The 57,671-nt window shown below is 63.7% G+C and carries 38 protein-coding genes (1 of these 38 only partly in view); 12 read left to right on the plus strand and 26 right to left on the minus strand.

Annotated elements, in window-relative coordinates:
• Positions 1 to 131: 131 nt before the first annotated feature.
• The 18 genes from gltX to DBR47_RS13800 form a co-directional block, all read right to left on the minus strand.
• The gene (gene gltX, locus DBR47_RS13715) at positions 132 to 1,532 is read right to left on the minus strand and encodes a glutamate--tRNA ligase (protein WP_124450910.1); all 1,401 of its coding nucleotides are present in this window, start codon (positions 1,530 to 1,532) and stop codon (positions 132 to 134) included.
• Positions 1,529 to 2,755, minus strand: a complete 1,227-nt coding sequence (locus DBR47_RS13720) for an O-succinylhomoserine sulfhydrylase (RefSeq protein ID WP_124450912.1) — start codon at positions 2,753 to 2,755, stop codon at positions 1,529 to 1,531. Before DBR47_RS13720 ends, gltX begins: the two co-directional genes overlap by 4 nt.
• Positions 2,756 to 2,757: 2 nt before the next feature.
• Positions 2,758 to 4,272: an amidophosphoribosyltransferase gene (purF, locus tag DBR47_RS13725; RefSeq protein ID WP_124450914.1), complete on the minus strand. Its 1,515-nt coding sequence runs from the start codon at positions 4,270 to 4,272 to the stop codon at positions 2,758 to 2,760.
• 142 nt (positions 4,273 to 4,414) lie between these two features.
• Positions 4,415 to 4,903 carry a CvpA family protein gene (locus DBR47_RS13730; protein WP_124450916.1) on the minus strand — a complete coding sequence of 163 codons (489 nt, stop codon included), beginning with the start codon at positions 4,901 to 4,903 and terminating at the stop codon, positions 4,415 to 4,417.
• A 75-nt stretch (positions 4,904 to 4,978) separates the two neighbouring features.
• On the minus strand, positions 4,979 to 5,914 hold the full coding sequence (locus DBR47_RS13735) for an SPOR domain-containing protein (RefSeq protein WP_124450918.1): 936 nt from the start codon (positions 5,912 to 5,914) through the stop codon (positions 4,979 to 4,981).
• Positions 5,915 to 6,065: 151 nt separating this feature from the next.
• Entirely contained in the window at positions 6,066 to 7,364 is a 1,299-nt protein-coding gene (gene folC / locus DBR47_RS13740; protein WP_124450920.1) for a bifunctional tetrahydrofolate synthase/dihydrofolate synthase, read from the minus strand.
• A gap of 97 nt (positions 7,365 to 7,461) precedes the next feature.
• Positions 7,462 to 8,334 (minus strand): acetyl-CoA carboxylase, carboxyltransferase subunit beta, encoded by an 873-nt coding sequence (gene accD, locus DBR47_RS13745; protein ID WP_124450922.1) that lies wholly within the window; start codon positions 8,332 to 8,334, stop codon positions 7,462 to 7,464.
• 48 nt (positions 8,335 to 8,382) lie between these two features.
• Positions 8,383 to 9,180, minus strand: coding sequence for a tryptophan synthase subunit alpha (gene trpA / locus DBR47_RS13750; RefSeq protein ID WP_124450924.1), 798 nt, complete (start codon positions 9,178 to 9,180; stop codon positions 8,383 to 8,385).
• Positions 9,177 to 10,487, minus strand: coding sequence for a tryptophan synthase subunit beta (trpB, locus tag DBR47_RS13755; protein ID WP_124450926.1), 1,311 nt, complete (start codon positions 10,485 to 10,487; stop codon positions 9,177 to 9,179). Before trpB ends, trpA begins: the two co-directional genes overlap by 4 nt.
• 13 nt (positions 10,488 to 10,500) lie before the next feature.
• Positions 10,501 to 11,145 (minus strand): phosphoribosylanthranilate isomerase, encoded by a 645-nt coding sequence (locus DBR47_RS13760; RefSeq protein ID WP_124450928.1) that lies wholly within the window; start codon positions 11,143 to 11,145, stop codon positions 10,501 to 10,503.
• A 14-nt stretch (positions 11,146 to 11,159) separates the two neighbouring features.
• Complete coding sequence (gene truA / locus DBR47_RS13765) at positions 11,160 to 11,942, minus strand: tRNA pseudouridine(38-40) synthase TruA (protein ID WP_124450930.1); 783 nt, start codon at positions 11,940 to 11,942, stop codon at positions 11,160 to 11,162.
• A gap of 107 nt (positions 11,943 to 12,049) precedes the next feature.
• Positions 12,050 to 14,827 carry a FimV/HubP family polar landmark protein gene (locus DBR47_RS13770; protein WP_231512301.1) on the minus strand — a complete coding sequence of 926 codons (2,778 nt, stop codon included), beginning with the start codon at positions 14,825 to 14,827 and terminating at the stop codon, positions 12,050 to 12,052.
• A 355-nt stretch (positions 14,828 to 15,182) separates the two neighbouring features.
• The gene (gene asd, locus DBR47_RS13775) at positions 15,183 to 16,313 is read right to left on the minus strand and encodes an aspartate-semialdehyde dehydrogenase (RefSeq protein WP_124450932.1); all 1,131 of its coding nucleotides are present in this window, start codon (positions 16,311 to 16,313) and stop codon (positions 15,183 to 15,185) included.
• Between the two features lie 100 nt (positions 16,314 to 16,413).
• Entirely contained in the window at positions 16,414 to 17,517 is a 1,104-nt protein-coding gene (gene leuB, locus DBR47_RS13780; RefSeq protein WP_124450934.1) for a 3-isopropylmalate dehydrogenase, read from the minus strand.
• Positions 17,518 to 17,543: 26 nt separating this feature from the next.
• On the minus strand, positions 17,544 to 18,194 hold the full coding sequence (gene leuD / locus DBR47_RS13785) for a 3-isopropylmalate dehydratase small subunit (RefSeq protein WP_124450936.1): 651 nt from the start codon (positions 18,192 to 18,194) through the stop codon (positions 17,544 to 17,546).
• Positions 18,195 to 18,248: 54 nt separating this feature from the next.
• The gene (locus DBR47_RS13790) at positions 18,249 to 18,389 is read right to left on the minus strand and encodes an entericidin A/B family lipoprotein (RefSeq protein ID WP_370454919.1); all 141 of its coding nucleotides are present in this window, start codon (positions 18,387 to 18,389) and stop codon (positions 18,249 to 18,251) included.
• Positions 18,390 to 18,400: 11 nt separating this feature from the next.
• Positions 18,401 to 19,819, minus strand: coding sequence for a 3-isopropylmalate dehydratase large subunit (leuC, locus tag DBR47_RS13795; RefSeq protein ID WP_124450938.1), 1,419 nt, complete (start codon positions 19,817 to 19,819; stop codon positions 18,401 to 18,403).
• Positions 19,816 to 20,742, minus strand: a complete 927-nt coding sequence (locus tag DBR47_RS13800; RefSeq protein WP_124450941.1) for a LysR substrate-binding domain-containing protein — start codon at positions 20,740 to 20,742, stop codon at positions 19,816 to 19,818. Before DBR47_RS13800 ends, leuC begins: the two co-directional genes overlap by 4 nt.
• 175 nt (positions 20,743 to 20,917) lie before the next feature.
• Here DBR47_RS13800 and DBR47_RS13805 point away from each other — a divergent pair, with 175 nt between their 5' ends.
• Positions 20,918 to 21,787, plus strand: coding sequence for a hypothetical protein (locus DBR47_RS13805; protein ID WP_124450943.1), 870 nt, complete (start codon positions 20,918 to 20,920; stop codon positions 21,785 to 21,787).
• 18 nt (positions 21,788 to 21,805) lie between these two features.
• On the opposite strand, the gene DBR47_RS13810 is transcribed toward DBR47_RS13805, so the two are convergent.
• From DBR47_RS13810 to scpA, 8 genes are read right to left on the minus strand one after another with little or no spacing between them, the layout of a single operon-like run.
• Positions 21,806 to 22,270, minus strand: a complete 465-nt coding sequence (locus DBR47_RS13810; RefSeq protein ID WP_124450945.1) for a VOC family protein — start codon at positions 22,268 to 22,270, stop codon at positions 21,806 to 21,808.
• 52 nt (positions 22,271 to 22,322) lie between these two features.
• Entirely contained in the window at positions 22,323 to 23,582 is a 1,260-nt protein-coding gene (locus DBR47_RS13815; protein ID WP_197047060.1) for an NAD(P)/FAD-dependent oxidoreductase, read from the minus strand.
• Positions 23,575 to 25,650 (minus strand): acetyl/propionyl/methylcrotonyl-CoA carboxylase subunit alpha, encoded by a 2,076-nt coding sequence (locus DBR47_RS13820; RefSeq protein ID WP_124450947.1) that lies wholly within the window; start codon positions 25,648 to 25,650, stop codon positions 23,575 to 23,577. Before DBR47_RS13820 ends, DBR47_RS13815 begins: the two co-directional genes overlap by 8 nt.
• Positions 25,651 to 25,686: 36 nt before the next feature.
• Complete coding sequence (locus DBR47_RS13825; RefSeq protein ID WP_124450949.1) at positions 25,687 to 26,355, minus strand: hypothetical protein; 669 nt, start codon at positions 26,353 to 26,355, stop codon at positions 25,687 to 25,689.
• Between the two features lie 11 nt (positions 26,356 to 26,366).
• Positions 26,367 to 27,908, minus strand: a complete 1,542-nt coding sequence (locus DBR47_RS13830; RefSeq protein WP_124450951.1) for an acyl-CoA carboxylase subunit beta — start codon at positions 27,906 to 27,908, stop codon at positions 26,367 to 26,369.
• Positions 27,901 to 28,929 carry a methylmalonyl Co-A mutase-associated GTPase MeaB gene (gene meaB, locus DBR47_RS13835; RefSeq protein WP_124450953.1) on the minus strand — a complete coding sequence of 343 codons (1,029 nt, stop codon included), beginning with the start codon at positions 28,927 to 28,929 and terminating at the stop codon, positions 27,901 to 27,903. Before meaB ends, DBR47_RS13830 begins: the two co-directional genes overlap by 8 nt.
• Positions 28,929 to 29,417, minus strand: coding sequence for a GNAT family N-acetyltransferase (locus DBR47_RS13840; protein ID WP_231512302.1), 489 nt, complete (start codon positions 29,415 to 29,417; stop codon positions 28,929 to 28,931). The genes meaB and DBR47_RS13840 overlap by 1 nt, the downstream gene beginning before the upstream one ends.
• Positions 29,418 to 29,435: 18 nt before the next feature.
• A complete protein-coding gene (gene scpA / locus DBR47_RS13845; RefSeq protein ID WP_124450955.1) occupies positions 29,436 to 31,628 on the minus strand; it encodes a methylmalonyl-CoA mutase in 2,193 nt (730 codons plus the stop codon).
• A gap of 111 nt (positions 31,629 to 31,739) precedes the next feature.
• Here scpA and DBR47_RS13850 point away from each other — a divergent pair, with 111 nt between their 5' ends.
• The 11 genes from DBR47_RS13850 to DBR47_RS13900 all read left to right on the plus strand — a co-directional run.
• On the plus strand, positions 31,740 to 32,417 hold the full coding sequence (locus DBR47_RS13850; RefSeq protein WP_124450957.1) for a GntR family transcriptional regulator: 678 nt from the start codon (positions 31,740 to 31,742) through the stop codon (positions 32,415 to 32,417).
• Between the two features lie 480 nt (positions 32,418 to 32,897).
• Positions 32,898 to 43,862, plus strand: coding sequence for a hypothetical protein (locus DBR47_RS13855; protein WP_124450959.1), 10,965 nt, complete (start codon positions 32,898 to 32,900; stop codon positions 43,860 to 43,862).
• Positions 43,863 to 43,942: 80 nt separating this feature from the next.
• On the plus strand, positions 43,943 to 48,379 hold the full coding sequence (locus DBR47_RS13860; protein WP_124450961.1) for a hypothetical protein: 4,437 nt from the start codon (positions 43,943 to 43,945) through the stop codon (positions 48,377 to 48,379).
• 188 nt (positions 48,380 to 48,567) lie between these two features.
• Positions 48,568 to 49,503, plus strand: a complete 936-nt coding sequence (locus DBR47_RS13865) for a glycosyltransferase family 2 protein (RefSeq protein WP_124450963.1) — start codon at positions 48,568 to 48,570, stop codon at positions 49,501 to 49,503.
• A gap of 17 nt (positions 49,504 to 49,520) precedes the next feature.
• Complete coding sequence (locus DBR47_RS13870; RefSeq protein ID WP_124450966.1) at positions 49,521 to 50,390, plus strand: hypothetical protein; 870 nt, start codon at positions 49,521 to 49,523, stop codon at positions 50,388 to 50,390.
• Between the two features lie 92 nt (positions 50,391 to 50,482).
• Positions 50,483 to 51,487, plus strand: coding sequence for an FAD-binding oxidoreductase (locus DBR47_RS13875; protein ID WP_197047061.1), 1,005 nt, complete (start codon positions 50,483 to 50,485; stop codon positions 51,485 to 51,487).
• A 37-nt stretch (positions 51,488 to 51,524) separates the two neighbouring features.
• A complete protein-coding gene (gene rfbF / locus DBR47_RS13880; RefSeq protein WP_124450968.1) occupies positions 51,525 to 52,298 on the plus strand; it encodes a glucose-1-phosphate cytidylyltransferase in 774 nt (257 codons plus the stop codon).
• The gene (gene rfbG / locus DBR47_RS13885) at positions 52,289 to 53,371 is read left to right on the plus strand and encodes a CDP-glucose 4,6-dehydratase (protein WP_197047062.1); all 1,083 of its coding nucleotides are present in this window, start codon (positions 52,289 to 52,291) and stop codon (positions 53,369 to 53,371) included. The genes rfbF and rfbG overlap by 10 nt, the downstream gene beginning before the upstream one ends.
• Positions 53,368 to 54,723, plus strand: a complete 1,356-nt coding sequence (gene rfbH, locus DBR47_RS13890) for a lipopolysaccharide biosynthesis protein RfbH (protein ID WP_124450970.1) — start codon at positions 53,368 to 53,370, stop codon at positions 54,721 to 54,723. Before rfbG ends, rfbH begins: the two co-directional genes overlap by 4 nt.
• Before the next feature lie 135 nt (positions 54,724 to 54,858).
• Positions 54,859 to 56,391 carry a UxaA family hydrolase gene (locus tag DBR47_RS13895; RefSeq protein WP_370454920.1) on the plus strand — a complete coding sequence of 511 codons (1,533 nt, stop codon included), beginning with the start codon at positions 54,859 to 54,861 and terminating at the stop codon, positions 56,389 to 56,391.
• A 69-nt stretch (positions 56,392 to 56,460) separates the two neighbouring features.
• Positions 56,461 to 57,671 carry the 5' portion of a thiamine pyrophosphate-binding protein gene (locus DBR47_RS13900; protein WP_124450972.1) on the plus strand. Its footprint extends 625 nt past the window's final position, so 1,211 of the gene's 1,836 nt are visible here — the first part of the coding sequence; it begins with the start codon at positions 56,461 to 56,463; its stop codon lies off the right edge, out of view.

Genomic DNA, 57,671 nt, shown 5'->3' on the forward strand with positions numbered 1-57,671 from the left:
ATCTTGTGCACCAGCTTTTGCTTCAGCTTCCTGACTTTGCATTGCTGCTTAGTCACTCTGCCTCGCTCCTAACTGCTGCTGCGATTCAAACGTCGCGCTGTTCAAGCAAGACATAGATTATAGGACGTTTTTTAGCTGGAGCGCAAGCGTTTGATGACAATTTCTTTATCAAATAGTTCCAGCACCGCATCGACGCTCGGAGTTTGCACCCGGCCGCAGACCAAAGCACGCACCGGCATGGCCAGTTGAGGCATCTTCAGGCCGTGGGCCGTGATGGTTTCCTTGATGGCTGCGGAGATGGCGGCCTTGTTCCATTCGATCGCGCTCAGCTTGTCGGCCAGGGTCGCCAAGGCAGGCTTCACGCTATCGGTGACATGAGCGGCCAGGTCCTCGGCGCTGGGTTGCACATCCACAAAGTACATGGTGAGCCAATCGGCCAAGGCCTCGGTGGTCGAACAGCGATCCTTGAACAAGGCGACCATGGGCTTGAGTTGAGCCGCATCCGCTTGAACACCTCGTTTGGCCAGCTGCACTTTGACCAGCTCGGCCAGACGTGCATCGTCGGCCTGCTTTATATAGTGGCTGTTGACCCACTCCAGCTTGGCGGGGTCCCACTGAGCCGGGCTCTTATTGCAATGCGTGCCGTCGAACCAGGCGATCAGTTGCTCACGCGAGTACAGCTCCTCGTCACCATGGCTCCAGCCCAGGCGCGAGAGATAGTTCAACATCGCCTCGGGCAGATAGCCCTTGTCTTCGTAATTGGTGACGCTGACGGCGCCACGACGCTTGGACAGCTTCAGACCATCGTCACCCAGGATGACAGGGAAGTGGCCGAATTGCGGCAGGGGTGCACCCAGGGCATTGAAGATATTGATCTGCCAGGGCGTGTTGTTGACATGCTCATCACCGCGGAAGACATGGCTGATCTTCATATCCCAGTCGTCCACCACCACGCAGAAGTTGTAGGTGGGCACGCCGTCGGGACGCACGATGATCAGATCGTCGATCTCGCGGTTGTTGATGGTGATGGGGCCTTTGACCAGGTCGTTCCAAGTCACATCGCCTTCGGGCGGATTCTTGAAACGGATGACTGGATCCACGCCAACGGGCACAGGCGGCAAGACCTTGCCCGACTCGGGGCGCCAGCGGCCGTCGTAGCCGGTCTTCTCGCCGCGAGCACGTTGGCCCTCACGCATGGCTTCCAGCTCTTCGGGCGAGCAGTAGCAGCGGTAGGCCGTACCAGCGGCCAGCATCTGATCGACCACTTGTTTATAGCGGTCCAGGCGCTGCATCTGATAGATCGGGCCTTCGTCATAGTCCAGGCCCAGCCACTTCATCGAGGCAATGATCTGGTCGACCGAATCCTGGGTCGAGCGGGCCACATCGGTGTCTTCGATGCGCAGCACGAACTGACCACCGTAGTGGCGGGCATAGGCCCAGGAGAACAGCGCTGTACGTGCCGTGCCCAAATGCAAGAAGCCGGTGGGCGAAGGCGCGATGCGCGTGCGGATAGGGTGAGGAGTCTGGCTCATTTCGAATGCTTCAAGGTAGAGATGCCGCGCAGCAGGTCATCGGTGATGTCGTCCACATGCTCCAGGCCCACGGCCAGGCGGATCAAGCCCTGGCTGATGCCCGCCGCCTGGCGCTGGGCCTCGCTCAGGCGTCCATGCGAGGTGGTGGCCGGGTGGGTGATGATGGACTTGGTATCGCCCAGATTGGTGGCGACGCTCAGCACGCGTGTGCTGTCGATCAGATGGAAGGCGGCGGCGCGCGCGGCCTCGGGCGAGTCGGCTTTCAATTCAAAAGACAGAACCGCCCCACCCAAGCCCCCCTGCTGACGCATGGCCAGCTCATGCTGGGGATGCGAGGGCAAGGCCGGGTAGAACACCCGCGCCACCTCGGGCCGGGCCTCCAACCAATGGGCCACTTTCATAGCCTGCTCGCTCAAACCCCGCATGCGCAGGCTCAGCGTTTCCAGGCCCTTGAGGACCACCCAGGCGTTGAAGGGCGCCAACACCATGCCGGCCGTGCGCATCACCGGGCCGAACACGTCTTTGATCAGACGGTTAGGGCCACACAGCGCTCCGGCCATCACCCTGCCCTGCCCGTCCAGATATTTTGTGCCCGAATGCATGATCAGGTCGGCACCCAGCTTGGCCGGCTGTTGCAGGACGGGCGAGCAATAAGTGTTGTCCACGGCCAGCAAGGCGCCGGCGCCATGGGCGATATCGGCCAAGGCCTGGATGTCGCAGACCTCGGTCAGCGGGTTGGTGGGTGTCTCGGCAAACAGCAGTTTGGTCGTGGGCTTGAGGGCCGCGCGCCATTCGTTCAGGTCGGTCTGCGAGACGAAAGTCGTCTCCACACCGAACTTGCCGAACTCCTTGGCGAACAGATTCATCGTCGAGCCGAACACCGAGCGCGAACAGATCACATGGTCGCCCGCCTTCAGCAAGCCCATGCAGATCAGCAGAATGGCGCTCATGCCGCTGGCGGTGGCGATGGCACCTTCGGTGCCTTCCATTGCGGCCAAGCGGGCTTCCAGGCTGCGCACCGTCGGATTGCTGGTGCGCGCGTAGGTGAAGTCTTCCGACTCAGCGAAGCGGCGGGCCGAGGTCTCGGCATCCGGCTGCACAAAGGCGCTGGTCAAGAACAAGGCCTCGGAGTTCTCACCGTACTGGCTAGGTGCCAGGGCGGTGCGTACGGCCAGAGTCTCGGGGCGCAGGCCCTCGGGCAGCGGGCGGTCGTGCTGGCTCATGCTCACTGGCCCTCGCTACCGCTTTGCAGAGCCAAACGGCTGCGGGCCGGGCCCTCCTCTTCATCGCCCTGGCTGCGGCGCTGGGCCTCCAGCTTGGCAAAGTCCTCGGCGCTGACGTCGCCGGTGATGTACTCACCGTCGAAGCAAGAAGCCTCGAATCCCTTCAAGGCCGGCTGCAGTGCCGCCACCACGCGCTTCATCGCATCGACATCTTGATAGATCAAAGCATCAGCGCCGATGAACTCGCGGATCTCTTCGATGCTGCGGTTGTGCGCCACCAACTCTTCGCTGGTGGGCATGTCGATGCCGTAGACATTGCGGAAGCGCACCGGCGGTGCGGCCGAGGCCAGGTAGACCTTGCGAGCACCGGCTTCACGCGCCATCTGCACGATCTCCTTGGAGGTGGTGCCGCGCACGATGGAGTCATCCACCAGCAAAACATTGCGGCCCTTGAACTCCAGGCCGATGGCATTGAGCTTCTGGCGCACCGACTTCTTGCGGGCGCCCTGCCCCGGCATGATGAAGGTGCGGCCCACATAGCGGTTCTTCACAAAGCCTTCGCGGTACGGCTTGCCGATGCGATGGGCCAGCTGCATGGCCGAGGGGCGGCTGGATTCGGGGATGGGGATCACCACATCGATATCGCTGGGCGGCATGGTGGAGATCAGGCGCTGGGCCAGGGTCTCGCCCATATTCAGACGCGCCTGGTAGACCGAGATGCCGTCCATCACCGAGTCCGGGCGGGCCAGATAGACGAACTCAAACATGCAGGGGTTGAGCGAAGGATTCTCGGCGCACTGCTGAGTGTGCATCTGGCCGTTCATGTCGATGAACAAGGCCTCGCCGGGCGCCACATCCCGGATCAGCTGATGGCCCGTACCCTCCAGAGCCACGCTCTCGCTGGCCACCATGATCTCGCCATCGGCCGCCTGGCCGAAGCACAGGGGGCGAATGCCGTAGGGGTCGCGGAAAGCCAGCAAGCCGTGCCCAGCGATCAGGCAGATCACGGCATACGAGCCCTTGATGCGCTTGTGCACCGCACGCACGGCCTTGAACACCTCCTCAGGCGTCAAGGGCAGATCGCGCGCAGCCAGCTCCAATTCATGGGCCAGCACGTTCAGCAGCACTTCCGAGTCGCTCTCGGTATTGATGTGGCGGCGGTCGACGTTAAAAAGTTCGGCCTTCAAGCCCTGGGCATTGGTCAGGTTGCCGTTGTGCACCAGCACCATGCCGAAGGGCGCGTTGACGTAAAAGGGCTGCGCCTCTTCTTCGCTATAGGCATTGCCTGCCGTCGGGTAACGCACTTGGCCCAGGCCTATGCTGCCGGGCAATGCGCGCATATTGCGGGTACGGAACACATCCCGCACCATGCCGCGCGCTTTGTGCATAAAGCACTTATTGCCCTGCATGGTGACGATCCCGGCCGCGTCCTGGCCGCGATGTTGCAAGAGCAGGAGCGCGTCATAGATCAGCTGATTGACGGGGGAGCGGGAGATCACGCCGACGATGCCACACATGGCTATTCCTTCATTTCAACAGACACCCCAAGCTGCCAGGCAACCGCCCTTGTGAGGCGCAGACACGCGGTGCCAGGGACGTCCAGCATCGCGCCTGTGAGGCTAAAAAACACAGATGACAAATAAGGGCTTGAGCCTGGACTCAAGCCGGAATCATTTTTCTGACCGGCTCCGGTAACACCGGGCGCAGCCATTGCATAACCGTCTGAAAATGCGGCACCAACTGCGCTTGTCTCCATGTGGGTGACTGCGCAAAAGGCGTCATACCCACCACGGTCACCACCGCCACGCAAATCAGCAAGCCGCGCAAGAGCCCAAAGCCCGCGCCTCCCAGACGATCGACAAGACCCAAAGGCGTGGCATGAATCAGTGCTCGCAGCAGCTTGGCACTCAATCCCCACACCAGCAAAACCAGCAAAAAAGCCAGACCCAGGCTCAGCACATGAACCAGGCTCTCGCCCATACGTTCCAAGGGCAGCCAAGGTTGAATCAGCGGCGCCACATAAGGCATGGCGAAGTAAGCCACCAACCAGCCCAAAACCGACAAAACCTCAAACACCAGGCCACGCCACAAGCCCACCAGCACCGACAAGGCCAACACGCCCAGAAAGACCAGATCCAGCCACCCCATCTCAGGCCTTGACTGGGCTCAAGCACGGGCCAACGCACAAGTTCTGGCCCAGCAAACGCATCTGAAGCCGGCCGCTCACAGCGTCAACACCGCCGTCGACAAGCCCGTGGCTCGCACCTTGGCCGCCGCTTTGTCGGCCTCCTCGCGGCTGGCGAAGGGACCGACGCGAACGCGGATACGCGGGCCGCCCGGCGTGTTGACTTCCTGGGTATAGGTCTTGAGGCCCAACTTCTCCACCTTGAGCCGCGCCTCGTGCGCCGCCTTGCTGTCGGCATAAGCACCCACCTGCAAGATCACGCGGCCACCCGCGGCTGCCGGCTCGGCCGTCTTGGCTGCCGCCTTGCCCTCGAGCAAGGCCTGCACGCGAGCCGCTTCCTGCGCATGGGCCTTGGCGGCGGCGGCCTTTTCTGCAGCCTTGTCGGCAGCCTTGTCCGCGGGCTTCTCGGCATGCTTCTCAGTTTGCCTTTCGGCGGGCTTGTCGACCGCCTTGTCGACCGGCTTCTCTGTGCTCTTAGGCGAGGCCTTCTCCGGCGCCTTTTCAGCAGGCTTGTCCGCCGACTTGGGCGTCAGTGTTTGCGCCGCCACCACCGCGGTCGTGGTCGCCGCCGCAGCAGCCACCACCGTGCTCGAAGCTTGTTCTGCAGGCTTGCTAGCCACAGCCGACTTTGACGCGGGCGCCTCGGCCGCCACGGGCTCTGGCGGCGGCTCATTGACCACGGCTTGATTGGGCGCCGGGAAGCTGAGTTGCCCACCGACGGGTGCGCGCAAGGCCGGGCTGCCATCCTTGTTGGGAATCTCGATCGGCAGGTCGATGGGAATGGGGCGTGGCTGGGTCTCAAACACCAGGGGGAAGCCGATCACGCCCAGACCCACCAGCACGGCCGCACCGATCAGGCGGCGGCGGGCCCGCACGCGCAGCTGCTGCACCGCATCGGCCGAGTCCGCAACCGGCTTGGCGGCAGGTGCCGCGGAGCGCTGGGACAGGCGTTTGAAAAATGACAGCAAACCCATGGCAAGTTTTAGGCGTGATCGCCGCGTTGTATGGCCTCGTCAGCCGGGTAGAAAGCAGAACAACTCCGGCCCCTGGCTTGCTCAAAAAACAAAGCCAGGCCGGGGCCGAAAAAGGTCTTGCGATTGATGCTTTCGAGCCCTGCTCTGGAACTCAATGCACCTGCAAACGTGGCACACCGTTCTTGAGCACTCCACCCACGGTGAAGAAGGATCCGAAGACCAGAATTCTATCAGCGGGGTCTGCGGCAGCCGCCGCTGCAGCCAGGGCCGCGAGCGGATCCGCGTGGGTCTGCAACTGCAGGCCCGCGGGGGCCTTCAGCTGGCCAAGCTCGCGCAGCGATTCAAATTGCTCGCGCAGGGCTTGGGCCTTGGCCGCTCGGGGGATGTCCAAATCGCAGAAATGCCAGGCATCGACCAGCGGCGCCATGCGTTGGAAGATGGCGGCCAGGTCCTTGTCGGCCATGGCGCCAAACACCACATGGGTGCGCGGAAAGAAGCCCATCTGGTCCAGGTTCTGGGCCAGCGCGGCCACCGCGTGGGGGTTATGCGCCACGTCCAGCACCAGGGCCGGTTGGCCCGCCACCACCTGAAAGCGCCCCGGCAGCTCGACCAAGGCCAGGCCGGTACGCACGGCCTGCGCACTGATGGGTAGACGGTCGTACAAGGCCTCGAACACCGCCAGCACGCCGGCCGCATTGAGCAATTGGTTCACCCCGCGCAGAGCCGGATAGGCCAGGCCGCTGAAGCGCTTGCTGCGGCCCGTCCACTGCCATTGCTGGCGGTCGCCGCTGTAGTTGAAGTCGCGGCCCAGCTGGCGCAGGTCGGCACCCAGCTCGGCCGCGCGCGCGGCCAGGCTGGCGGGCGGCACGGGGTCGCTGACGACGACCGGCCGGCCGGCCCGCATGATGCCGGCTTTTTCACGGCCCACGGACTCGCGGTCCGGGCCTAAATACTCGGTGTGATCCAGATCGATGCTGGTGATGACGGCGCAATCGGCGTCGATGGCGTTGACCGCATCCAGGCGGCCACCCAGGCCCACTTCGAGGATCACCAGATCCAGCGGCTCGGCTGCCAAGCGCAGCATGATGGCCAGGGTGGTGAACTCGAAGTAAGACAAGGTCATCTCACCACGAGCGGCTTCGACGGCCTCGAAGAATGGCAGCAGCGACTCGGCCGCCACCGGTTCACCGCCGACCCGGCAACGCTCCTGGAAATGCACCAGATGCGGCTTGATGTAGAGCCCGACGCGGTAGCCGGCTTGCAAGGCGATGGACTCCAGCATGGCGCAGGTGGAGCCCTTGCCATTGGTGCCCGCCACCATCACCACCGGCGCCTCGAACTTCAGACCCAGCCGGTCACGCAGTTCAAGCACCCGCGCCAAGGTCATGTCTATGGTCTTGGGGTGCAGGCGCTCGCAGTGGGCGAGCCAATCATCAAGGGTGCGCGACATGGGTTTAAAGCTATTGCTTGAAGCAGTTGGCAGAAACAAGGACGGCCAGACCTTGTGGGCCTGGCCGCGGAACTAAAAAGTTAGATAGGTGCCGGAATCAGGCCACCGCGTCCGAGCTTTGACGCTGCAGCATGGCCAGTTGGCGAGCGATGGTCTCGCGCAGCTGGCGGCGGTCCACGATCATGTCGACGGCGCCCTTCTCCATCAGGAACTCGGCGCGCTGGAAGCCCGGGGGCAGCTTTTCGCGCACGGTGTTTTCAATCACCCGTGGGCCGGCAAAGCCGATCAAGGCCTTGGGCTCGGCAATCACCACATCGCCCACAAAGGCGAAGCTGGCGGACACACCGCCCATGGTGGGGTCGGTCAGCACGCTGATATAGGGCAGTTTGGCCTTGGCCAAACGGGTCAGAGCCGCATTGGTCTTGGCCATCTGCATCAGGCTCAGCAAACCTTCCTGCATACGGGCACCACCGGTGGCGGTGAAGCAGATGAAAGGCGTCTTTTGTTCGATGGCGGTTTCCACACCACGCACAAAACGCTCACCCACGACGGAGCCCATGGAGCCGCCCATAAAGCTGAACTCGAAACAGGCCGCCACCACGGGCACGGTCATCACCGCGCCGCCAAACACCACCAGAGCATCGGTCTCGCCGGTGTGCTCCAGGGCTTCTTTCAGGCGGTCGGGGTACTTCTTGCTGTCCTTGAACTTCAAGGCGTCCACCGGCAAGACTTCCTGACCGATTTCGTAACGGCCTTCGCCGTCCAGGAAAGCGTTCAGGCGCTCGCGCGCACCGATGCGGTGGTGGTGACTGCACTTGGGGCAGACATTGACGTTCTGCTCCAAATCGGTCTTGTAAAGAACGGTCTCGCAAGACGGGCACTTGATCCACAAACCCTCGGGCACCATGCGGCGCTCGTTGGGATCGGTTTGCTGCATCTTGGGCGGCAGTAGTTTTTCAAGCCAACTCACAAGCAGACTCCTCTCAATATGTCTCTGACTTAATGCTCACACGGATGCTCAGGCATCCAGCGCGGCACGAATCTCACGGATGAATTGCGCACCCGTGCTGGCGACATTATCGCGCGGCTGGCTCTCCAGCAGCTCAACAAGACGCGAACCGATCACCACGGCGTCCGAATGCTCGGCCACGGCGCGTGCGGTGACCGCGTCACGAATGCCAAATCCCACCCCCACCGGCACAGACACATGACGGCGTATGCGCGGAATCATCTCGGCCACGGCGTCGGTGTTCAAGTGCCCTGCCCCGGTCACGCCCTTGAGCGAGACGTAGTAGACATAGCCGCGCGCCACCTTGCCGACGCGCGCCATGCGCTCCTCGGTCGAGGTGGGAGCCAGCAAAAAGATGGGGTCCATGTCCTGGGCATGCAGCAGGCTGGCAAAGGCCTCGCATTCCTCGGGCGGGTAGTCCACCACCAGCACGCCATCCACGCCCGCCGCCTTGGCATCGGCGACAAAACGCGCCTGACCATAGCGCTCGATCGGGTTGGCGTAGCCCATCAAGACCACCGGCGTCGTGCGGTCGCTCTCGCGGAATTGCTTCACCGCGGCCAGGACCTGGGGCATGCCTATGCCCACCTTGAGCGCCCGCTCGGCCGCGCGCTGGATCACCGGGCCATCGGCCATGGGGTCGGAGAAAGGCACGCCCAGCTCGATCACATCGGCCCCGGCCTGGGCCATGGCCAGCATCAGTTCGACGGTGACATCGGGATAAGGATCGCCGGTATGGACAAAGGGAATCAAGGCCTTGCGGCCCTGGGCGGCCAGGCGTTCAAAGGTGGCTTGAATGCGGCTCATGGCTGGACTCCCTTGGCTTGTTGCAATGCGTCCAGTGAGACATGGGCCTCCGCGCCTCCTTTGACCGCTTGCCCCTTGCAGGAAGGACGGCAGAAGAACTCGGCCTTGGACAGATCGGCCACCGTGCCGATGTCTTTGTCACCTCGGCCCGACAGATTGACCAGCAGATGTTGATCGGCCGGCAGCGTAGGCGCCAGCTTGATCGCATAGGCCAGGGCGTGGCTGGATTCCAAGGCGGGGATGATGCCCTCGGTACGGCACAGGCGGTGGAAGGCACTCAAGGCTTCCTCGTCCGTCACCGACACATACTCGGCCCGGCCGATATCCTTCAAGTACGCATGCTCAGGGCCAACGCCGGGGTAGTCCAGGCCGGCGGAGACCGAATGCGTCTCGATGATCTGGCCGTTGTCATCCTGCAGCAGATAGGTGCGGTTGCCGTGCAAAACGCCGGGGCTGCCCTTGGTCAGCGTGGCGGAATGCTTGTCGGTCTCCAGCCCCAAGCCGGCCGCCTCCACGCCGATCAGGCGCACTTGGGCATGGTCGATATAGGGGTAGAAGATGCCGATGGCATTGCTGCCACCGCCCACGCAGGCGATCACCGCATCGGGCTGGCGGCCAATCATCTCGGGCATCTGCACCAGGCATTCATCGCCGATGACGCGCTGGAAGTCGCGCACCATCATCGGGTAGGGATGCGGGCCGGCCACGGTGCCGATGATGTAGAAGGTGGATTCCACATTCGTCACCCAGTCGCGCATGGCCTCGTTGAGCGCGTCCTTCAAGGTCTTGGAGCCCGACTCCACCGGCACCACACGGGCACCCAGCAGATTCATGCGGTAGACATTGGGGCTTTGGCGCTTGACGTCCTCGCTGCCCATATAGACCACGCATTCCATGCCGTAACGGGCGCAGATGGTGGCGGTGGCGACACCGTGCTGGCCGGCGCCGGTCTCGGCGATCACCCGCTTCTTGCCCATGCGCTTGGCCAGCAAGGCCTGGCCAATGGTGTTGTTGACCTTGTGCGCGCCGGTGTGGTTCAGGTCCTCGCGCTTGAGGAAGATCTGCGCGCCGCCCAACTCGCGGCTCAGGCGATCGGCGTGGTAGATGGGGCTTGGGCGGCCGACGAAATGGGCCAGCTCTTTTTTGTACTCGGCGATGAAGTCCGGGTCCTGGCTGTAGTGGGCGTAAGCGTCTTTCAGCTCGTCCAGGGCGTGGACCAGGGTTTCGGCGACAAAGCTGCCGCCATAGGTTTGGCCCTTGATGGGGCCGAAATGCCCGCTGGCATCGGGTTGATCGTAGCGATTCATGGTGTTGATCTCTTCAGGTTGGCAGTGCGGCGATGTGCGCATCGGCTTGGCGCACGGCATCACAGAACTGGCGTATCAGGACGGCGCTCTTCAGGCCCTTGGCCTCTTCCACGCCGGAACTCACGTCAACGGCCGTCGGCCGTACCTGAAGAATCCCGGTCAGCACATTTCCGGCATGCAACCCACCAGACAAAACGACTGGAGAGGGCACGTTTTTTGGAATGAGTGACCAATCGAATACCTTTCCACCGCCGCCATAGCCCTCGACATGAGCGTCGAGCAGCAGGGCTTGGGCACTTGAATACTGTGCCGCGAAGTTTAGCAAATCAAAACCCTCGCCCATACGCGCCGCACGCAGAAAAGGCCGTCCTGCCCGCTCGCAATCGGCCGGGGTCTCGTCGCCGTGGAATTGCAAGAGCATATGGGGCAAGGCCTTCAAGGCGGCATCCAACTCCGCCTGGCTGGCATTGACGAACAAACCCACCGGCGTGACAAAGGGCGGCAGCAAGCGCGCCAACTCGGCGGCGCGTGCCGGGCTCACATAACGCGGGCTCTTGGGATAGAAAACAAAGCCGATGGCATCGGCCCCGGCCTCCACCGCGGCCAGCACATCGGCCTCGCGGGTCAGGCCGCAGATCTTGATTCGGGTACGGCTCATCACTTGCTTCTCAATCAAGGCAGCCAATCCATGGCCGCTGTGTGTTCGGGAATGGCGAATTTGGGCTCGTAGTACGGGCCCTTGAAGTAGAGACCATCGGCCGGAAAGGTGGGCGCGGCCTGGGCCCGATTGCGGGCGGCCAACACCTCGGCCAGCCAGGCCAGGTTTCGCGTGCCATTGCCCACGGCGATCAGGCAACCCATGATGTTGCGCACCATATGGTGCAAAAAAGCCGAGGCGTCGAAGTCAAAGCGCCAGTAAGCACCGCGACGGGTGATCTCAATCGCTCGCAAGGTCTTGATGGGCGATTTGGCCTGGCACTGAGCCGCCCGGAAGGAACTGAAATCATGCTCGCCAATCAAGAGGCTGGCAGCAGCACGCATGGCCTCCAGATCCAGGGGCCGGAACACCCAGCCCACGCCCCCAGCCTCGATGGCCGGGCGCACCACCGACTCCAGCACCAGAAAGCTGTAACGCCGCCCCTGAGCGGAGAAGCGCGCATGGAAGTCATCACCAGGAAATGCACACCACTGGATCGCCACATCGGGCGGCAGATAGCGATTCGTGCCGCGCACCCAGGAGGCGGCCTCGCGCTGGATCTCGGTGTCGAAATGCACCACCTGATTGAGCCCGTGCACCCCCGTGTCGGTGCGGCCGGCGCAAATCGTGCGTACTGGCTGGGCGGCGAACTGGCTCAGGGCCAGCTCCAGCACGTCCTGCACGGTCTGGCCATCCGTCTGGCTCTGCCAGCCGTGATAGCCCTGGCCGCGGTAACTCACTCCCAGCGCGATGCGCATGCGCTGTTCTCCTGTTTACGAACAATCCCGTCACTCGTCATCGCGCATTCCAAAAATGAAAAAAGGCGCTCGTGCATCGAGCGCCTTTGTAGAGCTGATGGGCGCGATTATCGCAACTCGTCCAGCATGGCCTGCGCCTTGTCGCGCAAAGCCCCGCCGGACTTGGCGATCAGCTCCTGCAGCACCTCGCGCGCCCCTTCGGTGTCGCCGATCTGGCGGAACTCATCGGCCAGCTCCAGCTGGCGCATCAGCGGGTCACCCTCGTCGTCCGCCAAGGCATCCTGGGCCTGCGCCAGATGATCGACCGGCGCTTGCACCTCGGGCGCTGCTTGCTTGTTCAGCATGTCCTCAAACTCCAGCGGCAAGTCGCCGTCAAAAGCCGAGGACTCGGCGGTAGGAATGGGTTCCGGCGCATGGGCCACGGTCTCGGGGCCATGGCTGTCGGGCAGGGAAAGGTCGATGGAGGACAGATCAAAGTCCAGAGCCCCGCCCTGCTCCGGCGCCGGCTTGTGCGCCTCGTCGAGTGGCAGATCCAGATCAAACTCCAGATCACCCGAGCTGTCCGGCGTCACCCGGGCCGCAGGCGCTTCAGGGGCAGCAGGCTCGGACAGATCAAAGTCCATGGACAAGGGCGCTTGCTCCACGCTGGTGGCCATGGCCTGGGTGGCTTGCATGGCCAGCGGGGACACCGGGGCCGGCGTGGGCGCGCCCAAATCCAGATCGAGATCCAGATCAAAGCCGCTGGCCGGGCCGGCATCCAGCACCGGACGACTCAAGCCCTCGGTGGGATGCGCAGCGGCGCTTGCCGTGTAGGGCAAGGTGCTGGCATTCATGGGCTCGGGCCGCTCTTCACGGCTGCCATCAGTCTGGGTAGGCGCTCCACCCGGCTGGTAGAGCGGATTGTCTGGATCGATCTGGCGGCCCAGCTCCTGAGCCTTGGCCCAGTCCTCGCCCGTACCCTGGGTTTCGGCAAACAGGTGGATGGCCAGTTGCTCAAAGCCCTTGGTGTCGCGTCGCTTGGCGTAGACCTCCAGCAGTTTGAGGCGAATCGCCAGTCGCTCGGGGTTGGCGCGCAGTGCTTCCTTGAGGATTTCCTCGGCCTGCAGATCACGGCCGTAGGCCAGATAAACATCGGCCTCGGCCACCGGATCCACGTCGCCGATGGCGTCCAGCTGGCTCAGGGAGTAGTTCATCGAGGAGCCTGCACCGGCCGACTCGCGCGTGTCCACTCTCGCGCCACCGGTGGCGCCGAAGAAGGAGTCGGGCTGCACACGGCTCTCATGGAAGCCGGTGTCGGGCTTGCTGGCATCTTTGCGGCCACGCAGACGGTAAAGCCCCAGCGCGCCCAAGGCGGCTATCAAGGCACCACCCAGAGGCAGCAGCAAGGAGTTGTCCAGCAATTGATCGATCAGGCTGGGCTCGGCCACCGGCGCTTGCGGCGGGGGCGCCAGCACGGCGCTGGCTGCAGAGGCCGCAGGCTTGGTGGCACTGGCCGCCGCCACACGCGCTGGAGCCGATGCCGGTGCCGAAGCCGCAGAGGCTGCCGCCAGCGCCGCCGAGGGCGCTTGCGCCGCGGGCAAGGCCACGGCAGGCGCCGTCACCGGCAAGGCATTCGCTGCGGTTTTGGCCGCATCAGTCTCGGCTGGCTTGGCCGCCGTCGCTGCTGCCGAAGCAGCGGGCTTGGCCGCGCTGGAGAGCTTCTTCAACTCCTCCACATTGCGGGTCAACTCGGCCACCCGGGCGGCCGCATCTTTTTTCTCGGTTTCCTTGGAGGCCTTGGCCACCTTGGCTGCGGCAGCATCGGCCGCGCTGGCGGCCTTGCTGAGCGTCAGCTTGTCGGGTGCGGTATTGGCGGCGGGCTTTTTGTCCTCCACCGCGGTCTGCACCTGACCCTTGGCTTGGCGCTCATTGTGTTCTTGCTTGAGCGTCGGCGCGGCCGCACCCAGGCGTTGGCGATAAGCACTGAAATCCGTGCTTTGGGCGCGTATCACCTGGCGTGCTTCGGCAGGGCTCAGGCTCGCCAGACTATCGCCGGGCGGCACTTGCAGAACCGCACCGGACTTCAGGCGATTCATATTGCCATCGACAAAGGCGTCCGGATTGTTGCGGTACAGACCCACCAACATCTGATCCAGAGACACCCCGGCGGGCTGTGTCTTGACCGCGATGCGGTAGAGCACATCACCGGGCTTGACCTTGTACTCGCTGGCCGCGACCAGCTTCTCGGTCGGGACCGGAGCCGGGCTGTTCGTCTTGGGGCTGGCTTCGGCGCGCGGCTTGGGCTCGGCCTTGGGGCGTGCTGCAGCGGCACTGCCGCCATTCGCAGCCGAAGCCGGCGCGGCTTCGCTAGGCGCTGCCGCCGGAAGCGCTGCGGGCGCGGGCGCAGGCGCCTGAGCAAACACGGGTGAAGTGACTGCCGCTGGCGCCGGGCCGGACGGGCGGGTCGCGGCCGGCGGATCGAACAGCAAGGTGTATTCGCGCACCAGACGGCCGCTGGCCCAGGTGAGCTCCAGAATCACGTCGACAAAAGGCTCTTGCACCGCGCGGTCGCTGCTGACCCGCAGATAAGAGCGGCCATCGCGGCGCGTCACCTGCACCTGGGTGCCGGTCAGCACGCTGTTGTATTCAACGCCGGTGGCGCGATAGGCATCGGGCGGCGCCACGCGAACCTTGAGGCTGCCGGCTTCTTCGGCGGTGAGGCTGGTGATATCGATCTCGGCCTTGAGCGTTTCACCCAGGGCGGACTGAACGGTCAAACGACCCAGGCCGACGGCAGCGGCGCTGGTGCTGGCCACAAGCAGCGCGGCGGCGGCGATGTGCGAGAGGGCGAAACGCCCGAAACATGGAGCCAGGGAAGCGGCGAACAAGCCGGGCGAGCGGCTCACTCCCAAATTCCCTGACACCTCAGGCATTGCGCTGGTACTTTGTTTCAAGGCGTCCCCCAAAGCAACAAAGCGGAACCCCCAGGGGTGCCGCCCGTTTCATTGATCAATTCTCGATTTTCAACAGCGCTCACTGGCCCATCCTGGTGCGCACGCTGCATTCGTCGTGCAGCTGAAATTCTCAACTGCGGCAAGCACATACGCATCGAAGCTCAGGTAAAGCCGCATAAGCACTCTTGACGCCCTGCAGATTGAACGCCGCTCGCCCGGATGTCGCAATTGGGCAACGGCTTTCAAAACACAAATGGCGCAAGCCCGAGCCAAGACTCGGCCTTGCGCCACCCTGGTCCTAAATCGCTCAGTTCGCCAGCAAGATGCGCAGCATGCGGCGCAACGGCTCGGCCGCACCCCACAGCAGCTGGTCACCGATGGTGAAGGCGCCCACATACTCGGGACCCATGGCCAGCTTGCGGATACGCCCAACCGGGATACCCATGGTGCCGGTCACGGCCACCGGGGTCAGATCCTTGATGGTGGCTTCGCGGGTATTGGGCACGACCTTTACCCACTCGTTATCGGCGGCGATCATGGCCTCGATGTCGGCCAGGGGCATGTCCTTCTTGAGCTTGAAGGTCAGGGCCTGGCTGTGGCAGCGCATGGCGCCGACGCGCACGCAGAAACCATCAACGGGAATCGCGCTGGAGCCGAAACCCTCGCCAAGACCCAAGATCTTGTTGGTCTCGGCCATGCCCTTCCACTCTTCCTTCGATTGGCCATTGCCCAGATCCTTGTCGATCCAAGGGATCAGGGAGCCGCCCAGGGGCACGCCGAAATTGGCGGTCTCGGCGGCGCTCAAGTTGCGCTGGGTGGCGATGACCTGGCGGTCGATCTCCAGGATGGCGCTCTTGGGGTCATCGAGCAAGGCGCGCACCGAGGCGTTCAGCGTGCCGTACTGCGTCAGCAGCTCGCGCATATGTTGCGCGCCACCGCCGCTGGCAGCCTGGTAAGTTTGGGTGCTCATCCACTCGACCAGACCGGCCTTGTAGAGCGCGCCTACGCCCATCAGCATGCAGGAGACGGTGCAATTGCCGCCGACCCAGTTCTTGCCGCCCTTAGCCAAAGCATCCTTGATGACCGGCATATTGACCGGATCGAGGATGATGACTGCCTCGGACTCCATGCGCAGCGTGGAGGCCGCGTCGATCCAGTGACCCGTCCAACCGGCCGCGCGCAGCTTGGGGAAGACCTCGCTGGTGTAGTCGCCGCCCTGGGCGGTGATGATGATCTCGCAGCGCTTGAGCTGTTCGATATCAAAGGCGCTTTGCAGCTTGGTTTCGTTCTTGGCCTGGGCCGGGGCGGCGCCGCCGGCGTTCGAGGTGCTGAAGAACAGCGGCTCGATCAGGTCAAAGTCTTTTTCCGCCGTCATGCGGTCCATCAGGACCGAACCGACCATGCCGCGCCAGCCTACCAATCCAACAAGTGTCGTCATCGCTATTACCTCTATCGCCCTAAAAAAGAAAAGTCTGCGGACTTCTTCTCCCCCGGCTCGTGTCGCCAGGGGTGTAGGGGCGAGACGAACCGGAGCTGAACTAGCCCTTAATGGTTTTGGTCATGGTGGTGGCGGCGTTCAAAGCTGAAACGACCGCATCACCCATCTCGCGCGTGCCCACCTTCTGGGTGCCCTCGCTCCAAATGTCTGGCGTGCGCAGACCTTGGGCCAATACAGCGGCGACAGCCGACTCGATACGAGCGGCAGCGACGGGCTGGTTGAGGGAAAATTTGAGCATCATGGCAGCGGAGAGAATTGTAGCCAAAGGATTGGCAATTCCCTTGCCCGCAATGTCGGGCGCGCTGCCATGGCTGGGCTCGTACAGGCCTTTGTTGTTCTTGTCCAACGAGGCCGAGGGCAGCATGCCGATGGAGCCGGTCAACATGGCGGCCGCATCCGAAAGAATGTCGCCGAACATATTGCCCGTCACCATCACATCAAAGCGCTTGGGCGCTTTGACCAGCTGCATGGCGGCGTTGTCCACATACATATGATCGAGTTCAACGTCGGGATACTCGGCGCCGACCTCAATCATGACGTCCTTCCAGAACTGGAAGGTCTCCAGCACATTGGCCTTGTCCACGCTGGTGACGCGACGGCCGCGCTTGCGGGCGGCCTGGAAGGCGACGTGAGCGATGCGCTCGATCTCCGGGCGCGAGTAGCGCATGGTGTCGAAGGCTTCTTCGCTGCCGGGGAAATGGCCGTCCACCGCGGTACGGCGGCCACGCGGCTGACCAAAATAGATGTCGCCGGTCAGCTCACGGATGATGAGGATGTCCAGGCCCGCCACCAACTCGGGCTTGAGGCTGGACGCATGAGTCAACTCCGGGTAGCAGATCGCCGGGCGGAAATTGGCAAACAAGCCCAGATGCTTGCGCAGGCCCAGAATCGCCTGCTCGGGGCGCAGGGGGCGATCCAACTTGTCGTACTTCCAGTCACCCACGGCGCCGAACAAAATGGCGTCGGCGTCCTTGGCCAATTGCAAGGTGGAATCGGGCAAGGGGTGGCCCGAGGCCTCATAGGCCGCACCGCCCACCGGCGCGTGCTCCAACTCCAGGGGCAAATCCAAGACCTTCAGGACCTTGACCGCCTCGGCGACGATTTCGGTGCCAATGCCGTCACCCGGCAAAACTGCGATTTTCATTTGCTGCTTTCTTTTGTCGGCCGGGCTCAAGCCACCAGGCGATTGTTCAACCAAGGCTTGGCGGCGATGCGCTCGGCCTCGTAACTGCGGATCTTGTCGGCGTAACGCAGGGTCAGGCCGATATCGTCATAGCCGCCCAGCAAGCAATATTTGCGGAAGGCCTGCACCTCAAACGGCAGCTCGGCGCCATCGGGCTTGACCACCACCTGACGCTCCAGATCCACGGTCAGCTGGTAGCCGGGGAAGGCATGCACTTCGTCGAACAGGCGCGCCACCTGAGCCTCGGGCAAGACGATGGGCAGGATGCCATTCTTGAAGCAGTTGTTGAAAAAGATGTCGGCAAAGCTGGGCGCGATCAAGGCGCGAAAGCCGTACTGCTCCAGCGCCCAGGGCGCGTGCTCGCGGCTGGAGCCGCAACCGAAATTGCTGCGCGCCAAAAGCACCGAGGCGCCCTGGTAGCGCGGCTGATTCAGCACAAAGTCGGGGTTGGGCTTGCGGCTGGCTGGGTCCTGGCCGGGTTCGCCGGCGTCCAGATAGCGCCATTCATCGAAGAGATTGGGGCCAAAGCCCGAACGCTTGATCGACTTCAGGAATTGCTTAGGGATGATCGCGTCGGTGTCGACGTTCTCGCGGTCCATGGGCGCAACAAGACCCTTGAGCACGGTAAATTTATCCATCGAATTCTCCTTGAGAGCCCCGGCCTGCAAACTGGTTTGCGAGCCGGCACCCGGTCATTTCTTCTTGCTGCTGTCTTCGATCTTCTCGCCCACTTTTTGCAAGTCGCGACCAAAACCGTTGACGGTATTGCAGCCAGCCAAGGGCGCCAGCAGGGCCAAGCCCAGCGCGCACAGCAGCAGTTTTTTCAGCATCATGGTTTGACTCCTCAAACGAGACGGCGCACGTCGACGAAATGCCCGTTCATGGCCGCCGCCGCCGCCATCGCGGGGCTGACCAAATGGGTACGACCACCGGCGCCTTGGCGGCCTTCGAAATTGCGATTGCTGGTGGAGGCGCAGCGCTCGCCCGGCTCCAGGCGGTCGGCATTCATGGCCAAACACATGGAGCAACCCGGCTCGCGCCACTCAAAGCCCGCGCCCTTGAAGATCACATCCAGGCCCTCGGCCTCGGCCTGCGCCTTCACCAAGCCCGAACCCGGCACAACCAAGGCCAGCTTGACGTTGGACGCCAGACGGCCGCCGATGCGGCGCACCACGGCGGCGGCCTCGCGCATGTCTTCGATGCGGCTATTGGTGCAAGAACCGATGAAGACCTTGTCGATGCGGATATCGGCCAGCGCCTTATTGGGCTCCAAGGCCATGTATTGCAAGGCGCGCTCGATGGCACCGCGCTTCACATCGTCTTTTTCCTTGTCTGGATCGGGCACGCGCTCGTCGATGGCCAGGACCATCTCGGGCGAGGTGCCCCAGGTGACTTGGGGGCGGATGTCGGCCGCGTTCAGCTCGACCACCGCATCGAACTTGGCGCCCGCATCGGAATGCAGACCACGCCAGTATTGAACCGCCTGCTCCAGCTCGACGCCGGTGGGCGTGAAGGGGCGGCCCTTGACGTAGTTGATCGTCGTGTCGTCCACCGCGATCAGGCCGGCGCGGGCGCCGGCCTCGATGGCCATATTGCAGACCGTCATGCGGCCTTCCATGCTCAAGGCGCGGATGGCCGAGCCACCGAATTCGATGGTGTAGCCGGTGCCGCCAGCCGTGCCAATTTTGCCGATGATGGCCAGCACGATGTCTTTGGCGCCCACGCCCTTGGCGACCTGGCCCTCCACCTTCACCAGCATATTCTTGGCCTTTTTGGCCAGCAGGGTCTGGGTGGCCAAGACATGCTCGACCTCGGACGTGCCGATGCCATGGGCCAGGGCGCCAAAGGCACCATGGGTGGAGGTGTGGCTGTCACCGCAAACGACGGTCATGCCGGGCAGCGTCGCGCCCTGCTCCGGGCCGATGACGTGGACGATGCCCTGGCGCTTGTCGCTCATCTTGAACTGGGTCAGGCCAAAGCGGTCGCAGTTCTGGTCCAGGGTGTCGACCTGCAGCTTGGAGATGGGGTCGGCAATGCCGCCGCTGCGGTCGGTGGTGGGCACATTGTGGTCGCTCACCGCCAGATTGGCGGAGATGCGCCAGAGCTTGCGGCCGGCCAGATCCAGGCCTTCAAAAGCCTGCGGGCTGGTCACCTCATGCAGCAGATGGCGGTCGATATAGAGCACCGTCGTGCCGTCGTCTTCGACGTGCACCACATGCTCGTCCCAGAGCTTGTCGTATAGCGTGCGCGGGGTGGCTGTCATGCTGGCTTCCTTGCTTTTTCGGTGGGATCAATGGTTCGAGATTGCGGGCACAAGGCCTCGACAAAACGTTGCAAAACGGTGGGCATGCGTTCCTGCCGGGCCACGCCAAGGCAGTAGTCGCGTGCGCCCCAGGCCTCGTCCAGGCGCAAGAGGCGAACCGCAAAAATACGGGAAAAGCGCTCGGCCGGCCCCTCGGGCAGCACGGCCACACCCAGGCCTGCTTCCACTAACTGGGCGATGGCATCAAAGCCGCGCACTTGCAGGCGGGCGTTCAAGGTGCGGCCCCGGGCCAGGGCCTGCTCGCGCATCAGCTCCTGGGCGGAGGCCCCGGCATGCAGGCCGATCAGGTCGTAGTCCAGCAAGTCACTGAAGGACACGGCCGAACGGGTGGCCAACTCATGCTCGGCCGGCACCAGCACCGCCAAACGGGCGGCACGGTAGAACCAATGCTCCAGGCGGTTGTCCAGCAGCGGCGGCGTAAAGATGCCCACATCGGCACGCCCCTCGGCCACGGCGGCCTGCACCTCGGCGCTGGTCAGGTCTTCCAGGCTGATGCGGATCTGCGGGTGGGCTTGCGAGAACGCCGCCAGATCGGCGGGCAGACACTCGGCAATAGCCCCGCTATTGGCGGCAATGCGCAGATGGCCTTTGATGCCGCGCGCAAACTCCATCACCTCGCTCTCCAGCGCATGCAAGGAGGCATGCAAGGAGCGGATATGACGCACCAGGGCGCGGCAAGCCTCGGTCGGCTCCACACCTCGGGCGCGGCGCTCAAACAGCTGCACGCCCAGGCGCGACTCTAGATCCGACACCCGCTTGCTGGCCGCGGCCAGGGCCAGATGCTCACGCGCCGCCCCCTTGGTGATGGAGCGCACTTGCTCTATCGCCAAGATGAGGTTGAGGGTGGTGAGGTCGAGTCGCATAAGCTGGGGTCTCGGCCGGATTATCCTTCGCAATTCAGCCGATACAAGCTTAATTCAACCCGCTCGATTCGCAATGCACGAAGCCTTGCTTGTTCAGGAATTGCGGCCCAATCATTTTGGCTATTCTGATCAGCGCTCAAAACCCCATGCCAAAGCCCTGCGCCCGGAGTTGCCCATGCCGATGAAACGCCGCGATGTCCTCAGCGCCGCCTGCGCGGGCACCTTCAGCCTGAGTTGCTGGGGCCAGCCCGAAGGCCAGGATCCGCGTGAGCTGACCTGGGTGGTCGAGAACTTCGAACCCTATTTCATCCAGACCGGGCCTTTGAAAGGCAAGGGCATTGGCGACCGAATCAATCAGTTCCTGATCGATGCCCTGCCCGAGTACCGGCACAAAATTGCCTACGTGCCGATCTTGCGCATCACCGAGGGGCTGAAGAAAGGTCAGCAGCAGGTTATCACCACTTATCTGAAGAATCCGGCCGATCTGGCCTTCACCCAGTACAGCATCACCAGCCTGGTGGTGCCGCCGCTAGAGCTGACGCTCAGGCGCCAGGACTGGCAGCGTGACTGGCGGGCCAGCCCACAGATTTCATTGCGAGCTTTTCTCGATGCCGGCAAGGTGGTGGGCCTGGCGGGGCGGCGTTTTTATGGCGACGGCATCACGCCCATCGTCACCGACCGGCAGCGCTACCCCAAGGGGGCCTACGTCCAGCAGTCCTCCCACTACCGCAAGCTGGCCGAGATGGTGGTGCAAAAGCATGTGGACGCAACGATTGGCTATGCCGCCGAGCTGAAGTACTTTGAGCTGAGCAGCCCCAACGCTGGCCAGCTGATCAGCCTGCCCATCGTCGAGGAGCCAAACTATCTCTACGCCTATGTCGCCCTGCCCAAAACGCCCTGGGGCGACCGGCTGCGCGAGCGCATCGACAGGGTCCTGAGTCAAAAGCGCAATACACCTGCCTACCGCGCCATCATGCTGGATTGGTTCACGCCCACACCGGCGTTCGAACGCGCCATCACGGCGCGCTTCAACTCATCTCTTTGAGGCGGCCAGCTTCGCCACTCAGGACAGCGCGGCGATCACCTCGGCCGGCGCCTGCACCAACTCGATCAGGACGCCCTCCCCGGCAATCGGGAACTCGGCATTGCTCTTGGGGTGGATGAAGCAGATATCAAAACCGGCCGCGCCTTTGCGGATGCCGCCCGGCGCGAAGCGCACGCCGTTGGCGGTCATCCACTCCACCGCCTTGGGCAAATCATCCACCCACAGGCCCACATGGTTAAGCGGGGTGCTGTGCACGGCGGGTTTCTTCTCGGGGTCGAGGGGCTGCATCAAATCGACCTCGACCTTGTACGGGCCGCTGCCGATAGCGCAGATGTCCTCATCCACGTTCTCGCGCTCCGAGACGAAATTGCCGGTGACGGTGAGGCCCAGCACATCCACCCAGAGCTTGCGCAAGGCGGCTTTGTCGGGGCCGCCGATGGCGATTTGCTGGATGCCCAGGATGCGATAGGGTTTCTGGCTCATGCTTAGCTCCAAGTTTTGGCTCGATTCAAACAAATAAAACAAAGGCCGCGCTTCACAGCTTCAGCCGCCCAAGCAGCCAGCCCGTCTTCACCCCGCTCAGCGTGGCGATGGATTGCTGGTGGACCAAGGGCAGGCGCCCACCCCAGCCAAAGAAACGGTCGCGCAAAAACGGGGCCAGGCGCTGATTGGACTGGAACATGGGCGTCAGCCCACGGCTGGCTTGGGAATAAAAGCGCAGATGAGCGCGGCGCTCGCGGCTGTAGCGGGCCAGCAGCGCAGGCCAGTCGAGCTGGCCCTGGTTTTGGCCTGCGCACAGACCCGCCAAGACATGGGCGTCGATCAAGGCTAGATTGGCGCCCTGCCCCAGCTGCGGGCTCATGCCGTGACCACAGTCGCCGATGGCCAGCACCCGCCCTTGATGCCAGTGGGCCATCTGCACGTCCGCGTAGCGTGCCTGACGCAGCTGGGCAGGGTCTTGCAAACCGCCCAACAAAGGCTCGCACAAGGGCAGCAGGTCCACCATCTCCTGCTTGAGCCGGGCCAGACCCTGCGCGCCCGCTGCTGCGTGCCAGCCCTGCACCTCGGCCAGGGGCAGGCTCCAGAACAGATTGACGCCAGCCGCTGCCTCTGGCGCATCGCCGAAATTGCGGCCCACCGGCATCAGGCCCAGCATCTGCCTCGCCCCGCGAAAGCGCTGACGCAGATCCAGCTCAGGGAACTGCGCCGGCCTGGGCAGCACCGTCCACAAAGCGCCGTAGGGAAAGACGCGGGCACTTTGCTTGACCTGCATCTGCTCCCGCAGCTTGGAAAAACTGCCGTTGGCCAGCAGCAAGGCGGCGTAGCTGCCCAGCGCCGTTTCACCGGCGAACAGGCGGACCTGCTCACCCTCCTGCTCAAACCGGCTAGCCGCGACACCGCAGCGCCAATTCACCTCGCTGGCCCGAAGGGCTTGCCACAACACACCCATCAAGGCCCCGCGCTGCACACCAAGCCCATAGGCCTGGGGCGAGAACCGGTGATAGCTCATATCCAGCACGGTGCGGCCGCTGGGCGTGTCGCCGAACAAGCGATCGACCTTCGCACCCAATCCCAGCAGCGGCTCCAGCAAGCCCAGCGCTTGCAAAACCTGCTGCCCGGTCGGCTGCAAAAGCAGGCCCGCGCCTATGGGCTGGGGCTCGGCCACCGCCTCAAACAGGTCCACGGCCAGGCCCTGCCGGCTCAAGGCCAGGGCCGCGGCGCAGCCCGCCACGCCCGCGCCGACAATGGCGATGCGTTGCGGCGAGCCGGCCCTCGTCGCCGAAGGCTTACTCAAATCGCAAAATCGGCTGATCCACCGACAGGCTCTCACCCGTCTTGGCCAGCACCTCGGCGATCTTGACGTCGCGCTCGGCGAGCAAGATGTTTTCCATCTTCATCGCCTCGATCACCGCCAGGCGCTCACCGGCTTGCACCGTTTGACCGGGCTGAGCCGCGATCTGCACCAAGAGTCCGGGCATGGGCGACAGCAAGAACTTGCTGGTGTCCGGCGGTGCCTTGTAAGGCATCAAGGCATGCAGCTCTGCCGCACGCGGCGACAGCACCGTGACCTCGATAGCCAAGCCATTGTGGTTGATGCGGTAGGCCAGCGGGTTCTTGGCCGTGCCGCGCTCGGCCTGGGCGCTGAAGGGCTTGCCATTGACCGTGCCGCTCAGCCGGATATCGGCCAGGCGGGAAACGCACTCGATGCGGTACTCACGCTCACCGATGCGGATGGTGGCCTGGCCGCTCTTGCCTGCGTACTCCGACACATGGACGGCATGACGCAAGACCTGACCCTTGGCTTGGTGGACGACAGCCACATAGTCGCTGTCCAGCTGCACCTCATGGCCCACCATCTGGCCGCTGATGCCGGCGGCGCGCTCACGCGTCTTGCGGCGCACAAACACCGACAGCGCCACCAGGAACAGCGGGTCCTCATGCGGCACGTCCTCGGCGCGGAAGCCGTCGGCGTAATGCTGGGCGATAAAGCCGGTGTTGAAGTTGCCGGACACAAAATCCGGGTGCGCCAGCAGGGCCGACTGGAAGGGGATGTTGCTGGAGATGCCGCGGATCACAAAGGCGTTGAGCGCCTCGCGCATTTTGGCGATGGCATCCAGCCGGTCGCGCCCATGCACGATGAGCTTGGCGATCATGGAGTCGTAGTACATCGGGATTTCGCCGCCGTCGTACACGCCGGTGTCGACCCGCACCCCACCAAATTGCCCCTTAGCGTAGGCCTCGCCTTGCAGGGTTTCGCGCCCCTGCTCCAGCGCTGCTGCCGGGGGCTGGTATTTCACCAAGCGGCCGGTGGAGGGCAGGAAGTTGCGGAAGGGGTCTTCCGCATTGATGCGGCATTCCATCGCCCAGCCTTCGCGCTTGAGGTCTTCTTGCTTGAAGGCCAGGGGCTCGCCCGCGGCGACCCGAATCATCTGCTCCACCAGGTCCAGGCCGGTGATGCATTCCGTGACCGGGTGCTCCACCTGCAAGCGGGTGTTCATCTCCAGGAAGTAAAAGCTCTGGTCCTTGCCGACCACAAACTCCACCGTGCCGGCGCTCTGGTACTTCACCGCCTTGGCTAGGGCCACGGCCTGCTCGCCCATGGCCTTGCGGGTGGCTTCGCTGATGAAAGGCGACGGCGCCTCTTCGATCACTTTTTGATGGCGGCGCTGGATGGAGCATTCGCGCTCCCACAGATACAGCACATTGCCTTGCGCATCGCCCAGCACCTGAATCTCGATATGGCGTGGCTCCTCGACGAACTTCTCCATGAAGACGCGGTCGTCACCAAAGCTGTTGCGAGCCTCGTTGCGGCAGCTAGTAAAGCCCTCGAAGCATTCCTTGTCATTGAAGGCGACCCGCAGGCCTTTGCCGCCCCCGCCCGCGCTGGCCTTGATCATCACCGGGTAGCCGATTCCCTGGGCGATCTTGACCGCCTCCTCGGGCGACAGAATCGGCTCGTTATGACCTGGGATGGTGTTGACCTGGGCCGCGCCCGCCAGCTTTTTGGAAGCGATCTTGTCGCCCATGGCTGCGATGGAATGGGCCTTGGGGCCGATAAAGACCAGACCCTCGGCCTCGACCCGACGGGCGAACTCTTCGTTCTCGCTCAGAAAACCGTAGCCGGGGTGGATGGCTTGGGCGCCGGTGCTCTTGGCCGCCGCAATGATCTTGTCCGCCACCAGATAGGACTCGCGCGAAGGTGCCGGGCCCAGCAGCACGGCCTCATCGGCCAGCTCCACATGGCGGGCGTCGCGGTCGGCCTCGGAGTAGACGGCCACGGTCTTGATGCCCATCTTTTGTGCCGTCTTGATAACCCGGCAGGCGATCTCTCCCCGGTTCGCGATCAGAATTTTGCTAAACATGGCAAGTCTCCAAACTCAAGTTTTTCAATTTGTTCTTTACTTGGGCAACACCAGCCGCCCTGCCAGACATTGCTCGGTCCAATCCGCCACCCGGCGGTCTATCCAGGTCCGGCCCTCGCCGGTCTTGGGCGCTGGGCCTTGGTAGGCAAAGGCCAGCATCAAGGGCGCACGCCGGGCTTGCTCGCTGCCGTCACCGAGGCCGCCATTGCGCGTCATATCGGCCAGGGCTTCCTTGCGGCTTTGGCCATCCACCCGGTAGAGCAGGACCACCGGCAGCGTCGCCAGATCAAACTCGCAGGCCGCCAGGCGCGGCAACACCGCCTCGCCGTAAATCCGCTGGGCACAGGCCGCAAAACCCTTGGCGGCCACGGCCTGGCTCTTGGCCTCGGTCCATTCGTTTTTGGCCGGGTCGTCGCCGGCCGCGCCAATCTGCAGCTTGGCTTCCGCCAAGGCGCTCTCTAGATCCTGTCCAAGCACCCCCTGCTGCAAGGCTGCTTGATCCAGCGCCTGGCGCGCCGCCTCATCACCCTGCACCGCAGGTGCAATCAACAAGGACTGCTCCAGCGGCAAGGCATGCATGGCGACGCAGGGCTTGGCCCGCGAGGGGCTAGGCGCTGCCAGGCTGAGCTGCGGCGCCTGGGCCATGGCGGTGCCAATCGCCGGTGCCAAAAGGACGGCAGACCTGAGCCAAAGCATCGGGCGCATGGATGCAGGCCTCACAGCGGCACGTTGCCGTGTTTGCGCCAGGGGTTTTCCAGCTTTTTGTCCTTGAGCATGGCCAGGCTGCGGCAGATGCGCTTGCGGGTCTCGTGCGGCTGGATCACATCGTCGATAAAGCCGCGTGCGCCCGCCACAAAGGGGTTGGCGAAGCGGGCCTTGTACTCGGCCTCCTTGGCCGCCAGCTTGGCCGGGTCGCCCTTGTCTTCGCGGAAGATGATTTCCACCGCGCCCTTGGCCCCCATCACCGCGATCTCGGCGTTAGGCCAGGCGAAATTGACGTCACCGCGCAGATGCTTGGAGGACATCACGTCGTAAGCGCCACCATAGGCCTTGCGGGTGATGACGGTGACCTTGGGCACCGTGCACTCGGCGTAGGCGTAAAGCAGTTTGGCGCCATGCTTGATGATGCCGCCGTACTCCTGAGAGGTGCCGGGCATGAAGCCGGGCACATCGACGAAGGTGATGACGGGGATGTTGAAGGCGTCGCAAAAGCGCACAAAGCGCGCGGCCTTGATGGAACTCTTGATGTCCAGGCAGCCGGCCAGCACCAGGGGCTGGTTGGCGACGATGCCCACCGTCTGGCCTTCCATACGGGCAAAGCCGGTGATGATGTTTTTGGCGTAGTCGGGCTGCAGCTCGAAGAAGTCACCGTCATCCACCACCTTGAGCAACAACTCCTTCATGTCGTAGGGCTTGTTGGCGTTGTCGGGCACCAAGGTGTCGAGCGAATAGTCCAGGCGGCTGGCCGGGTCGCCACCGTTGAAACCGGGGCGGCAAGGCGCTTTCTCGCGGTTGTTCAAAGGCAGGTAGTTGAAGAAACGGCGCAGCATCAGAATGGCTTCGACGTCGTTGTCAAAAGCCAGGTCGGCCACACCGCTCTTGCTGGTGTGGGTGGCCGCACCGCCCAACTCCTCGGCCGTCACCTCCTCGTGGGTGACGGTCTTCACCACCTCGGGGCCGGTGACAAACATATAGGAAGAGTCCTTCACCATAAAGATGAAGTCCGTCATGGCGGGCGAGTAGACCGCACCGCCGGCGCAAGGGCCCATGATCATGCTGATCTGCGGGATCACGCCCGAGGCCATCACATTGCGCTGGAACACATCGGCATAACCGCCCAAGGACGCCACGCCTTCCTGAATGCGCGCACCGCCAGAATCATTGAGGCCGATGACTGGAGCGCCGACCTTCATGGCCTGGTCCATCACCTTGCAGATTTTCTCGGCATGGGATTCGCTCAAGGCGCCGCCGAAGACGGTGAAATCCTGGCTGAAGCTGAAGGCCAGGCGGCCGTTGATCATGCCGTAACCCGTCACCACACCGTCACCGGGGATCTTGTTATCGGCCATGCCGAAATCCACGCAGCGGTGCTCGACAAACATATCCCACTCTTCGAAAGTGCCCTCGTCGAACAGCAGCTCCAGGCGCTCGCGGGCCGTCAGCTTGCCCTTGGCATGCTGGGCGGCGATGCGTTTCTCGCCTCCGCCCAGCCGCGCCTTGGCGCGCTTTTCTTCCAGCTGTTGTTGGATGTCATGCATTCTTGTCTCCAGAGTTTCTTTGAGCAAAAAGAGTGAGCAGTCGGCGCGCCGCGGTGGAGGCGGCGAGCTGGCCTTGCAGCACCTGGCCCATGGTAGGGCCCAGGGCTTGTTGAACGGCCGCATCGGCGGCAAATTCTTGTTTCAGCCCGGCTTGGATGCGCTCCCACATCCAGGCCGTCGCTTGTTGGCGGCGCTTCTCGGCAAAGCGTCCATTGGCTTGGCCCAAATCTCGGAATTCACTGACCGCCGACCAGAAACTGTCCAGGCCTTGGGATTTGAGCGCGCTGAGCTGCATCACGCGGGGATGCCACTGGGCTTGCGCCTCCTCATGGCCATGAAATCCCAAGAGCCGCAGGCTGGAAGTGATCTGCGCCTGCGCCCTCGTCGCCGCGTTCACATCCAGATCGGCCTTGTTGATGGCGACCAGATCGGCCAGCTCCATCACACCTTTCTTGATCGCCTGCAAATCGTCACCCGCGTTGGGCAGTTGCAAGAGCACATACATATCCGTCATGCCGGCCACCGCGGTTTCGCTCTGGCCCACGCCCACGGTTTCGACGATGACGATGTCGTAGCCCGCCGCCTCACAGACCAACATGGCCTCCCGCGTTTTTTCGGCCACGCCGCCCAGGGTGCCGCTGCTGGGGCTGGGGCGGATATAGGCGCGCTCGTGCATGGAGAGCTGCTCCATGCGGGTTTTGTCGCCCAAGATGGACCCGCCAGAAACGCTGCTGGAGGGGTCCACCGCCAGCACCGCCACCCGGTGGCCATGCGCGATCAGGAACAGTCCCAGGGCTTCGATGAAGGTGCTCTTGCCCACGCCGGGCACGCCGGAGATGCCAAGGCGTAGGGATTGTCCGGTCAGCGGCAAGATCTCGGTCAGCAAGTCGTCGGCCGCCAGGCGGTGATCGGGCCGGGTCGATTCCAGCAAAGTGATGGCCTTGGCCATGGCACGGCGCTGCACGGCACCGTTCCCAGAGAAAAGTGCGGTGCCCATGGGGCTGAGGGGTTTGCTGGCCATCATGCGCCAGGCCTTACGGCGTTAATGTCAGCCTCAGTGTCGGGCTCCCAGCGGTAGTCCAGATCGAACTCATGCTCGGCCACCTGCTGAAAGCCATGGCGCCGATAGAAGCGGTTAGCGTCGCTGAGCTTGAGTGCGCTGAGAGTGATGGCCAGGCCCTGGGCCCGTGCCTGCGCTTTGATCTGCGCCATCACCCAAGCACCGGCGCCCTGCCCTTGATGGCCTGGACTGAGATAGAGATGGCTCAGATGCAGGACGCCGTCCTGGGGCTTGAGGGTGAAAAAGCCGATGCGCTCCTCACCCTGGCCCGAACTTTTGACCAGATGGTGCATCCAAATCGGTTCAAAGCCTTCACGCAGCCGCGCCCGCCCGCGTGCGGGGTCAAAGCGGCCCAAGCGCTCCAGGCTGGGCTGCAAGGCCGCCATGCGCAGGCTCAGCATGGCCTCGAAGTCCTCTTCGCGCACCGGCTCCAAACGCCATGTTTGCATGGGCATCTTCAAATGGCTTCAGGCCACGGCCTTGCGAATCTGCTCCAGCACATCCTTGGCGCTGGCCGGAATGGGGGTGCCGGGGCCGTAAATGCCTTTGACGCCGGACTCGTACAAGAAGTCATAGTCCTGGGCCGGAATCACCCCGCCGACGAAGACGATGATGTCGTCTGCGCCCTGGGCCTTCAGCGCCTGGATGATGGCCGGCACCAGGGTCTTGTGGCCTGCCGCCAGCGTGGAGATGCCCACCGCATGGACGTCGTTCTCAATCGCCTGGCGGGCGCATTCCTCGGGGGTCTGGAACAAGGGGCCGATGTCCACATCAAAGCCCAAGTCAGCATAGGCCGTGGCCACCACCTTGGCGCCGCGGTCATGGCCGTCCTGGCCCAGCTTGGCCACCATCACACGGGGGCGGCGGCCTTGGGCGGCGGCGAACTCGCGGATCTCTTCTTGCAGCTTGGCCCAGCCTTCGGCCGAGTCATAAGCGGCGGCGTAGACGCCGCTGACCTTTTGGGTGTCGGCGCGATGGCGGCCAAACGCCACTTCCAGCGCATCGCTGATCTCACCCACGGTGGCGCGCAAGCGGGTGGCCTTGATGGCCAGGTCCAGCAGATTGCCCTGGCCGGACTTGCCCGCCTCGGTCAAGGCCGCCAGCGCCGCCTGCACCGCGGCGGCATCGCGCGTGGCGCGGATCTGCTTGAGGCGCTTGATCTGGCCATCGCGCACCTTGACGTTGTCCACGTCCAGAATCTCGATGGGGTCTTCCTTGGCCAACTTGTACTTGTTGACGCCAACGATCACGTCCTTGCCGGAGTCGATGCGAGCCTGCTTCTCGGCCGCGCTGGCCTCGATCTTGAGCTTGGCCCAGCCGCTATCCACCGCCTTGACCATGCCGCCCATGGCCTCCACCTCTTCGATGATGGCCCAGGCCTTGTCGGCCATATCCTGGGTGAGCGACTCCATCATGTAGCTGCCGGCCCAGGGGTCGATCACATTGGTGATGTGGGTCTCTTCCTGAATGATGAGCTGGGTATTGCGGGCGATGCGGGAGGAGAACTCGGTGGGCAGGGCGATCGCCTCGTCCAGCGAATTGGTGTGCAGCGATTGCGTGCCGCCGAAGACCGCAGCCATGGCCTCGATGGTAGTGCGAACGACGTTGTTGTACGGGTCTTGCTCGGTCAGCGACCAGCCCGAGGTTTGGCTGTGAGTGCGCAGCATTAGGCTCTTGGGGTTCTTGGCATCAAAGCCCTTCATGATGCGGCACCAGAGCAGGCGGGCCGCCCGCATCTTGGCGATCTCCAGATAGAAATTCATGCCCACCGCCCAGAAGAAGGACAGGCGGCCGGCAAACTCATCCACATCCATGCCCTTGGCGATCGCGGTCTTCACATACTCCTTGCCATCGGCCAGGGTGAAGGCAAGCTCCAGCGCCTGGTTGGCACCCGCCTCCTGCATGTGATAGCCCGAGATCGAGATCGAGTTGAACTTGGGCATGTTCTGCGCCGTGTACTCGATGATGTCCCCGATGATCTTCATCGAGGGCTCGGGCGGGTAGATATAGGTGTTGCGGACCATGAACTCCTTGAGGATGTCGTTCTGGATGGTGCCGCTCAATTTGTCTTGCGAGACGCCCTGCTCTTCCGCCGCCACCACATAGCCGGCCAAGACCGGCAGCACGGCGCCATTCATCGTCATGCTGACGCTGACCTTGTCCAGCGGAATTTCATTGAAGAGGATCTTCATATCCTCCACCGAGTCGATTGCCACCCCCGCCTTGCCCACATCGCCGGTCACGCGCGGATGGTCGCTGTCATAGCCTCGGTGGGTGGCCAGGTCGAAAGCCACCGACACGCCCTGCCCGCCGGCCGCCAAGGCCTTGCGATAGAAGGCATTGCTGTCCTCGGCGGTGGAGAAACCCGCGTACTGGCGGATGGTCCAGGGCCGCACCGCATACATGGTGGCCTGCGGGCCGCGCAGATAAGGGGCGAAGCCGGGCAAGGTGTCGGCATGGGGCAGGTCTGCCGTATCGGCCGCGGTGTACAGCGGCTTGACGACCAAGCCTTCGGGCGTTTGCCAGTTCAAGGCCGAGACATCGCCACCCGGCGCCGATTTGGCGGCAGCCTTTTGCCATTGCTCAAGACTTACCGAGGGGAACTCGGGCGCCGCCTTGGCCTGGGACTCGGGAGATGTAGGACGCTTGGAATCAGACATGAAAGGCTCCGGTCGCCCGACAAAACCGTCGAGCTATCATTCATAATTATAAATTCAATAATGACGTCACTCTGACACAGGCCGGACCAACCGGTAGCACCCGACCTCCCGATGAGCAGCCCCGCCCCCAAAGCCAGCCTCGCCCCCCGCGCGCTTTATCAAGAAGTGGCGGAGCGCCTGCGCGCGCAAATCTTCAATCGCGACTTGGAGCCGGGCAGTTGGATCGATGAGTTAAAGATCTGCCAAGAACTGGGCATCAGCCGCACGCCCTTGCGCGAGGCCCTCAAAGTACTGGCGGCCGAAGGCCTGGTGACCATGAAGGTAAGGAGAGGTGCTTATGTAACCGAGATGTCCGAGCAAGACGTGCGCGAAGCCTATCAATTGCTGGCCCTGCTGGAAAGCGATGCCGCCGCGCGCGTCTGTGAGCTGGCCAGCGAGTCGCAAATGCAGGAATTGCAGGATTTGCATCAAGACCTGGTGGCACAAACCGCCAAGCACGAAGCCTTTTTTGCGAGCAACGAACGCTTCCATCTGCGCATTTTGGAGATCGAAGGCAATCGCTGGCGCCAGCAAATCGTCACCGATCTGCGCCGGGTGATGAAGCTCAATCGCCACCACTCCTTGTTCAAGCAAGGTCGGATTCAGGACTCTTTGGCCGAACACGAGGCCTTGATCGCCGCACTGACGCGACGCGACGCCCAGGCCGCCTCCGAATTGATGCGCAATCATTTCCAGAACGGCCTGAACGCGAGTATTCCGGCACAAGCCCAGTCCCGTTTAGGGAGCTGACCCACGCATTTCGCCGGGAGGCGAAGGACGAAGCAAGGGCGGCGATGCCTACAAAGTCGCCCGCAGTGTCTCGCCCGCGCGACCAAGCTCGGGCGCCGAGCTAATGAATTCGCTCATCGGCCTCAAAAGCGTGAACTGAAGCCCAGATTGCAGGTTTTTGTTGGCTTCACTTAGACAGAAGCCCACCTACAGTCAAGTCCCATGAATGAGTTATTGCGCCCGCACTCCGCCAAGTCTCGCCGGACGAGAAAGCGCTCGAGCTAAGCACGATGGACTCAAGTTCAAGCCCAAGCAACCGAAATCCGAGCAATGGCAATCGGTAATCGATCGCCGTATGCATTCACCTCTTTGTCTGGGTCATATGAGGTTACCAAGTTTGAACTCGGGCAGTACGCCCGGGTTTGATTGACTGACATGACCAAGACATCCGTATCACTTCGCGCCTATGGGCGCCATTGCCCATAGCCAAGGGAGCTCCAGATGGCATCTCTGATCTCGAACCTAAGCACCGACCAAATCGCTGGCCTGTCCACTGCCACCTTGGCGAGACTGAACAGCGAGGACTGGGCGGCTTTCTCGAGCGACCAGTTCCAAGCGCTAACCACGCTTCAGTTTGCTTCGCTGGGCTCCCGTGCGGTCTCCATGTTCACGACCAGCAATATTGCTGCGATCGAGAGCGATGATTTGCGGGCCCTCAGCACCACCGCATTCCGCACCTTCAACTCCGAACAGCTGAATTCACTGGGTTCGGATCAGTTTTCTGCGATCACGACACAGCAAGTCGGCGCACTCAACTCCAGCCAGCTGCGCAATCTCGAGTCCGATGACTTGAACGCCCTGGCCAGCGATCAAATTCGAGCGCTGAGTACCGCGCAAATCGGCGCGATTTCGACCTCCTTGATCAGCTCCATGGCCTCGGACGATGTCCAGGCCCTGCGATCCGAGCAGATCAGAGGGCTGAACTCCTCGCAGGTGGGCGCCCTCTCCACCGACGCCATCGCCGCCCTGCAAACTCAACAGGCCGCCGCCTTGACCAGCAGTCAGGCCGCGGCCTTGAGTTCTGATCAGACCACCGCCCTGCACACCGACACGATCAACGCACTCAGCACGACCGCGATTCGTGCCCTGGGCACCGATCAGGTGGCCGCCCTGAGCTCGGACCAGGTCGCAGCGCTGAGCACCCAGCAACTTGCAAGTGCCAGCACCCAACAAATCGCGCAACTCGCCAGCGAAGACCTGGCTGCGCTGAACTCCACCCAGATTCGCGCCTTCACCACGGCCCAGATTGCGGCCTTGAACACCGATCAGCTGGCCGGTTTGGGCAGCGAGGATGTGCAAGCACTTTCCACCGCCCAGGTGCGTGCGCTCAACTCCAGCCAACTCGGCGCCTTGAGCAGCGACTCCATCGAGGCCATGAGTTCGCAGCAGATCGCAGCCCTGAACTCGGTCCAGGTCCAAGGCCTGAACACCGATCAGATGGCCGCCATCAGCTCGGACGATATCCGCGCCCTTGGCACCGCAGCCCTGCGCGCCTTGTCGACCGATCAATTTGCCGCGCTGCAATCGGATCAGATCGGCGCCCTGAGCAGCGCCCAGGTCATTGCCATGACCACGGCCCAAGTCGCTTCTCTGGCCAGCGATGACCTGAATGCCTTCAACAGCGCCCAGATCCGGGCCATGGGTACCGCTCAGGTGGCGGCGCTGACCAGCGACCAGGTCAGCACCATGGCCAGCGACGATGTGCAGGCACTCAGCTCCACACAGCTGCAAGCCCTGAACTCCACCCAGGTGGGCGCTTTGTCCACCGACAGCATCGAGGCCTTGAGCTCCAACCAGGTCGCTGCGCTGAGCTCGCGCCAGGTCCAGGGCCTGAGCACGGACCAAATGGCCGCGATCGAAACGGCCGACCTGAAGGCCATGAGCAGCGGCGCCCTGCGCTCGCTCAGCACCGATCAGTTCGCCGCGCTGAACTCCGACCAAGTCGGCGCGCTCACCAGCAGCCAAGTCGGCGCCCTGACCACGGCCCAAGTGGCCGCCATGGCCACCGATGACCTGAATGCCTTCAACAGCGCGCAGATCCGCGCCCTGGGCACGGCCCAAGTCGCCGCCCTGACCAGCGACCAAGTGGCCGCCATGGCCAGCGATGATGTGCAGGCCCTCAGCTCGGTCCAGTTGCAAGCGCTGAACTCCAACCAGTTCGGCGCTCTGTCGACCGACGGTATTGCTGCCCTGGGCTCCAGCCAAGTCGCTGCACTCAGCTCCAAGCAAGTTCAGGGCATGAGCACCGATCAAATGGTGGCCCTTGAATCCAGTGATCTGAAGGCCTTGTCGACGGCCGCCCTGCGTTCCCTGAATACCGAGCAGTTTGCGGCCCTGCAATCCGACCAAGTCGGCGCCTTGAGCTCGACCCAGGTCAGTGCCTTGACCACGGCCCAGGTGGCCGCCATGGCCAGCGACGATCTGAACGCCTTCAACAGCGCCCAGATCCGCGCTCTGACCACCGCCCAGATCGCCGCCTTGACATCCGATCAGGTCGCCGCCATGGCCACCGACGATGTGCAAGCCATCAGCAGCACCCAGCTGCAAGCGCTCAACTCCGTCCAGGTGGGGGCCCTGTCGACCGACAGCATTGCCGCCCTGACCTCCAACCAAGTCGGCGCCTTGAACTCCGTGCAAGTCAAGGGCCTGAGCACCGATCAGATGGCCGCCATCGAGTCCAATGACTTGAAGGCCATGTCCACCAGCGCCCTGCGCGCCCTGGGCACCGACCAATTTGAAGCCCTCAACTCCGAGCAAGTCGCCGCCCTGACGACCAGCCAGGTCGGCTCCCTGACCACCGCCCAAGTCGAGGCCCTGGCCAGCGATGATCTGAATGCCTTCAACAGCGCTCAGATTCGCGCCCTCAGCACCGCGCAAATCGGCGCACTGACCAGCTCGCAGGTCGGTGCGATGGACACCGACGATGTGCAAGCCCTGAGCTCCGTTCAGCTGCAAGCGATGAACTCGGTGCAAGTTGGCGCGCTGAGCACAGACAGCATCGTGGCCCTGAGTTCGAGCCAGGTTGGCGCGCTGAGTTCCAAGCAAGTGCAAGGCCTGAGCACCGACCAGATGGCCGCCATCGAGTCCAATGACTTGAAGGCCCTCTCCACGGCCGCCCTGCGCTCCCTGGGCACCGACCAATTTGCGGCGCTGCAGTCTGATCAGATCGGCGCCCTGAGCACCTCTCAGGTCGGCGCCTTGACCACGGCCCAAGTGGCCGCCATGGCCACCGACGACCTCAATGCCTTTGGCAGCGGCCAGATGCGTGCGTTGAGCACCAGCCAGATCGCCGCCCTGACCAGCGATCAAGTTGCCGCCCTGGACACCGAGGGCGTCCAGGCTCTCAGCTCCAACCAGTTGCAAGCCCTGAACTCCAACCAGTTTGGCGCCCTCGGCACCGATGCGATTGCCGCCCTCAGCTCGGCCCAAGTGGGCGCCCTGAGCTCCAAGCAAGTCCAGGGCCTGAGCACCGACCAGATGGCCGCCATCGAGTCCGATGACATCAAGGCCCTGTCCACCGCCGCCCTGCGCTCCCTCAGCACCGATCAATTCGGCGCGCTGGAGTCCGACCAGGTCGGCGCCCTGAGCAGCAACCAAGTCGTCGCACTGACCACCGGTCAGATCGCGGCCCTGGCCAGCGACGACCTGAACGCCTTCAACAGCGCGCAGATCCGCGCCCTGAGCAGTACACAGCTCGCTGCCCTTGGCACCGCTCAAATTGCTGCCATGGAGAGCGCCGACATCCAGGCCCTCAGCAGCAACCAGATCCAAGCCCTCAGCTCGGACCAGATCGGCGCGCTCTCGACCGACAATATCGTCGCCCTGACCTCGAATCAGATCGGTGCGCTGACCTCGCGCCAAGTCCAGGGCCTGAGCACCGACCAGATCGCCGCAATTGAAACCAACGATCTGCGCTCGCTCACCACCGTCGGCCTGAAGTCGCTGGGCACCCAGCAGACCGACGCCTTGCTGTCCGATCAAATCGCGGCCCTGACCACCTCGCAGGTCAACGCCCTGACCACCGCCCAGCTCTCAACGCTGAGTAGCGACAGCCTGAACGCCTTCAACAGCAGCCAGATCCGCGCCCTGAGCACGGCCCAGCTGGTGGCCCTGAGCACCTCGCAAGTGGCCGCCATGGCCAGCGACGATGTGCAAGCCCTGGCCTCCAACCAGGTCCAAGCCCTGCACTCCGACCAAGTCGGCGCCCTGTCCACCGACAGCATTGCCGCCCTGAGCTCCAGCCAAGTGGCTGCACTGACCTCGGTGCAGGTCAAGGGTCTGGGCACGGAGCAAATGGCCGCCATCGAAACCGGCGACCTCAAGGCCCTGTCCACCGCCGCCCTGCGTGCCCTGGACAGCAGCCAGCTCGATGCCCTGAACTCGCTGCAGATCGCCGCCCTGAGCACGGCCCAAGTCGCCGCCCTGACGAGCACCCAGGTCAGCCAGCTCTCGACCGATGACGTCAACGCCCTGACCAGCGGCCAGCTGCGTGCGCTCACCAGCGCTCAGCTCGTGGCCCTGAGCAGCGACCAACTAGAGGCCCTGGACTCGACCCAGATCGCTGCCTTGGCCAGCAACCAGGTCGCCGCCCTGACCAGCACCCAGATCAGCCAGCTCGGCAGCGATGACCTCAATGCCCTGACCAGCAACCAAATCAATGCCCTGACCACGGCCCAAGTCGCCGCGCTGGCGACCTCGCAGCTCGCCGCCATGGCCACGGAAGATGTGCAAGCCCTGAACTCGCGTCAGATCCAGGCCCTGAACTCGGATCAAGTCGGCGCCCTGTCCTCGGACGGCATCGTCGCCCTGAGCTCCGCTCAGATCGGCGCGCTGACCTCGGTGCAGGTCAAGGGCCTGGGCACGGACCAGATGGCCGCCATCGAGTCCAACGACTTGAAGGCCATGTCCACCGCCGCCTTGCGTGCGCTGGACAGCAGTCAACTCGACGCCCTGGACTCGAACCAGATCGCCGCGCTGAACACCAACCAGATCGCCGCACTGAACACGCTGCAGATCAGCCAGCTGAGCACCGATGATCTGAACGCCTTCACCAGCGCCCAGATCCGTGCCCTCAGCACTGCCCAAATGGCAGCGCTGAGCACCTCGCAAGTCGCAGCCTTGGCGACCGACGATGTGCAAGCCATCAGTTCCGTCCAGCTGCGAGCCCTGGACTCTGCCCAGGTCGGCGCCCTGTCCTCCGACGGCATCGAAGCCCTGAGCTCCAGCCAGCTCGGCGCGCTCACCTCGACGCAAGTCAAGGGCCTGAGCACGGATCAGATGGCAGCCATCGAGTCGGCCGACCTGAAGGCCCTGTCCACCGCCGCCCTGCGCGCCCTGGACAGCAGCCAGCTCGACGCCCTGAACTCGCAACAAATCGCGGCCCTCAGTACCGTCCAAGTGGCGTCCTTGAGCAGCTTGCAGATCAGTCAGCTCTCCAGCGACGACCTGAACGCATTCGAGAGTGCGCAGATCCGTGCCCTGGGCACGGCCCAGGTGGCCGCGCTGAGCAGCGACCAAGTCTCCACCCTGACGACCGAGGACGTGCAGGCCCTCAGCTCCACCCAGGTGCAGGCCCTGAACTCGGCCCAGGTCGGCGCCCTGTCCTCGGACGGCATCGCCGCCATGAGCTCGGCCCAGATCGGCGCGCTGAACTCGGTGCAGGTCAAGGGCTTGGGCACGGACCAGATGGCCGCCATCGAGTCGAATGACTTGAAGGCCCTGTCCACCGCCGCCCTGCGGGCCCTGGACAGCAGCCAGCTCGACGCCCTGGACTCGACCCAGATCGCCGCCCTGAACACCAATCAGGTCGCCGCGCTGAACACGCTGCAGATCAGCCAGCTCTCGACCGATGATTTGAGCGCCTTCACCAGCGCCCAGATCCGCGCCCTGGGTACCGCCCAGGTGGCGGCGCTGACCAGCGAGCAGATTGGGTCCCTGGCCACCGACGCTGTGCAAGCCCTCAGCTCTACTCAGCTCCGAGCCTTGGATTCGAGCCAGGTCGGCGCCCTGTCATCCGACGGCATCGAAGCCCTGAGCTCCAGCCAAGTCGGCGCCCTGACCTCGGTGCAGGTCAAGGGCCTGGGCACGGATCAGATGGCGGCCTTTGAATCGGCCGACCTGAAGGCCCTGTCCACCGCCGCCCTGCGTGCTCTGGACAGCAGCCAGCTCGACGCGCTGAACTCGCAGCAAATCAGCGCACTGAACACCAACCAGGTTGCCGCGCTGAGCACCTTGCAGATCAGCCAGCTCTCCAGCGATGACCTGAACGCACTCGAGAGCGTGCAGATTCGGGCCCTGAGCACGGCCCAGGTGGCCGCGCTGAGCAGCGACCAAGTCTCCACCCTGACGACCGAGGACGTGCAGGCTCTCAGCTCCACCCAGGTCCAAGCCCTGAAGTCGGACCAGGTCGGCGCCCTGTCCTCGGACGGCATCGCCGCCATGAGCTCCAGCCAGATTGCTGCCCTGAACTCGGTGCAGGTCAAGGGTCTGGGCACGGATCAGATGGCCGCCATCGAGTCGAATGACTTGAAGGCCTTGTCCACCGCCGCCCTGCGTACCTTGGACAGCAACCAACTCAACGCCCTGGATTCGCTGCAGATCGCCGCCCTGAGCAGCACCCAAGTTGCAGCCCTGACGACGGCTCAAATCAGCCAGCTGGCCACCGACGATTTCAGCGCGCTGACCAGCAACCAGCTGCGCGCCCTGACGACTACTCAGATCACCGCCCTGGGCAGCGACCAACTAGAGGCCCTGGACTCGACCCAGATCGCCGCCTTGGCCAGCAACCAGGTCGCAGCCCTGACCAGCACCCAGGTCAGCCAGCTGAGCAGCGATGACCTCAATGCCCTGACCAGCGCACAGATCGTGGCCCTGAGCACCGGCCAAATTGCTGCCCTGAGCACCAGCCAAGTCAGCACCATGGCCACCGAGGATGTACAGGCCCTGAACTCGCGTCAGATCCAGGCCCTGCACTCCGACCAAGTCGGCGCCCTGTCCACCGACAGCATTGCCGCCCTGAGCTCTAGCCAAGTGGCTGCGCTGACCTCGGTGCAGGTCAAGGGCCTGGGCACGGAGCAAATGGCCGCCATCGAAACCGGCGACCTCAAGGCCCTGTCCACCGCCGCCCTGCGTGCCCTGGACAGCAGCCAGCTCGATGCCTTGAACTCGCTGCAGATCGCCGCCCTGAGCACGGCCCAAGTCGCCGCCCTGACGAGCACCCAGGTCAGCCAGCTCTCGACCGATGACGTCAACGCCCTGACCAGCGGCCAGCTGCGTGCGCTCACCAGCGCTCAGCTCGTGGCCCTGAGCAGCGACCAACTAGAGGCCCTGGACTCGACCCAGATCGCCGCCTTGGCCAGCAACCAGGTCGCCGCCCTGACCAGCACCCAGATCAGCCAGCTCAGCAGCGATGACCTCAATGCCCTGACCAGCAATCAAATCAATGCCCTGACCACGGCCCAAGTCGCCGCGCTGGCGACCTCGCAGCTCGCCGCCATGGCCACGGAGGATGTGCAAGCCCTGAACTCGCGTCAGATCCAGGCCCTGGGCTCGGATCAAGTCGGCGCCCTGTCCTCGGACGGCATCGTCGCCCTGAGCTCCGCTCAGGTCGGCGCGCTGACCTCGGTGCAGGTCAAGGGCCTGGGCACGGACCAGATGGCCGCCATCGAGTCCAACGACTTGAAGGCCATGTCGACCGCCGCCCTGCGCGCCCTGGACAGCAGCCAGCTCGACGCCCTGGACTCGAACCAGATCGCCGCGCTGAACACCAACCAGATCGCCGCACTGAACACGCTGCAGATCAGCCAGCTGAGCACCGATGATCTGAACGCCTTCACCAGCGCCCAGATCCGCGCCCTGAGCAGCGCCCAAGTGGCGGCATTGGCAACAGCCCAAGTCGCCTCCCTGGCCACCGACGATGTGCAAGCCCTCAGCTCCACTCAGATTCAAGCCTTGAATTCGAGCCAGGTCGGCGCCCTGTCCTCCGACGGCATCGAGGCCCTGAGCTCCACCCAAGTCGGCGCGCTGACCTCGGTGCAAGTCAAGGGTCTGGGCACGGATCAGATGGCCGCCATCGAGTCGAACGACTTGAAGGCCCTGTCCACCGCCGCCCTGCGCGCCCTGGACAGCAGCCAGCTCGACGCCCTGAACTCGCAACAGATCGGTGCCCTCAGCACGGCCCAGGTGGCTTCCTTGAGCACCTTGCAGATCAGCCAGCTCTCCAGCGATGACCTGAACGCTTTTGACAGCGCCCAGATTCGTGCCCTGGGCACGGCCCAGGTGGCCGCGCTGAGCAGCGACCAAGTTTCTACCCTGACGACCGAGGACGTGCAAGCCCTCAGCTCCACCCAGGTGCAGGCCCTGAACTCGGTCCAAGTCGGCGCCCTGTCCTCGGACGGCATCGCCGCCATGAGCTCCAGCCAGATCGGCGCGCTGAATTCGGTGCAGGTCAAGGGCTTGGGCACGGACCAGATGGCCGCCATCGAGTCGAACGACTTGAAGGCCCTGTCCACCGCCGCCCTGCGCGCCCTGGACAGCAGCCAGCTCGACGCCCTGGACTCGACCCAGATTGCCGCCCTGAACACCAACCAAGTCGCCGCGCTGAACACGCTGCAGATCAGCCAGCTCTCGACCGACGATGTGAACGCCCTCACCAGCGCTCAGATCAAGAGCATGACGACGGCTCAGGTCGCGGCGCTGGGCAGTGATCAGCTCGACGCGCTCGACTCGACGCAGATCGGCGCGCTGACCAGCGTGCAGGTTGCCGCGCTGACGACCAGCCAGGTCAGCCAGCTGAGCACCGATGATCTGAACGCCTTCGACAGCAACCAGATCCGCGCCCTCGGCACGGCCCAGGTGGCGGCGCTGACGAGCGACCAGGTCGCGGCCATGGCCACGAACGATGTGCAGGCCCTCAGCTCCACCCAGGTGCAAGCCCTGAACTCGGCCCAGATCGGCGCCTTGTCCAGCGACAGCATCGAGGCCCTCAACTCCACCCAAGTCGGCGCGCTGAGCTCGGTGCAGGTCAAGGGTCTGGGCACGGATCAGATGGCCGCCATCGAGTCCAACGACTTGAAGGCCCTGTCCACCGCCGCCCTGCGCGCCCTGGACAGCAGCCAGCTCGACGCGCTGGATTCGCTGCAGATCGCCGCCCTGACCAGCGTCCAAGTGGCCGCCTTCAACACGCTGCAGATCAGCCAGTTGTCCACCGATGATTTGAATGCCTTCACCAGCAATCAGATCCGCGCCCTGGGCACAACCCAGCTCGCCGCCCTGGCCACAGACCAGGTGGCTGCGATGGCCACGGACGATGTGCAAGCCCTGGCGACCCACCAATTGCAGGCCTTCAGCTCGGCCCAGCTGGGCGCCCTGTCCACCGACAGCATCGAAGCCCTGAGCTCAGCCCAGGTCGGCGCGCTGACCTCGGTACAAGTCACGGGCTTGGGCAGCGATCAGATGGCGGCCATCGAGTCGAATGACCTGAGGAGTCTGAGCACCGCCGCCCTGCGGGCCCTGGACAGTGCACAGATCGACGCACTGAACTCTCAGCAAATCGGCGCTCTGAGCACCTTGCAGATCGCCGCGCTGAGCACGCTGCAGATCAGCCAGCTGTCTACCGACGACTTGAACGCCTTCGACAGCAGCCAGATCCGCGCCCTGGGCACCGCTCAAGTGGCGGCCCTGGCCAGCGCGCAAGTGGCCGATATGACGACGGACGATGTGCAGGCGCTGAGCAGCATCCAGCTGCAGGCCTTCAACTCGACCCAGCTCGGCGCCCTCTCGACCGACGCTATCGAGGCGCTCAACACCAGCCATTTCGCCAGCCTCAACTCGGTCCAGGTCAATGGCCTGAGCAGTGATCAGATGGCCGCCATCGAGACCGCCGACCTGCGCGCCCTCAGCACGCTGGCCCTGCGTTCACTCGACAGCAGCCAGCTCGACGCCCTGGACTCGCTGCAGTTCGCTGCCCTGAGCACCCTGCAAGTGGCGGCGCTGACGACGCTGCAGGTCAGCCAGCTCTCGACGGACGATTTGTTCGCCCTGACCAGCAATCAGGTCGCGGCCTTGAGCTCGGCCCAGTTGGTGGCCTTGACGACGGATCAGCTGACCGGCTTCGGCACCGAAGACATCGCGGCCATCAGCACGGTCAATCTGGGCGCCTTCGGCTCCTCGGACTTCGAGGCATTTAGCTCGGATCAGCTCCACGCCCTGAGTTCCTCGCAATGGTCTGCGGTGAGCAGCGCCCAGATCATCGGCATCGAGACGGATGACATCGCCGCCATCTCGACCGCGGGTCTGCATGCGCTGAGCACCATGGCCCTGCAAGCCATGAGCACGGGCCAGATCGAAGCCCTGGAATCCGAACAGGTCGCGGCACTGAGCACGGCCCAGATCCGCGCCCTGGACACGGACCAGATCCAAGCCCTGCAAACCGAGGACATCGCTGCGCTGGACACGATGCATATCGCGGCCTTGAGCTCGGCACACTTTGCCGCCTTCACGACCGACCAGATGATGGCCTTGGCCTCGGAGGACATCAAGGCGCTGAACTCGATCCAGATCGACGGGCTGTCGACCCAACAGCTGTCGGTGCTGACCTCGGATCAGATGGTGGGCTGGGAGACCCAGGACATCGCCAGCTTGAGCATGGAGCAGGCCTTAACCTTCACCTCGGATCAAACCGTCGGCTTCAGCAATGCCCAGTTGGACGCCTTGTTCGCCGCCACTCCCATCGTGCTGGATCTGGATGGCAATGGCATCCAGACGCTGGCGGCTTCGCAAGGGGTGAACTTCGACCTCAACGGCACCGGCAACGCCCAGAAGTGGGGCTGGGTGGGCGGCAACGACGGCCTGCTGGCCCTGGATCGCAACGGCGACGGCAAGATCAACAACGGCACCGAGTTGTTTGGCTCCGGCACCGTGCTGGCCAACGGCCACCGCGCCGCCGACGGCTTCGCGGCTCTGAACACCCTGGACAGCAACCACGACGGCAAGATCGACGCCGGCGACACGCAGTTCAAGGAGCTCAAGGTCTGGGTCGATGCCAACCACGACGGCAAGACCGATGTGGGCGAGCTGGTGGGCTTGGTGGACTTGGGCATCTCTCATCTCAACCTCAGCGCCACCGCGGGCACCGAGATGAATAACGGCAATCTCTTGGGACTGGTGTCGAGCTACACAAGCACCGACGGCAGCAGCCACGCGATGACCGATGTCTGGTTCACCAAGGATGTGTCGCAACATCCGCAGGTTCAGCTCGACGATGTCTTGGCCCAACCGGCAAGCAATCTGCTGGGCGGCGGCGCGACGACGGCAACGCCGACGACGCCAAGCCAAGCGCATACGGAGATGGTGATCTTGAAACCCAAGCAAGACGAGGAGGCGAATAACCCGCCACCACTGCTGTAAACCAAGCCGGGGGCCTTGTGCCCCCGTTCTTACTTGCAGCAGGCGTCATCAAAGCAGCGACGCGCTAACGGCACATCGTCATGGCCAGCAATATTCCCAACCTCAGCCTCGAAGAAATCGCCAACCTCAGCACCGCACAGATTGCGGCGTTGAAAGTGAGCGACTGGGCGGCGTTCTCCCCTGCGCAGATGGGAGCGCTGACCACGCTGCAGATGGCCTCGCTGACCGGGCGCACCCTGAACCTGATGGCGGCAGGCCCGCTCTACGCCGTAGAGGCTCAGGACATACGGGCCATCAGCACGACGACGCTGCGGGGCATCAGCACGGCCGCCTTGAGCGAGTTCACCGCCGAGCAAATCGGCGCGCTGACCACCACCCAGGTCAGCTCGCTGAGCGTGGCGCGCCTGCGCGGGCTCAGCAGCGAGCAGTTCAGTGCACTGGACCTTGAACAAACCTCCTCGCTGACCCTGGCCCAGGTGCGGGGGCTGACGACCAACCAGATCAGCTTGCTGCAGCCCGATCAGGTCGGTGCCTTCAGCACGCTGGCGATCCGGGTGCTCAGCGGCGCCCAGCTGGGGGCGCTCACGACGGATCAGCTGCCATCTCTGACGGTCGACCAGGTCTCCGTGCTGAAAGGCAGCCAGAGCGCCTCCTTGCATGGCGATCAAATTGGGGCCTTGCACGCCGATACTTTGCAGGCCCTGAACAGCTCGGCCATTCGCGGGCTCAGCTCGACCGCCATCGCCGAGCTCCCCACCTCGGCCCTGCTGGCGCTCTTGCCCAATCAGGTGGCGGCCCTGAACACCATGCAGGTGCGCAGCCTGAACAGTGTGGCTTTTGCCGCCCTGGAGACCGAGGATCTGGCCGCGCTGGGAAGTCATCAGCTGCGCGCCCTGAGTTCCGCCCAGATTGACTCGCTCGCGCTCGAGGACATGCAGGCCCTGGGCACCTATGGCGCTCGTTCCCTGAGCTCCAGCCAGCTGGGCATGCTGCGCGCCGAGCAGATCGACGCACTTGACAGCGCCCAAATCGCCAGCCTGAACTCGCGCCAGCTCGGCGGCTTGAACAGCACCCAGGTGGCGGCCCTGACGGCCGAAGACATCGGCGTGCTCAGCAGCACGGCCCTCGCGGGCCTCAAGACCCAGACCCTGGCCGCCATGGTGGGCGAGCAATTGGCGGGCCTGAACAGCGCGCAGATTCGCACGCTCAGCTCCGCGCAGCTGCGGGCCTTGGACAGCGAGGACTTGCTGGCCCTGAGCGCCGACCAGTTCTCCGCCCTCAATTCCAAGCAGATCCGGGGCCTCAGCTCCGATCAGCTCAGCGTGCTGCAGCAAGAGGACGTGGCCGCACTCAGCAGCCTGGCCATACGCGGTCTGAGCTCCTTGCAATTCGCCGCGCTGAGCGGCGAGCAGTTTGCGGCCTTGACCAGCAACCAGACGCTCTCGCTCAGCAGCTTGCAGCTGCGCGGACTCAATGAAAGCCAGCTCGGCGCGCTGAGCGAGCAAGCCTTGCAGGCGCTGTCCACCCGTGCCATCCAGGGCCTCAGCACCAGCCAGCTTGACGCCATGAGCCCCGACCAGATCACCATGCTGGCGACTAATCAGGTACGTGCGCTGACCAAGCAGCAACTGATCTCACTCAACACCGATGATCTGAACTCGCTGAGCAGCCTGCAATTCGCCGCGCTCAGCTCCACCCAGTTCAGCGCCTTGACCAGCTTGCAGATCGCCAATCTGCAGGGCGAGGATTTCGGCGCCCTGTCCTCCTCGGTCATACGCTCACTGGGTACACAGCAGGTGGCGGCCTTGGATGGCGCCATGCTGCATGCGCTCAGCAGTGCGCAGGCCATGCAACTCACCTCGGCCCAGATTACGGCCCTCAGCGCCGCTCAGCTCGACCTGCTCAGCTCGCAGGCAATCCAGGGGCTGAGTTCGCTTGCCCTGCGCGGACTCAGCACCGATCAGCTCAATGCCTTGGGCGCCGATCAACTGCCCTTGCTGCGCCCCGAGCAATTGGCCGGCCTGAACACGGCCCAGATCCGCAGCCTCAGTGCCGAGGTCTTGAACCTGCTGGAGAGTTCGGCCTTTGCCGCACTCAGTTCCAACCAAATCGCCGCCATCTCTGCCGAGCAGCTCGGCGCCATCGCGCCCGAGCGCATCTCGGGCTTGGGCGCACGCTATATCGCGGCGCTCAGCACCGAGCAGTTTGCGGCGCTCAGCCCGGCCCAGTTGGCGGGTTTGAGCAGCAGCCAGGTCAACGCCTTCACGGTGCGGCAACTGCCAGCCCTGAACTCTGAACAGCTGGCCTCCATCAATAGCGACGCAATTCAAGGCTTGAGCCCCACCGCCCTGCGTTCGCTCAACAGCTTGCAACTCAATGCGCTGGAGGCCGATCAGGTCGCGGCCCTGCTCACCTCGCAAGTAATCGCGCTGAGCAGCGCCCAGCTCAACCATTGGTCGAATGAAGACTTGAATGCGCTGGGCAGCCAGCATTTCGCGGCCCTGAGCGACCGGCAGATCAGTGGTCTCAGCACCTTGCAGATGTCGGGCCTGGAGGCGGCCGACCTGGCCGCCATCGGCACCAAGTCCTTGCTGGCCTTGAACTCTCTGCAACTGGCCGCCCTGGCCCCCGACAATATTGAAGCTCTGAGCACCTTGCAGGTAGCGGCTCTGAGTTCGCGCCAGATCCAGGGCCTCAGCACCGACCAGCTGGACCACCTCAGCGGGGATCAGCTCGCGGCGCTGTCGACCTCGGCCCTGCGCAATTTGAGCACCGCCCAATTTGAATCACTGGACGCCGAGCAGATCAGCCGGCTGACGCCCGCCCAGATGACGGCCTTGCGCTCCAGCCAGCTGGCCGCCATGTCGCCGGATGAATTGACGGCCCTGGACAGTCTACAGTTCTCGATGTTGAGGTCGGACCAGTTGGCCGGCTTGACCACCCAACAGCTGGCAGCGATTGATCTGGGCGATTTGCTAACCCTGGGCACCCAGGTCATTCGCTCGCTCAGCCCGGCCCAAATCGCCAGCTTCAACACCGATCAAATCATCGCCCTGACCAGCTCACAAGTGGCGGCACTGAGCTTCCGCCAGGCCGAGGCGATGCGAACAGACCAGATCGCCGCGCTCGACACCCATCAGGTCGCGGCCTTGAGCAATGTGCAGGTACTGGCCTGGAACAGCAGCCAGATGGCCGCCCTGGATTCCCAGGATCTGGCCGTGCTACCCGCTGGCACGTTTCGGGTGATCGAGGTCGGTGATTTGATGGCCTTCAACACCGACCAGATCCATGCCCTGAACGCGGCACAAATCGCTCAACTCAGCAGCGCCCAGATGGCGGGTTTTGGCTCCGACGATATCGGGGCCTTGTCCGCCGAGGCCTTTGTCAGCCTCAATAGCGCGGCCTTGCGCAGCCTCAGTGCGACCCAGCTCGCCGGGATTGGCGGGGAGCAGGTCGACGCCCTCACCACCCAAGTCATTGCCAGCCTCTCGACCCAGACCCTCCATGGCCTGGGCAGCTCGGCCATCGCCTCGCTGGACACCTTGCAGGTGCACGCACTGAGCACGGCACAGCTGCGCGCCATCAACTCCGACAGCTTTGCGGCCCTGGGCAGTGAAGAGTTGGCCGCCCTGAGCACCTGGCAGGTGAAGGCCTTGAGCACTGAGCAGATCCACGCCATCGGCTCCGACATGGTGCAGGGTTTCGAAACTCAGGACCTGGCGGCCCTGAATATGCAGCAGGCCACGGCCTTCACCACCGATGCCTTGCAGAGCATGACGGGTGAGCAGCTCGATGCGCTCTTCATGGCCACGCCCATCATGTTGAATCTGGACGGGATGGGGCTGTCCACCGTCAGCGCGGCACATGGGGTCGCGTTTGACCTCAACGGCACGGGCAAAACCCAGCAATGGGGTTGGATGGCCGGAGGCAATGGCTTGCTCGCGCGCGACCTCAACGGCGATGGCCAGATCAATTCCGGCACCGAACTATTCGGCAGCGGCACGGTCTTGGCCACGGGTCAGCGCGCGGCCAATGGCTATGAGGCGATGCGCAATCTTGACCTCAACCACGATGGCTTGCTGAATGCAAAGGACGCGGCCTTCGGCGAACTTCGCATCTGGACCGACACCAATCACAACGGCAAGACCGAGGGCGGTGAGCTGAAGTCGCTGGCGGAGCTAGGCATCAGCGAGTTGGACCTGAGCGCCCAAGCCAGCAGCGTCATCGACCACGGCAATCTGGTCGGCCTGGTCTCGAGCTACAAGAGCAGCGACGGCGCCTCTCATGCCATGGGCGATGTCTGGTTTGCCAAAGATGTGCTGACGCCCCAGCAAGCCAAGCCCCAGCTTGCGCTGGAGGATTTGCTGCTGCCCAGTAGCAGCGCCTTGCTGGCCCAGGCGGCAGATCATGGCAGCGCTGCCGACAAGCAGGCAGCGGCCAGCGCGAGCCTGCTGAGCCCTCTGGAGCGCAAATTGCAAGAAGAAGCCCAGCAGCAGCTTGGCGGCCCCTTGCTCTGAACCCGCTGGTCTGCAGGCGACCCGCCTGCTCATAAGCGCCCTGTTCTCGGCCCAAATCCAGCCACCAGGCAATCCTGAGGTCCTTTAGGCTTCAGGCATTCGAATGGGACCGGCTGAGCAGACCGGCAGACGCAGCGCCTGCTGCTGAGAGCTGCCTGCGCAGGCGTCCCGATTGCCAAGGATTCCTGATGGTCGCCACCACCCCCACAGCCAGCCAGCCCAAGGTCAGCATCTTGATCCCGACGCACAAGCGTCCCGACTACCTGCCCCTGGCCCTGCGCAGCGCCCGCACGCAGACCTACGAAAACCTGGAGATCATCATCAGCGACAACAGCGGCGATGACAGCAGCCGCGCGTCCATCGATGATCAGCTCAGGGCCGACCCACGCGTTCAATACCATGTGCAAAACGGCGGCGGTGCCTGGCAAAACTGGCTCAATGCCATGAGCCATGCCAGCGGCGTCTACGTCAATTTCTTGATGGACGACGATCTTTTTCATCCGAAGAAGGTCGAGCGCATGGTGCATTACTTCGAGGCCTACCCCACGGTCGGCCTGGTGACCTCCTTCCGCCAGCTGATCGACGCCGCAGGCAATGAACTGCCCCCCATCAAGGGCACGCGCCAGTTGTTTGAGAACGATAGCGTGGTGCTGGGCCAGTCCATGGGCGAGTTCATCTTGAAGAACGGCATGAATCTGATCGGTGAGCCCACCACGGCCATGTTCAGGCGCGCCGACATCGGCGCCGGCTTCGGTCGCTTCTGCGGCCGGCAGTACGAAATCATGACCGACCTCTCCACCTGGATGGAGCTGATGCATGGCCGGCACTGCGTCTACATCAGCGAGCCCCTGAGCTATTTCCGCCTGCATGGCGGCCAGGATCAGCGCAAAAAGTCGACCGCCCTGAAGTCGAATATGGAGTGGCTGCAACTGCTGATCGACGGCCACAAGCATGGGCGCTACATCGTCGACCCGACGGAGTTCCGCACGATGCTGGCTCAAAAGCTGGGCGCATTGCTGCCCTTTGTGACCGCCAACCACGAGGAAATTCGCGAGGGCGATTACGACGTCGAAGAGATGCTGGGCCAGATTCGCTTCGCCCTGCACCAGCTGCTGCAGTCCTGAACCCGCCGGGCCAAGCCATGAAGACCAGACCCTACATCATCATCACCCCCTCCTACTGTGTCAGCGCCGGCGTGCGGGTGATGCACAGCCTCTGCCATGAACTCAACAGCCTGGGTTTCGACGCCAAATTGCTGATCACCAGCAACCTCTCGCGCAGCCCCGCCGAGATGCTCAACCCGGCGCTGAACACACCCTGCATCAACGGCTACTTCGAGCAAAACTGGGAGGCCATCAACCAGGACGCCATCGTGATCTGCGCCGACGGCTTTCGCGGCCACCCCTTCAATGCCAAGCGGGTGGTGCGTTATGTTCTCGGCAAGGAAATCTTGAGCCCCGAGGACAATCCGAGCGACTACCGCGTCTACTACTCGCGCGCCTTCCCGGCCCAGCGTGCGGGCAAGCATCCGGTGCTCTATCTGACACCCATCGACTTAGGTCGCTTCAATGCCAACAATGTGTTGGAGCGCAGCCAGGACATGCTCTGGCTTGGCAAGGGTGCCAAGTTCTGTACTGAGAAACCCGCCAACTGCGTAGACATCACCTACAGCTGGCCGCCCACCCGTGAGGAGCTGGCCGAAAACCTGCGGCGCACCCGCACCCTCTATTCCTACGACGCGGTCAGCGCCACCAATCTGGAGGCCGTGCTCTGCGGCGCCACCGTCGTGCTCAAACACCTGAGCTATCACGACTGGAGCTGGAGCCGCGCCGATATGGAAGCCATGGAACAAGGCACCGGTGGCTTTGCCTTCGGCGACAGCGACTTTGAGCTGGACCGCGCCGAGCGCACCCGCGCCGAGACCATGGCGCGCATCCGCTTCCACCAGGCCAATTTCAAGGCGCGCCTGCTGGACTTTGTCGAGGCGACCCAGTACCGCTTCCGCGATTGAGGCCAGATTTGCGACGCTGTTCGCGCTTTTGACCTGTCTGGGGCTGGTTAGCATGGCTGCATGCACCAACTGCCCTGCCCCGAGGTCACGCCTTGCCCACCGCTTCTTTGATTCATCTGGCCAATGGCCGCCAGTTTCCCGCCATCGCGGGCAAAAGCCTGCTGGACTGCGCGGCGCAAGCCGGCCTGGTACTGGAACACAGCTGCCGCAACGGCCGCTGCGGGACCTGCAAAACCCGCGTTCTGCAAGGCCAGACCGAGCCCCTGCTGCCCGACCAATCCCTGAGCCCCGAGCAACAGGCCGAGGGCTGGGTCCTCAGCTGCGCCGTGCAGGCGCTGGGCGAAGTCAGCCTGGATGCCGAGGACTTAGGCCCCCTGGCCGAACTCAAGCTGCTGACCCTGCCCGCCCGCATTGACAGCCTGGAGCAGCCCACCCCGGACGTCTTGCGGCTGGTGTTGCGGCTGCCGCCCAATAGCGGTTTCCGGTATTTGGCCGGTCAATACATCAATATCATCGGCCCCCAGGGGATCAAGCGCGCTTACTCCCTGGCGAATGCGCCCAGGGCCGACGGAAAACTGCAGCTACATATCAAGAAAGTGGCCGGGGGCGCCCTCAGCACCTATTGGTTCGAGCAGGCCAAGGTCGGCGATCTGCTGCGCCTGGAAGGCCCACGCGGCAGTTTCTTTTTGCGCGATGTCGCGGGTATGGATTTGTTCTTGCTCGCCACCGGCACCGGTTTCGCGCCGATTTTGGCCCTGCTGGAAGAACTCGCCCAACGGCCGGCCGAGGCCCAGCCGCGCAGTCTCGCGGTCTACTGGGGCGGCCGCCAAGCGCAGGATTTGTACTCGGATTTACCCGCCTTGCCGCCGCACTGCCCGCCCTTGAATTTCGTGCCGGTGCTGTCGCGGGCCGATGAGAGCTGGGGCGGCGAGCGCGGGCATATTCAAGACGCCTTGTTGCGCCGAAACCCCAGCCTCACGAACGCCTGGGTTTTTGCCTGCGGTTCCAATGCGATGATCGCCAGCGCTCAGAAACAATTGCTTGCGGCGGGTTTGTCGGCTCGTCGTTTTTGCTCCGATGCCTTCGTGGCAGCCTGAATATTCCAACCATCAATCCAGCACAAGGTAATTCGCCATGAAAGCAGTGATACTTGCCGGTGGACTCGGTACCCGTTTGAGCGAAGAAACCGCCACCCGCCCGAAACCCATGGTGGAAATCGGCGGCCGGCCCATTCTTTGGCATATCCTCAAACACTATTCCCACCACGGCATCAATGATTTCGTGATCTGCTGCGGTTATAAGGGCGTGGTGATCAAGGAGTTTTTCTCCAACTACTTTCTGCACACCTCGGACGTCACCTTCGACATGCGCTCCAACCGCATGGAAGTGCATCAAAAGCGCGCCGAGCCCTGGAATGTGACCCTGGTGGATACGGGCGACGCGTCCATGACCGGCGGCCGCATCAAGCGGGTGGCCAAGTATGTGGAGCTGGACGAGGCCTTTTGCCTGACCTATGGCGACGGCGTCAGCGATGTGGACATCTCGGCCAGCATCGACTTCCACAAGCGCCACGGCAAAAAAGCCACCCTCACCGCCACTTATCCGCCGGCCCGTTTCGGCGCGCTGGACCTGGACGGCAGCCAGGTCAAGAGCTTCAAGGAAAAGCCTTTTGGTGAAGGCGGCATGATCAATGGCGGCTTCTTCGTGCTCAGCCCCAAGGTGATCGATCTGATCAAGGATGACAACACCATCTGGGAGCGCGAACCCCTGGACACCCTGGCCCATCAAGGCGAGTTGATGGCCTTTGAGCACCAGGGCTTCTGGCAGCCCATGGACACCTTGCGCGACAAAGTCATGCTGGACGAGCTGTGGGCCAGCGGCAAGGCGCCCTGGAAGAAATGGGACTGAAGCCCGCCATGCAGATCAACCCAGACTTCTGGCGCGGCAAGCGAGTCTTGCTGACCGGCCATACCGGTTTCAAGGGCGGCTGGTTAAGCCTGTGGCTGCAATCTCTGGGCGCCCAGGTCAGCGGCCTGGCGCTGACGCCGCCGACCGAACCCAATCTGTTCGAGATCGCCCGCGTGGCCGAAGGCATGGCGCACAGCGCGATTGCCGACATCCGCGACTTTACCGCCGTGCAAGCCCAGTTCCAGGCCTTCCAGCCCGAGATCCTGATCCATCTGGCCGCCCAGCCCCTGGTGCGACTGTCTTACCAACAGCCGGTCGAGACCTATGCCACCAATGTGATGGGCTCGGTCCATGTGCTGGAAGCGGCACGCCTAACGCCGGGGCTGCGCGCCATCGTCAATATCACCACCGACAAGTGCTACGAGAACCGCGAATGGGTCTGGGGCTACCGTGAGGACGAGCCCATGGGTGGTCACGACCCCTACTCCAATAGCAAGGGCTGCGCCGAGCTGGTGGCCAGCGCCTATCGCAAGTCCTTTCTTGCCCACGCCGGCATCGCCATGGCCACGGCCAGGGCCGGCAATGTGATCGGCGGCGGCGACTGGGCGGCCGACCGCCTGGTGCCCGACATCCTGCGCGCGCTGCAGAACGAGCAGCCGGTGCAGATCCGCAACCCCCATGCCATCCGCCCTTGGCAGCATGTGTTGGAGCCGCTGGGCGGCTATTTGCTGCTGGCCCAAGCCTTGTTCGAACAAGGCCAAAGCGTGGCCGAGGCCTGGAACTTCGGCCCCCGCGACGAGGACGCCCGCCCGGTGCAATGGATCGTCGAGCGCCTGTGCGCGCAATGGGGCCAAGGCGCCCGTTGGGAGAACCAAGCCGGCGAACATCCGCACGAAGCCCACTTCCTCAAGCTAGACATTTCCAAGGCCAAGCAGCGCCTACACTGGCAGCCGCGCTGGGACCTGGAATGCGCCCTCCAGCACATCACCCATTGGCATCAAGCCTGGCTGCAAGGCCAGGATATGCGCGCCCTCTGCCTGGCGCAAATCTCAGACTATCAAGCCACGACATGAGCACCACATCCCCCGTCACCTTCCAGCCGCAGCTGGACCAGATCCGCAAAGACATCGCTCAGCTGGTGCAGCAGTACGCGGACATCGCCTACGCGCCCAAGCCCTTTGTGCCCGGCGAGACGGCCGTGCCCGTGTCGGGCAAGGTGCTGGGCGCACAAGAACTCAAGCTGATGGTCGAGGCCTCGCTGGACGGTTGGCTGACCACCGGTCGTTTCAACGCGGCCTTTGAATCCAGGCTGGCGGAATTCCTGGGCGTCAAACATGTGCTGACGGTGAACTCGGGCTCTTCGGCCAATCTGGTGGCCTTCTCCGCCCTGACCTCACCGCGTCTGGGCGAGCGCGCCATCAAGCCGGGTGACGAGGTCATCGGCGTGGCAGCTGGCTTCCCCACCACGGTCAACCCGATTCTGCAGTTCGGCGCCGTGCCGGTGTTTGTGGACGTGGATCTGGCCACCCACAATATCGATGCCAGCCTGATCGAGGCCGCCATCACGCCCAAGACCAAAGCCATCATGCTGGCCCATTCCCTGGGCAATCCCTTCAACCTCGATGTCGTCACCGCCTTGTGCAAGAAGCACAATCTCTGGCTGGTCGAAGACTGCTGCGACGCCCTGGGCGCCACCTACAAAGGCCAGATGGTCGGCAGCTTTGGCGATATCGGCACCCTGAGCTTTTACCCCGCCCATCACATCACCATGGGCGAAGGCGGTGCCGTGTTCACCAATAACAGCGAACTCAAGCTGATTGCCGAGTCCTTCCGCGACTGGGGCCGCGACTGCTACTGCCCGCCCGGCAAGGACAACACCTGCGACAAGCGTTTTTGCTGGAGCAAGAAAGAGCTGGGCGGCGATCTGCCCGATGGCTACGACCACAAATACACCTACAGCCATCTGGGCTACAACCTCAAGATCAGCGATATGCAGGCGGCTTGCGCCCTGGCCCAGATGGACAGGGTGGACGAGTTCATCGCCAAGCGCCGCGCCAATTTCACCTACCTGAAGAATCGCCTGCAGTCTTGCGCCGAGTTCCTGCACCTGCCCGAAGCCACCGAGCATGCCCAGCCCTCCTGGTTCGGCTTCCCGCTCATCGTCAAAGACACGGCCGGTGTGCAGCGCGCCGATCTGATCAATTTCCTGGAGCAGAACAAAATCGGCACCCGCCTGCTGTTCGCCGGCAATCTGACCAAGCAACCCTATATGGCCGGCCGCAATTTCCGCATCAGCGGCGAGTTGCGCAACACCGATGTGGTGATGAACCAGACCTTCTGGCTGGGCACCTTTCCCGCCCTCGGCGAGCCGCAATTGGATTACATCGCCGACAAGCTTGAGACTTTCTTCGGACTCAATTTCTGAGCCCTGCCCTCCACAGAGGAAAGAAAGCAAAAACAGGGCGCTCTTCCCCGCCGTATTCGGCAAGACAGCAGGCTCGGCCCGGAGTTCAATACTGGCATGCGCTCGACAGCTCGTCGAGCCTGAACATGACCCAAGATGACAAGCTCCGCTTCAATCGCTCCGACCCTGCTGCTGCATCCTGCTGACGATGTCTTGATCGCCCGCGGCCAGCTGCTCGGCGGGCAGCAGGTGCATGGCATCACGGTGCGCGGACTGATTCCTGCTGGCCACAAGCTGGCCCGCCGGGCCATCAAGCAGGGCGAGCCCATCAAGCGCTACAACCAGATCATCGGCTTTGCCTCCCGGGCCATCGAGGCCGGCGAACATGTGCATACGCAGAACCTGGTGATGGGTGACTTTGCCCGCGATCTGGCCGTGGGCGTCGATGTGCAGCCCGAGCTGCCGCGCCAGCAAGCCCAGTTCATGGGCATCAAGCGCGCCAATGGCCAGGTGGCCACACGCAACTACATTGGCATCCTCTCCAGCGTCAATTGCTCGGCAACCGTGGCGCGCGCCATTGCCGATCATTTCAGCTTGCAGCGCGCCGACAGCCCCCTGCACCAGCACCCGCAGATCGACGGCGTGGTCGCCCTCACCCACGGCACCGGCTGCGCCATGGACGACCAGGGTCTGGGCATGCAAGTGCTGCGACGCACCTTGGCGGGATATGCCCGCCATGCCAACTTCGCCGCCATCCTGATCGTCGGCCTGGGCTGCGAATCCAACCAGATTGAAGCCTTGCTGAAGGCCGAGGATCTGCTGCCAGGCGCTTTGCTGCAGAGCTTCAATATCCAGAATGTGGGCGGCACCAGCGCTGCAGTGGCTCGGGGCATCGAGTTGATCCAAGGCTTTTTGCCCCTGGCCAATGCGGTGCAGCGCGAGCCCTGCAGCGCCGAGCATCTGATCGTGGGCCTGCAATGCGGGGGCTCGGACGGTTACTCCGGCATCAGCGCCAACCCCGCGCTGGGCAATGCCGTGGACCGCCTGGTGCGGCATGGCGGCACGGCCCTGCTCAGCGAAACCCCCGAAATCTACGGCGCCGAACACCTGCTGACCCGCCGCGCCATCAGCGCCGAGGTCGCCGCCAAGCTGGCCGAGCGCATCCGCTGGTGGGAGGGCTATGCCCAGCTGCATGGCGGCGAGATGAACAACAACCCCTCGCACGGCAACAAGGCCGGCGGCCTGACCACGATTCTGGAGAAGTCTCTGGGCGCGGTGGCCAAGGGCGGCACCAGCAATCTGGTCGATGTCATCGAGTACGCACAGCCGGTGCGCCGCCATGGCCTGGTCTTCATGGACTCACCGGGCTATGACCCGGTCAGCGCCACCGGCCAGGTGGCGGGCGGCGCCAATCTGATCTGTTTCACCACCGGCCGTGGCTCGGCCTATGGCTGCGCCCCGACCCCCTCGCTCAAGCTCGCCACCAATAGCGCGCTGTGGCAGCGTCAGGCCGACGATATCGACATCAACTGCGGTGAGATCGTCGACGGCAGCTGCAGCATCGAAGCCATGGGCGAGCGCATCTTCCAGGCCTTGCTGGACACGGCGAGCGGCCGCAAAACCCGCAGCGAGTTGCATGGCTACGGTCAGAACGAGTTCGCGCCCTGGCTGCTTGGCGCGGTGATGTAGGGCCAGAGCCCAGACCTCACCCATAACTGTGCATTTCAACGTCTCAATTCACCGACACTCTCAAGCCGTATGACCACCGACACGTCTTCGCCGCTCATCAAGGTCTCCGACTATGTGTGCTCGCGCATCCAGGAGCTGACCGGCTCCAAGCATGTCTTCTTGCTCTCGGGCGGCGGCATGATGCATTTGCTGGACAGTCTGGGCAGCAGCGAGCTGCAATCCTTTGCCCTGCACCATGAGCAGGCCGCCGGCATCGCAGCTTATGCCTACGGCCGCAGCCTCAACACCACCGGCGTGTGCTTTGCCACCTCGGGGCCCGGCGCCACCAATGTGCTGACGGCGGTCGCCGGCGCCTGGACGGACAGCGTGCCCATGCTCTTCATCTCGGGCCAGGTCTCCACCCTGTTCTCCCAGCGCCCCCAAGGCCTGCGTCAGCGCGGCTTCCAGGAGTTCAATATCGTCGACGTGGTGCAGCCCACCACCAAGTACGCGCAGTACGTCTCCGACCCCAAGGAGATTCGCTACGAGCTTGAAAAGGCTTGCTTCCTGGCCCGTGCCGGCCGCCCCGGCCCGGTCTGGTTGGACCTGCCGCTGGACATCCAAGCCGCCCGCATCGACCCCAGCAGCTTGCGTGGTTTTGATCCGGTGGCCGAAGGCTATGCAGACCTGAACCCCAAGCCCAGCCCGGCCCTGGTCGACTCCATCCTGAGCAAGCTCTCGCAAGCCAAGCGCCCGCTGATCATCCTGGGCCACGGCGTTTGGCTTTCTGGTGCCAAGAACGCGGCGCTGGCCTTGCTGGAGCAGTTGCAAGTGCCGGTGCAAACGACCTGGAACGCCATCGACCTGGTGCCCGATGAGCATCCGCGCTACTTCGGCCGCGCCAATGCCTACGGCCCGCGCTATGCCAATTTCGTGGTGCAAAACGCCGACTACATCCTCAGCATCGGCGCCCGCCTAGGCGTGCAACACACCGGCTACAACGTCGAAGCCTTTGCCCGCGAAGCCTTTCTCGATATGGTGGACCTGGACGAGGCCGAGGCGAGCAAGCCCTTCCTCAAGGTGGACCGCTTTTCGCGCTGCGATGCCGCGGCCTTGATCGATGGCCTGGCCCAGCAACTCAAGGCCCAAACCCTCGCCGCGCCCGCGGACTGGTTGGCCTACTGCCGCCGCATGCGCAGCCAGTACCCCGTCGCCCCGACCCTGGCCCAGGCCGGTGCCGAGAACTTTGTCGACCCCTATTTCTTCGTCGACGCGCTCAGCGATCTTGCGCCCGAGGACGC

The organism is Paucibacter sp. KBW04 (genome assembly GCF_003852425.1).
GTDB lineage: Bacteria > Pseudomonadota > Gammaproteobacteria > Burkholderiales > Burkholderiaceae_C > Paucibacter_A.

What these genes read in the sequence shown, in the direction of transcription:
- trpA (WP_124450924.1), bottom strand. Translation starts at nt 9,180, where the DNA reads ATGAGCCGCATTCAAGCCACCTTTGAACGCCTGGCCGCCCAGGGCCGC.
- rfbF (WP_124450968.1), top strand. Translation starts at nt 51,525, where the DNA reads ATGAAAGCAGTGATACTTGCCGGTGGACTCGGTACCCGTTTGAGCGAA.
- DBR47_RS13790 (WP_370454919.1), bottom strand. Translation starts at nt 18,389, where the DNA reads ATGATGCTGAAAAAACTGCTGCTGTGCGCGCTGGGCTTGGCCCTGCTG.
- DBR47_RS13840 (WP_231512302.1), bottom strand. Translation starts at nt 29,417, where the DNA reads ATGCAAACATGGCGTTTGGAGCCGGTGCGCGAAGAGGACTTCGAGGCC.
- meaB (WP_124450953.1), bottom strand. Translation starts at nt 28,929, where the DNA reads ATGGCCAGCAAACCCCTCAGCCCCATGGGCACCGCACTTTTCTCTGGG.
- DBR47_RS13735 (WP_124450918.1), bottom strand. Translation starts at nt 5,914, where the DNA reads ATGGGTTTGCTGTCATTTTTCAAACGCCTGTCCCAGCGCTCCGCGGCA.
- folC (WP_124450920.1), bottom strand. Translation starts at nt 7,364, where the DNA reads ATGTCGCGCACCCTTGATGATTGGCTCGCCCACTGCGAGCGCCTGCAC.
- DBR47_RS13865 (WP_124450963.1), top strand. Translation starts at nt 48,568, where the DNA reads ATGGTCGCCACCACCCCCACAGCCAGCCAGCCCAAGGTCAGCATCTTG.
- DBR47_RS13895 (WP_370454920.1), top strand. Translation starts at nt 54,859, where the DNA reads ATGACAAGCTCCGCTTCAATCGCTCCGACCCTGCTGCTGCATCCTGCT.
- DBR47_RS13810 (WP_124450945.1), bottom strand. Translation starts at nt 22,270, where the DNA reads ATGAGCCAGAAACCCTATCGCATCCTGGGCATCCAGCAAATCGCCATC.
- DBR47_RS13720 (WP_124450912.1), bottom strand. Translation starts at nt 2,755, where the DNA reads ATGAGCCAGCACGACCGCCCGCTGCCCGAGGGCCTGCGCCCCGAGACT.
- DBR47_RS13760 (WP_124450928.1), bottom strand. Translation starts at nt 11,145, where the DNA reads ATGAGCCGTACCCGAATCAAGATCTGCGGCCTGACCCGCGAGGCCGAT.
- DBR47_RS13820 (WP_124450947.1), bottom strand. Translation starts at nt 25,650, where the DNA reads ATGTTTAGCAAAATTCTGATCGCGAACCGGGGAGAGATCGCCTGCCGG.
- DBR47_RS13800 (WP_124450941.1), bottom strand. Translation starts at nt 20,742, where the DNA reads ATGCGACTCGACCTCACCACCCTCAACCTCATCTTGGCGATAGAGCAA.
- rfbH (WP_124450970.1), top strand. Translation starts at nt 53,368, where the DNA reads ATGAGCACCACATCCCCCGTCACCTTCCAGCCGCAGCTGGACCAGATC.
- gltX (WP_124450910.1), bottom strand. Translation starts at nt 1,532, where the DNA reads ATGAGCCAGACTCCTCACCCTATCCGCACGCGCATCGCGCCTTCGCCC.
- DBR47_RS13870 (WP_124450966.1), top strand. Translation starts at nt 49,521, where the DNA reads ATGAAGACCAGACCCTACATCATCATCACCCCCTCCTACTGTGTCAGC.
- DBR47_RS13805 (WP_124450943.1), top strand. Translation starts at nt 20,918, where the DNA reads ATGCCGATGAAACGCCGCGATGTCCTCAGCGCCGCCTGCGCGGGCACC.
- leuB (WP_124450934.1), bottom strand. Translation starts at nt 17,517, where the DNA reads ATGAAAATCGCAGTTTTGCCGGGTGACGGCATTGGCACCGAAATCGTC.
- DBR47_RS13855 (WP_124450959.1), top strand. Translation starts at nt 32,898, where the DNA reads ATGGCATCTCTGATCTCGAACCTAAGCACCGACCAAATCGCTGGCCTG.
- asd (WP_124450932.1), bottom strand. Translation starts at nt 16,313, where the DNA reads ATGACGACACTTGTTGGATTGGTAGGCTGGCGCGGCATGGTCGGTTCG.
- DBR47_RS13850 (WP_124450957.1), top strand. Translation starts at nt 31,740, where the DNA reads ATGAGCAGCCCCGCCCCCAAAGCCAGCCTCGCCCCCCGCGCGCTTTAT.
- truA (WP_124450930.1), bottom strand. Translation starts at nt 11,942, where the DNA reads ATGCGCATCGCGCTGGGAGTGAGTTACCGCGGCCAGGGCTATCACGGC.
- scpA (WP_124450955.1), bottom strand. Translation starts at nt 31,628, where the DNA reads ATGTCTGATTCCAAGCGTCCTACATCTCCCGAGTCCCAGGCCAAGGCG.
- rfbG (WP_197047062.1), top strand. Translation starts at nt 52,289, where the DNA reads ATGGGACTGAAGCCCGCCATGCAGATCAACCCAGACTTCTGGCGCGGC.
- trpB (WP_124450926.1), bottom strand. Translation starts at nt 10,487, where the DNA reads ATGAATCGCTACGATCAACCCGATGCCAGCGGGCATTTCGGCCCCATC.
- purF (WP_124450914.1), bottom strand. Translation starts at nt 4,272, where the DNA reads ATGTGTGGCATCGTCGGCGTGATCTCCCGCTCCCCCGTCAATCAGCTG.
- DBR47_RS13860 (WP_124450961.1), top strand. Translation starts at nt 43,943, where the DNA reads ATGGCCAGCAATATTCCCAACCTCAGCCTCGAAGAAATCGCCAACCTC.
- DBR47_RS13730 (WP_124450916.1), bottom strand. Translation starts at nt 4,903, where the DNA reads ATGGGGTGGCTGGATCTGGTCTTTCTGGGCGTGTTGGCCTTGTCGGTG.
- leuD (WP_124450936.1), bottom strand. Translation starts at nt 18,194, where the DNA reads ATGGATAAATTTACCGTGCTCAAGGGTCTTGTTGCGCCCATGGACCGC.
- DBR47_RS13830 (WP_124450951.1), bottom strand. Translation starts at nt 27,908, where the DNA reads ATGCATGACATCCAACAACAGCTGGAAGAAAAGCGCGCCAAGGCGCGG.
- DBR47_RS13825 (WP_124450949.1), bottom strand. Translation starts at nt 26,355, where the DNA reads ATGCGCCCGATGCTTTGGCTCAGGTCTGCCGTCCTTTTGGCACCGGCG.
- leuC (WP_124450938.1), bottom strand. Translation starts at nt 19,819, where the DNA reads ATGACAGCCACCCCGCGCACGCTATACGACAAGCTCTGGGACGAGCAT.